The 56,118-nt window shown below is 63.6% G+C and carries 58 protein-coding genes (1 of these 58 only partly in view); 39 read left to right on the top strand and 19 right to left on the bottom strand.

Annotation, left to right across the window (positions count from 1 at the left end; all coding sequences use genetic code 11):
* From NKH06_RS25065 to hslV, 3 genes are all read right to left on the bottom strand, one after another.
* Positions 1-1,124, bottom strand: partial view of a hypothetical protein gene (locus NKH06_RS25065; RefSeq protein WP_352440523.1) — the 5' portion only. Its footprint begins 37 nt before the window's first position; the window shows 1,124 of its 1,161 coding nt (coding positions 1-1,124); its start codon is at positions 1,122-1,124; its stop codon lies off the left edge, out of view.
* Positions 1,121-1,633 (bottom strand): GNAT family N-acetyltransferase, encoded by a 513-nt coding sequence (locus tag NKH06_RS25060; protein WP_023810645.1) that lies wholly within the window; start codon positions 1,631-1,633, stop codon positions 1,121-1,123. The genes NKH06_RS25065 and NKH06_RS25060 overlap by 4 nt, the downstream gene beginning before the upstream one ends.
* Positions 1,634-1,704: 71 nt before the next feature.
* Positions 1,705-2,256 carry an ATP-dependent protease subunit HslV gene (gene hslV / locus NKH06_RS25055; protein ID WP_023810644.1) on the bottom strand — a complete coding sequence of 184 codons (552 nt, stop codon included), beginning with the start codon at positions 2,254-2,256 and terminating at the stop codon, positions 1,705-1,707.
* A gap of 242 nt (positions 2,257-2,498) precedes the next feature.
* Between hslV and hisB the strand changes: the two genes are divergently transcribed.
* The 9 genes from hisB to coaA all read left to right on the top strand — a co-directional run bounded on the left by hisB (position 2,499) and on the right by coaA (position 8,283).
* Positions 2,499-3,098 (top strand): imidazoleglycerol-phosphate dehydratase HisB, encoded by a 600-nt coding sequence (gene hisB, locus NKH06_RS25050; protein WP_128302722.1) that lies wholly within the window; start codon positions 2,499-2,501, stop codon positions 3,096-3,098.
* A gap of 4 nt (positions 3,099-3,102) precedes the next feature.
* Complete coding sequence (locus tag NKH06_RS25045) at positions 3,103-3,579, top strand: DUF2628 domain-containing protein (RefSeq protein ID WP_352672849.1); 477 nt, start codon at positions 3,103-3,105, stop codon at positions 3,577-3,579.
* Between the two features lies 1 nt (position 3,580).
* Positions 3,581-4,231, top strand: coding sequence for an imidazole glycerol phosphate synthase subunit HisH (gene hisH / locus NKH06_RS25040; protein ID WP_128302724.1), 651 nt, complete (start codon positions 3,581-3,583; stop codon positions 4,229-4,231).
* A 6-nt stretch (positions 4,232-4,237) separates the two neighbouring features.
* Positions 4,238-4,528, top strand: a complete 291-nt coding sequence (locus NKH06_RS25035; RefSeq protein WP_352773854.1) for a DUF1330 domain-containing protein — start codon at positions 4,238-4,240, stop codon at positions 4,526-4,528.
* A 4-nt stretch (positions 4,529-4,532) separates the two neighbouring features.
* Positions 4,533-5,282 (top strand): 1-(5-phosphoribosyl)-5-[(5-phosphoribosylamino)methylideneamino]imidazole-4-carboxamide isomerase, encoded by a 750-nt coding sequence (gene hisA / locus NKH06_RS25030; protein ID WP_352894419.1) that lies wholly within the window; start codon positions 4,533-4,535, stop codon positions 5,280-5,282.
* A complete protein-coding gene (locus tag NKH06_RS25025; RefSeq protein WP_352723394.1) occupies positions 5,279-6,115 on the top strand; it encodes an arginase family protein in 837 nt (278 codons plus the stop codon). Before hisA ends, NKH06_RS25025 begins: the two co-directional genes overlap by 4 nt.
* The gene (gene hisF, locus NKH06_RS25020; protein ID WP_023810638.1) at positions 6,112-6,906 is read left to right on the top strand and encodes an imidazole glycerol phosphate synthase subunit HisF; all 795 of its coding nucleotides are present in this window, start codon (positions 6,112-6,114) and stop codon (positions 6,904-6,906) included. The genes NKH06_RS25025 and hisF overlap by 4 nt, the downstream gene beginning before the upstream one ends.
* A 70-nt stretch (positions 6,907-6,976) precedes the next feature.
* Positions 6,977-7,300, top strand: coding sequence for a phosphoribosyl-ATP diphosphatase (locus NKH06_RS25015; protein WP_128302728.1), 324 nt, complete (start codon positions 6,977-6,979; stop codon positions 7,298-7,300).
* Between the two features lie 23 nt (positions 7,301-7,323).
* A complete protein-coding gene (gene coaA, locus NKH06_RS25010) occupies positions 7,324-8,283 on the top strand; it encodes a type I pantothenate kinase (RefSeq protein WP_127266882.1) in 960 nt (319 codons plus the stop codon).
* On the opposite strand, the gene NKH06_RS25005 is transcribed toward coaA, so the two are convergent.
* The 4 genes from NKH06_RS25005 to NKH06_RS24990 form a co-directional block, all read right to left on the bottom strand.
* Positions 8,270-8,899, bottom strand: a complete 630-nt coding sequence (locus NKH06_RS25005; RefSeq protein WP_023810636.1) for an alpha-ketoglutarate-dependent dioxygenase AlkB family protein — start codon at positions 8,897-8,899, stop codon at positions 8,270-8,272. The two genes, coaA and NKH06_RS25005, sit on opposite strands and share 14 nt — an antisense overlap.
* A 166-nt stretch (positions 8,900-9,065) precedes the next feature.
* The gene (gene lysM / locus NKH06_RS25000) at positions 9,066-9,539 is read right to left on the bottom strand and encodes a peptidoglycan-binding protein LysM (protein WP_352894416.1); all 474 of its coding nucleotides are present in this window, start codon (positions 9,537-9,539) and stop codon (positions 9,066-9,068) included.
* Positions 9,540-9,630: 91 nt separating this feature from the next.
* Positions 9,631-10,068, bottom strand: a complete 438-nt coding sequence (arfB, locus tag NKH06_RS24995) for an alternative ribosome rescue aminoacyl-tRNA hydrolase ArfB (RefSeq protein WP_352773856.1) — start codon at positions 10,066-10,068, stop codon at positions 9,631-9,633.
* An 84-nt stretch (positions 10,069-10,152) separates the two neighbouring features.
* Positions 10,153-11,778, bottom strand: a complete 1,626-nt coding sequence (locus tag NKH06_RS24990; RefSeq protein WP_352894413.1) for a phosphoenolpyruvate carboxykinase — start codon at positions 11,776-11,778, stop codon at positions 10,153-10,155.
* 343 nt (positions 11,779-12,121) lie between these two features.
* On the opposite strand from NKH06_RS24990, the gene NKH06_RS24985 reads away from it, so the two are divergent.
* From NKH06_RS24985 to NKH06_RS24915, 15 genes are all read left to right on the top strand, one after another.
* Entirely contained in the window at positions 12,122-12,823 is a 702-nt protein-coding gene (locus NKH06_RS24985; protein ID WP_013528337.1) for a response regulator transcription factor, read from the top strand.
* Positions 12,824-12,843: 20 nt separating this feature from the next.
* Positions 12,844-14,628 (top strand): sensor histidine kinase, encoded by a 1,785-nt coding sequence (locus tag NKH06_RS24980; RefSeq protein WP_013528336.1) that lies wholly within the window; start codon positions 12,844-12,846, stop codon positions 14,626-14,628.
* A 32-nt stretch (positions 14,629-14,660) separates the two neighbouring features.
* Positions 14,661-15,107, top strand: a complete 447-nt coding sequence (locus NKH06_RS24975; protein ID WP_023810631.1) for an HPr kinase/phosphorylase — start codon at positions 14,661-14,663, stop codon at positions 15,105-15,107.
* Between the two features lie 164 nt (positions 15,108-15,271).
* Positions 15,272-15,673: a PTS sugar transporter subunit IIA gene (locus NKH06_RS24970; RefSeq protein WP_010912939.1), complete on the top strand. Its 402-nt coding sequence runs from the start codon at positions 15,272-15,274 to the stop codon at positions 15,671-15,673.
* Positions 15,670-15,966 (top strand): HPr family phosphocarrier protein, encoded by a 297-nt coding sequence (locus NKH06_RS24965; RefSeq protein ID WP_027039963.1) that lies wholly within the window; start codon positions 15,670-15,672, stop codon positions 15,964-15,966. The genes NKH06_RS24970 and NKH06_RS24965 overlap by 4 nt, the downstream gene beginning before the upstream one ends.
* 172 nt (positions 15,967-16,138) lie before the next feature.
* On the top strand, positions 16,139-17,539 hold the full coding sequence (gene ahcY, locus NKH06_RS24960; protein ID WP_023810629.1) for an adenosylhomocysteinase: 1,401 nt from the start codon (positions 16,139-16,141) through the stop codon (positions 17,537-17,539).
* 199 nt (positions 17,540-17,738) lie between these two features.
* Positions 17,739-20,294, top strand: coding sequence for a sensor histidine kinase (locus NKH06_RS24955; RefSeq protein WP_352894410.1), 2,556 nt, complete (start codon positions 17,739-17,741; stop codon positions 20,292-20,294).
* An 8-nt stretch (positions 20,295-20,302) separates the two neighbouring features.
* Entirely contained in the window at positions 20,303-21,814 is a 1,512-nt protein-coding gene (gene tsaE / locus NKH06_RS24950) for a tRNA (adenosine(37)-N6)-threonylcarbamoyltransferase complex ATPase subunit type 1 TsaE (RefSeq protein ID WP_023810627.1), read from the top strand.
* Entirely contained in the window at positions 21,811-22,539 is a 729-nt protein-coding gene (locus NKH06_RS24945; protein ID WP_023810626.1) for a nucleotidyltransferase family protein, read from the top strand. Before tsaE ends, NKH06_RS24945 begins: the two co-directional genes overlap by 4 nt.
* Positions 22,536-25,670: a double-strand break repair protein AddB gene (gene addB, locus NKH06_RS24940; protein ID WP_352773858.1), complete on the top strand. Its 3,135-nt coding sequence runs from the start codon at positions 22,536-22,538 to the stop codon at positions 25,668-25,670. The genes NKH06_RS24945 and addB overlap by 4 nt, the downstream gene beginning before the upstream one ends.
* Positions 25,667-29,185 (top strand): double-strand break repair helicase AddA, encoded by a 3,519-nt coding sequence (gene addA, locus NKH06_RS24935; protein WP_352440515.1) that lies wholly within the window; start codon positions 25,667-25,669, stop codon positions 29,183-29,185. The genes addB and addA overlap by 4 nt, the downstream gene beginning before the upstream one ends.
* A 76-nt stretch (positions 29,186-29,261) precedes the next feature.
* Positions 29,262-29,585, top strand: coding sequence for a thioredoxin (gene trxA / locus NKH06_RS24930; RefSeq protein WP_352440514.1), 324 nt, complete (start codon positions 29,262-29,264; stop codon positions 29,583-29,585).
* Between the two features lie 132 nt (positions 29,586-29,717).
* Positions 29,718-29,999, top strand: a complete 282-nt coding sequence (locus NKH06_RS24925; RefSeq protein ID WP_023810622.1) for a cupin domain-containing protein — start codon at positions 29,718-29,720, stop codon at positions 29,997-29,999.
* A gap of 71 nt (positions 30,000-30,070) precedes the next feature.
* The gene (locus NKH06_RS24920; protein WP_352440513.1) at positions 30,071-30,319 is read left to right on the top strand and encodes a plasmid stabilization protein; all 249 of its coding nucleotides are present in this window, start codon (positions 30,071-30,073) and stop codon (positions 30,317-30,319) included.
* Positions 30,316-30,729 carry a type II toxin-antitoxin system VapC family toxin gene (locus NKH06_RS24915; protein ID WP_352440512.1) on the top strand — a complete coding sequence of 138 codons (414 nt, stop codon included), beginning with the start codon at positions 30,316-30,318 and terminating at the stop codon, positions 30,727-30,729. The genes NKH06_RS24920 and NKH06_RS24915 overlap by 4 nt, the downstream gene beginning before the upstream one ends.
* 138 nt (positions 30,730-30,867) lie before the next feature.
* Here NKH06_RS24915 and NKH06_RS24910 read toward each other — a convergent pair whose 3' ends face one another.
* From NKH06_RS24910 to NKH06_RS24885, 6 genes are all read right to left on the bottom strand, one after another.
* Positions 30,868-31,287: a VOC family protein gene (locus tag NKH06_RS24910; protein ID WP_352753072.1), complete on the bottom strand. Its 420-nt coding sequence runs from the start codon at positions 31,285-31,287 to the stop codon at positions 30,868-30,870.
* A 24-nt stretch (positions 31,288-31,311) separates the two neighbouring features.
* Positions 31,312-32,637 carry a bifunctional folylpolyglutamate synthase/dihydrofolate synthase gene (locus NKH06_RS24905; protein ID WP_352440510.1) on the bottom strand — a complete coding sequence of 442 codons (1,326 nt, stop codon included), beginning with the start codon at positions 32,635-32,637 and terminating at the stop codon, positions 31,312-31,314.
* A gap of 118 nt (positions 32,638-32,755) precedes the next feature.
* The gene (gene accD / locus NKH06_RS24900) at positions 32,756-33,682 is read right to left on the bottom strand and encodes an acetyl-CoA carboxylase, carboxyltransferase subunit beta (protein WP_023810617.1); all 927 of its coding nucleotides are present in this window, start codon (positions 33,680-33,682) and stop codon (positions 32,756-32,758) included.
* 98 nt (positions 33,683-33,780) lie between these two features.
* Complete coding sequence (gene trpA / locus NKH06_RS24895; protein ID WP_352611037.1) at positions 33,781-34,620, bottom strand: tryptophan synthase subunit alpha; 840 nt, start codon at positions 34,618-34,620, stop codon at positions 33,781-33,783.
* Between the two features lie 2 nt (positions 34,621-34,622).
* A complete protein-coding gene (gene trpB, locus NKH06_RS24890; RefSeq protein ID WP_023810615.1) occupies positions 34,623-35,843 on the bottom strand; it encodes a tryptophan synthase subunit beta in 1,221 nt (406 codons plus the stop codon).
* 33 nt (positions 35,844-35,876) lie between these two features.
* Positions 35,877-36,536 (bottom strand): phosphoribosylanthranilate isomerase, encoded by a 660-nt coding sequence (locus NKH06_RS24885; protein ID WP_352798319.1) that lies wholly within the window; start codon positions 36,534-36,536, stop codon positions 35,877-35,879.
* A gap of 110 nt (positions 36,537-36,646) precedes the next feature.
* On the opposite strand from NKH06_RS24885, the gene NKH06_RS24880 reads away from it, so the two are divergent.
* Complete coding sequence (locus tag NKH06_RS24880; protein WP_352798317.1) at positions 36,647-36,865, top strand: hypothetical protein; 219 nt, start codon at positions 36,647-36,649, stop codon at positions 36,863-36,865.
* Between the two features lie 305 nt (positions 36,866-37,170).
* On the opposite strand, the gene NKH06_RS24875 is transcribed toward NKH06_RS24880, so the two are convergent.
* The 4 genes from NKH06_RS24875 to NKH06_RS24860 all read right to left on the bottom strand — a co-directional run bounded on the left by NKH06_RS24875 (position 37,171) and on the right by NKH06_RS24860 (position 40,642).
* Positions 37,171-37,929 carry a M48 family metallopeptidase gene (locus tag NKH06_RS24875; protein ID WP_352611041.1) on the bottom strand — a complete coding sequence of 253 codons (759 nt, stop codon included), beginning with the start codon at positions 37,927-37,929 and terminating at the stop codon, positions 37,171-37,173.
* Positions 37,930-38,129: 200 nt separating this feature from the next.
* On the bottom strand, positions 38,130-38,612 hold the full coding sequence (locus tag NKH06_RS24870; RefSeq protein ID WP_023810611.1) for a DUF2852 domain-containing protein: 483 nt from the start codon (positions 38,610-38,612) through the stop codon (positions 38,130-38,132).
* Positions 38,613-38,729: 117 nt separating this feature from the next.
* A complete protein-coding gene (locus tag NKH06_RS24865; RefSeq protein ID WP_352798314.1) occupies positions 38,730-39,872 on the bottom strand; it encodes a benzoate/H(+) symporter BenE family transporter in 1,143 nt (380 codons plus the stop codon).
* Positions 39,872-40,642, bottom strand: coding sequence for an alpha/beta hydrolase (locus tag NKH06_RS24860; RefSeq protein ID WP_023810609.1), 771 nt, complete (start codon positions 40,640-40,642; stop codon positions 39,872-39,874). The genes NKH06_RS24865 and NKH06_RS24860 overlap by 1 nt, the downstream gene beginning before the upstream one ends.
* 203 nt (positions 40,643-40,845) lie before the next feature.
* Here NKH06_RS24860 and infC point away from each other — a divergent pair, with 203 nt between their 5' ends.
* From infC to NKH06_RS24815, 9 genes are all read left to right on the top strand, one after another.
* Positions 40,846-41,382: a translation initiation factor IF-3 gene (gene infC / locus NKH06_RS24855; protein WP_023810608.1), complete on the top strand. Its 537-nt coding sequence runs from the start codon at positions 40,846-40,848 to the stop codon at positions 41,380-41,382.
* 128 nt (positions 41,383-41,510) lie between these two features.
* Complete coding sequence (locus NKH06_RS24850) at positions 41,511-42,137, top strand: methyltransferase family protein (protein ID WP_023810607.1); 627 nt, start codon at positions 41,511-41,513, stop codon at positions 42,135-42,137.
* Positions 42,138-42,279: 142 nt separating this feature from the next.
* A complete protein-coding gene (locus NKH06_RS24845) occupies positions 42,280-42,924 on the top strand; it encodes a methyltransferase family protein (protein ID WP_023810606.1) in 645 nt (214 codons plus the stop codon).
* Between the two features lie 182 nt (positions 42,925-43,106).
* Positions 43,107-43,310, top strand: a complete 204-nt coding sequence (gene rpmI, locus NKH06_RS24840) for a 50S ribosomal protein L35 (protein ID WP_006201248.1) — start codon at positions 43,107-43,109, stop codon at positions 43,308-43,310.
* Between the two features lie 148 nt (positions 43,311-43,458).
* The gene (rplT, locus tag NKH06_RS24835) at positions 43,459-43,860 is read left to right on the top strand and encodes a 50S ribosomal protein L20 (RefSeq protein ID WP_023672281.1); all 402 of its coding nucleotides are present in this window, start codon (positions 43,459-43,461) and stop codon (positions 43,858-43,860) included.
* A 141-nt stretch (positions 43,861-44,001) separates the two neighbouring features.
* A complete protein-coding gene (gene pheS / locus NKH06_RS24830; protein WP_352554632.1) occupies positions 44,002-45,099 on the top strand; it encodes a phenylalanine--tRNA ligase subunit alpha in 1,098 nt (365 codons plus the stop codon).
* Positions 45,096-45,518 (top strand): GFA family protein, encoded by a 423-nt coding sequence (locus NKH06_RS24825; protein ID WP_352773865.1) that lies wholly within the window; start codon positions 45,096-45,098, stop codon positions 45,516-45,518. The genes pheS and NKH06_RS24825 overlap by 4 nt, the downstream gene beginning before the upstream one ends.
* The gene (gene pheT, locus NKH06_RS24820) at positions 45,515-47,992 is read left to right on the top strand and encodes a phenylalanine--tRNA ligase subunit beta (RefSeq protein WP_352794344.1); all 2,478 of its coding nucleotides are present in this window, start codon (positions 45,515-45,517) and stop codon (positions 47,990-47,992) included. The genes NKH06_RS24825 and pheT overlap by 4 nt, the downstream gene beginning before the upstream one ends.
* Before the next feature lie 38 nt (positions 47,993-48,030).
* Complete coding sequence (locus NKH06_RS24815) at positions 48,031-48,633, top strand: nucleotidyltransferase family protein (RefSeq protein ID WP_352611044.1); 603 nt, start codon at positions 48,031-48,033, stop codon at positions 48,631-48,633.
* A 268-nt stretch (positions 48,634-48,901) separates the two neighbouring features.
* Here the strand turns inward: NKH06_RS24815 and NKH06_RS24810 are convergent, their stop codons facing one another.
* Positions 48,902-49,897 (bottom strand): aldo/keto reductase, encoded by a 996-nt coding sequence (locus tag NKH06_RS24810; protein ID WP_352440499.1) that lies wholly within the window; start codon positions 49,895-49,897, stop codon positions 48,902-48,904.
* A gap of 96 nt (positions 49,898-49,993) precedes the next feature.
* On the opposite strand from NKH06_RS24810, the gene NKH06_RS24805 reads away from it, so the two are divergent.
* The 5 genes from NKH06_RS24805 to NKH06_RS24785 all read left to right on the top strand — a co-directional run bounded on the left by NKH06_RS24805 (position 49,994) and on the right by NKH06_RS24785 (position 54,908).
* Complete coding sequence (locus tag NKH06_RS24805) at positions 49,994-50,884, top strand: LysR family transcriptional regulator (RefSeq protein WP_352440498.1); 891 nt, start codon at positions 49,994-49,996, stop codon at positions 50,882-50,884.
* Positions 50,885-50,942: 58 nt separating this feature from the next.
* Positions 50,943-51,515, top strand: coding sequence for a cytochrome b (locus tag NKH06_RS24800; RefSeq protein WP_352440497.1), 573 nt, complete (start codon positions 50,943-50,945; stop codon positions 51,513-51,515).
* 67 nt (positions 51,516-51,582) lie between these two features.
* Entirely contained in the window at positions 51,583-52,158 is a 576-nt protein-coding gene (locus tag NKH06_RS24795; RefSeq protein WP_352440496.1) for a YceI family protein, read from the top strand.
* Positions 52,159-52,225: 67 nt separating this feature from the next.
* The gene (locus NKH06_RS24790; protein WP_352440495.1) at positions 52,226-53,212 is read left to right on the top strand and encodes a Gfo/Idh/MocA family protein; all 987 of its coding nucleotides are present in this window, start codon (positions 52,226-52,228) and stop codon (positions 53,210-53,212) included.
* 40 nt (positions 53,213-53,252) lie between these two features.
* A complete protein-coding gene (locus tag NKH06_RS24785) occupies positions 53,253-54,908 on the top strand; it encodes an FAD-binding dehydrogenase (protein ID WP_352440494.1) in 1,656 nt (551 codons plus the stop codon).
* A gap of 32 nt (positions 54,909-54,940) precedes the next feature.
* Here NKH06_RS24785 and NKH06_RS24780 read toward each other — a convergent pair whose 3' ends face one another.
* Positions 54,941-55,879, bottom strand: coding sequence for an alpha/beta hydrolase (locus NKH06_RS24780; RefSeq protein WP_352440493.1), 939 nt, complete (start codon positions 55,877-55,879; stop codon positions 54,941-54,943).
* Between the last annotated feature and the right edge of the window lie 239 nt (positions 55,880-56,118).

Below are 56,118 nucleotides of genomic sequence, written 5' to 3'. Positions count from 1 at the left end.
GCCGGCAAGGTGGGTTTGACCACAATCCGCCGGATACGCTGCCAGCCAGCCCCGAACAGAATGATCAGCGCGCCAACAACGACCAGGATCAAGGCAAAAGGCGGGATGCCCGTCGAATCGGAGGCGGAATTCACCAGATAATAGATGCCCAGCGAACCGAAGTAAGCCAATGTAGGAACCAGAAGCGAACGGCGGTCTATGGCCAGCGCGACATAGAGGAAGCCAAGGATCAGGACCGTCAGCATGATGGTTGCATTGGCGTCCGGCGCGATATGTCCGAATACGACGTTCTGGCCGGTCGCCATGATAAACAGCGGATGCACCAGCATGGGCGCCGAGACGACATGCAGCCAGAAAGCGCAATCGGACCAGATCTTGCGTCGATCCCTATCGTAAATGTCAAAAGCTACACCCGTTGCGAACACGATCAGGCCGCAGATCAGCGGCATGTAAAGTGCCGCTCGGAGCAATTCGGGAACATCCTCAATACGCGGCGGCGCAATCGCACCCGCTGTCACGCTGTCATACAGGATTATCGCCGTTTGCAGGAAGGCAAGCAGTGTAAAGGCGATGGCGATAGCCCCGGCAATGATGGGGACGCGAAAGCGCCAGAAATAGATCGCCGCCGCAATTATTCCTCCGCCCAGGAACAGATATCCGGCCTGGGACGCCGTCTGGCGCAACGCCAATAGCTGCCAGATGGTCTCCGGCTTGCGTATGCCGAAGCTGGCCTCCACTTGTAGCGCCAGAGCGGCCAGAATGGCGGCCATGAAAATCAGGGCAAGCACGGACGACGATAATTTCATCCGGTGCTGACGCGTGACAATTTCGGCGAGCCCCCAGGCGAAAACCGCGAGGATGCCGGCGATCCAGAATGTCTGGCCTGGAAGCAAGGTGGTGAGGACAAAGAAGAAGCCGGCGCTGAGCAGAACGGTTCCAACGGTGACGAACAGATCGTTGCCGCCGCCGACCAGCCGCAGGTTTTCCTCGTCACCCTCGTCATCGGCGCGCCTGACCTCGGGGGCGAGAGCGACCGCGCGTTCCATGGCCTCCAACTGATCGCGCAGGGTCTGCGAGATCAAACCTTTCGCGACTGCCTTGTCGAGTGTTTCGGCGCTGATCAATTGGGCTCCTGCGTCGCGTCGCGCGCCATCATCAAGGCAGGCCCGTACTCCGATGTTCTGGTGTCAAAGGCAACAAAGCCAGCCTTTTCATAGGCGCGGATGGCCCTGACATTGGCGGGATCAGGATCGATGATGACGCGCGGCACGCCTTCGTCGAAAAGCTGTTCGACGAACTGGCGCACGATTGCCGAGCCATGGCCGAGCCCGACCAGCTCCGGCCGGCCGATCGACAGGTCGATGCCGAGCGTGCCGAACGGCTGGTCGGCATAGGGATGGCCGTCCTCCAGATGCGGATCATAGGTCTGCAGATAACCGATCGGCTTGCCGTCGAGTTCGATAATCAGCGGCTCGACGGAAATCGAGTCGATGTGCTCGCGGATCTGCGCGATCTCGATCTCGGGATCGTCCCACCACTCGGCGACATGCGGTTCGGCGAGCCAGCCGGCGATCATCGGCAGGTCTTTCTCGGTCACCGGCCGAAAATCATAGCTATCTTCTTGTTGGACCATGATCTCTGGACGAACGGAACCGTTCGTCCGAGAAAACCGGTTTCCACGTTTCGGGATCATGGTCGGCCCGCTCAGCCGACATCGAGCGTTTCGACGACGAAGCTGTTGTTGGTGTAGACGCAGATGTCGGATGCGATCTGCATCGCCTTGCGGGCGATCTCCTCGGCATCCTTGTCGCTGTCCATCAGCGCGCGTGCCGCCGCCAGCGCGTAATTGCCGCCCGAACCGATGGCCATGACACCAAATTCGGGTTCGAGCACGTCGCCGGTGCCGGTCAGCGCCAGCGACACCGACTTGTCGGCCACCAACATCATCGCTTCCAGCCGGCGCAGATAGCGGTCGGTTCGCCAGTCCTTGGCGAGCTCGACGCAGGCGCGCGTCAGCTGGTCTGGATATTGTTCGAGCTTGGCCTCGAGCCGTTCCAGCAGCGTGAAGGCGTCGGCGGTGGCGCCGGCGAAGCCGGCGATCACATTGCCGCCCTTGCCGATGCGGCGCACCTTTTTGGCGTTGCCCTTCATGATGGTCTGGCCAAGGCTGACCTGGCCGTCGCCGGCGATCACCACCTTGTTGCCCTTGCGCACCGTCACGATGGTCGTGGCGTGCATGGTCAGTTCATTGGACATTTACTGGCTCCGAGCAGCGCCATCCCGATAAGGCGATTGGCGCGGTACGAGTAACTTTGATTGGCCATATGTATGCATGGGGCCGGTGATTGCAAATCGCTCTCTGGCAAGGCCGATACCGCTGTCAGAGGCAACTGGCAATCGCCGGATCATGCTGCTAGAAGGCTTTCGTTTTCAAGCCTGCGAGCGCTTGAAGCCTCTGAGCCGGTCACGATGTGAACCTCTGGGACAAGGATAGAGTGATGCCGCCCCGTTCCGCCGAAGCAAGCCGCAAGACCAAGGAAACCGACATCTCCGTGGCGGTCCATGTCGACGGCTCCGGCAAGTCGGATATCGCCACGGGCGTCGGCTTCTTCGACCATATGCTGGACCAGCTGTCGCGCCACTCCCTGATCGACATGACGGTCAGGGCGAAGGGCGATCTGCACATCGACGACCACCACACGGTCGAGGACACCGGCATCGCGCTCGGCCAGGCGCTGGCCAAGGCACTGGGCGAGCGGCGCGGCATCATGCGTTATGCCTCGATCGACCTTGCCATGGACGAGACGCTGACGCGCGCCGCGATCGACGTGTCCGGCCGTCCCTTCCTGGTCTGGAACGTTTCCTTCTCATCGCCGAAGATCGGCACCTTCGACACCGAGCTGGTGCGCGAATTCTTCCAGGCGCTGGCGCAGAATGCCGGCATCACGCTGCATGTCACCAATCACTATGGCGCCAACAACCATCACATCGCCGAGACCTGCTTCAAGGCGGTGGCGCGCGCGCTGCGCGTTGCCCTCGAACGCGATCCGCGCCAGCCGGATGCGGTTCCCTCCACCAAGGGATCGTTGAAGGGATAAGGCCATGGCCACCTATGTCGTGATGGAACCGCCAGGCCGCAGCGAGAAGGCCGATGCAACGGCCTTTGTCCGCGATGGCTTCACCTGGCTGGGCCTCCTGGTGCCGCCGCTATGGTTCGCCTGGCATCGGTTGTGGATCGAGGCAGCGCTTGCCTTCGTCGTCATGGGCCTGCTTTCGATGCTGGGCCAGAAGCTCGGCCTTGGTCTGGCCGGCTCGCTGCTGTCACTGTTGGTTTCGCTCTATGTCGGACTGGAAGGGCAAGGCCTGCGCATCGCGGCACTTCGCCGGCGCGGTTGGCACGAATGGGGCGCGGTCGAAGCCGGTTGGCTCGACGATGCCGACACACGCTATGCGCTGGAAGCGGAAGCGCTTGCCGATGAGGTTGTGCCGGCGCCGCGCATGGTCCCGGACGCTGCCCTGGCGCGGCCGTCGCAGCCGGGCATGGCGCTGGGGCTGACCCACATTCCGGGAAGAAGCTGACATGCGGGTTGCGATCATCGACTACGGCTCGGGCAATCTGCGCTCGGCCACCAAGGCTTTCGAGCGCGCCGCGCGGGAAGCCGGCATATCGGCTGCTATCGACCTGACATCGGATGCCGAACGGGTGCGCACGGCCGACCGCATCGTCCTGCCCGGCGTCGGCGCCTATGCCGACTGCGCGGCCGGCTTGCATGCCCTCGAAGGCATGTGGGAAGCGGTCGAGGAGGTGGCTATCGACAAGGGCCGGCCGTTCCTCGGCATCTGCGTCGGCATGCAGCTGATGTCCGAGCGCGGCCTGGAAAAGACAATCACCAACGGCTTCGGCTGGGTATCAGGTGACGTCAAGGAGATCACGCCGGCCGATCCGACGCTGAAGATCCCGCAGATCGGCTGGAACACGATCGAGCTCAAGCGCCAGCATCCGCTGTTTGCCGGCATACCGACTGGCGCAAGCGGGCTGCATGCCTATTTCGTGCATTCCTACCATCTCGATGCGGGCAAGGCGGAAGAGGTTCTGGCGGTCGCCGACTATGGCGGCCCGGTGACGGCGGCCGTCGCCCGCGACAATCTCGTCGGCACGCAGTTTCACCCGGAAAAGAGCCAGGCGCTGGGCTTGGCGCTGATCACCAATTTCCTGCGCTGGAGGCCCTGAAAACCGATGAGCAAGAAGGGCTACTGGATGGCGATGGTCGAGGTGACCGATCCGGAAAATTATCCGCTATACATTGCCGCCAACAAAGCGGCTTTCGACAAATATAGCGCAAAATTCCTGACCCGCGGCGGTCGGTCGTCGAGCCCGGAAGGGCCATCGGGCAATCGCCATGTCATCATCGAGTTCGAGAGCTACGCGGTCGCACTCGCCTGCTTCCATTCGCCCGAATACCAGGCGGCGCTGAAGTTCCGACGCCTCTATTCGACGTCGCATTTCGCCATTGTGGAAGGCGCCTGAACGGATGATCCTTTTCCCCGCCATCGACCTCAAGGACGGCCAGTGCGTGCGCCTCAGGCACGGTGACATGGCCACCGCGACCATCTACAACGATGATCCTGCAGCCCAGGCGCGAGCCTTCGAGCAACAGGGCTTCGAATGGCTGCATGTCGTCGACCTCAACGGCGCCTTCCAGGGCCAGAGCGTCAACAGTGCCGCGGTCGGCGCCATCCTCAAGGCAACGAAGAACCCGGTGCAGCTCGGCGGCGGCATCCGCACGCTGGCGCAGATCGAGGATTGGCTCGAGCGCGGGCTGGCCCGCGTCATCCTCGGCACGGTGGCGGTGCGCGATCCCGACCTGGTCAAGCAGGCCTGCAAGGCGTTTCCGGGCAAGGTCGCGGTCGGCATCGACGCCAAGGGCGGCAAGGTCGCCGTCGAGGGCTGGGCCGAGGCGTCGAGCCTCGGCGTCGTCGAACTGGCCAGGAAATTCGAGGGCGCCGGCGTCGCCGCCATCATCTACACCGACATCGACCGCGACGGCGTTTTGACCGGCATCAATTGGGACGCCACCATCGACCTCGCAGAGGCCGTGTCGATCCCGGTCATCGCGTCGGGCGGCCTCGCATCGATCGCCGACATCGTGCGCATGACCATGCCCGATGCGCAAAAGCTCGAAGGCGCGATCTCCGGGCGCGCGCTCTATGACGGTCGCATTGATCCGGCCGAGGCGCTGGCGATCCTGCAGGGCCGGCCAGCGGCGGAGCCGCGGACGTGAAAATTTCCATCATCCTGGCCTCCTATGACAGCGGCCATTACCATGGCGGCATGGGCCAAGGTCCGGACGCGCTGGTCTCGGGCGGGCTCGTCGAAGCCTTGACGATGGCCGGTCACGACGTCGCGGTCGGGGACATCGGCAAGGTCGGAGACGATCAGGAGCGCGAGATCGCCACTGGCTTTGCCGTCTGCAACGCGGTTGCGACCGAGGTTCGCCTTGCCCGTGACGCCGGTCGGTTTCCCATCGTCCTTGCGGGAAACTGCCTGACCAGCGCCGGCGCGGTCGCCGGCGAAGACGCCGATGCGATCATCTGGGCCGACCAGCATGGCGACCTGAACACGCCCGAGACATCCACATATGGCTTTCTCGACGGCATGGCGCTGGCGACGGTGCTTGGCCTGTGCTGGCGGCCGATGGCGTCGGCCATTCCCGGCTTCAGGCCGATCGATCCGTCGCGTTGCGTGCTCGTCAACGCGCGCGATCTCGATCCGGCGGAAAGACAGCTTCTCGAGACCTTGCCGATCGTGCGGACGGAATGCTCCGGGGTGGCCCAGGCGGCCGAAAGACTGAAGATCGCCGGCGCCAGACGCGTGCACATGCATCTGGATATGGACGTGCATGATCCCCGGGAGCTGCAGGCCAACCGCTATATCACTTCGGGCGGCCCGAGCCCGGAACAGCTGCGCGACGCCACTTGCGCCATGGCGCTGGCGGTGCCGGTCGTCGGCATCACCGTCTCCGCCTACGACCCGGCCTTCGACGCCCAGGCCGATGTTCCGCCGCTGGTTGGCCAGTTGCTGAACGATCTCATCGCCACGATAGAGGGCCGCTGATGCTGAAAGCCCGTGTCATCCCCTGTCTCGACGTCAAGAACGGCCGTGTCGTCAAGGGCGTCAACTTCGTCGATCTCGTCGACGCCGGCGATCCGGTCGAGGCGGCCAAGGCCTATGACGCGGCCGGCGCCGACGAACTCTGCTTCCTCGACATCACCGCTTCGTCGGACAATCGCGAAACCATCTTCGACGTCATCGCACGCACCGCCGAACAATGTTTCATGCCGCTGACCGTCGGGGGCGGCGTGCGCCAGGTCGCCGATATCAGGAAGCTGCTCTTGGCCGGCGCCGACAAGGTGTCGATCAACACGGCCGCGGTGAAGAACCCGGATTTTGTTGCCGAGGCCGCCGACAAGTTCGGCAACCAGTGCATCGTCGTCGCCATCGACGCCAAGAAGGTGTCGAGCACCAGTGAGACCGACCGCTGGGAGATCTTCACCCATGGCGGCCGCGAAAAGACCGGCATCGATGCGGTCGAGTTCGCCCGGAAAATGGTCGATCGCGGCGCCGGCGAGATCCTGCTGACCTCGATGGATCGGGACGGCACCAAGGCCGGCTACGACATCGCGCTGACCCGCGCGATATCAGACGCCGTGCGCGCGCCGGTGATCGCTTCCGGCGGTGTCGGCACGCTCGACCACATGGTCGAAGGCATTCGCGACGGCCATGCCGGCGCGGTTCTGGCGGCGTCGATCTTCCATTTCGGCACCTACACGATAGCGCAGGCCAAGGCACATATGGCCGCCGCGGGGCTGCCGATGCGGCTGGACTCTGTGAATAATCGGCCCTAAAGCATGATCCCGAAAAGTGGGAACCGGTTTTCGGAAAAGATCACGCTTAAACAAGCAGATAGATGACGCCATGGCTGAGTTTTCGCTTTCCGATCTGGAAAAAATCGTTGGGGAACGCGCCCATTCCGGCGACCCGGACTCGTGGACGGCAAAACTGTTCGCGCGCGGCATCGACAAGGCGGCGCAGAAGCTCGGCGAGGAGGCGGTCGAGACGGTGATTGCCGCCGTCAAGGGCGACAAACCGGCCATCGTTTCGGAAAGTGCCGATCTTATATATCATTGGCTCGTCGTTCTCGGCCTCTCCGGGGTTCCGCTGAGCGACGTGCTTAGGGAACTCGAAGGCCGCACCCGGCGTTCGGGCATCGCCGAGAAGGCATCACGGCCCAAGGGCTGACCGCGAGGAGGGCAGGTATCTCGATGGATCAGCTCGCGCCGACCGAGAAGTATTCCCCCTTTCGCTTCTTCTCCGCCGAGCAATGGTCGCAGTTCCGCGCCGATACGCCACTGACGCTGAGCGCGGACGAATTCCGCCGCCTGCGCTCGCTCAACGATCCAGTCGATCTCGAAGAGGTCACGCGCATCTATCTGTCGCTGTCGCGGCTTCTGTCCGCGCATGTCGAAGCGAGCCAGCTGCTGTTTCGGCAACGCCAGGCCTTCTTCAACGCGGTCGACGTGGTCAAGACGCCCTTCATCATCGGCATCGCCGGTTCCGTCGCGGTCGGCAAATCGACCACCGCACGCGTGCTGAAGGAGCTTTTGGCGCGCTGGCCGTCGAGCCCCAAGGTCGATCTCATCACCACCGACGGCTTCCTGCTGCCCAACGAGGTCCTGCGGCGCGAGAACCTGATGGAGCGCAAGGGCTTTCCCGACAGCTATGATGTCGGCGCGCTGCTGCGCTTCCTCTCGGGCATCAAGTCGGCGCTGCCCGATGTCCGCGCGCCGGTCTATTCGCACCTGACCTATGACGTCATTCCCGGCGAGTTCGTCACCATCGACCGGCCCGATATATTGATCTTCGAAGGCATCAATGTCCTGCAGCCCGGCAAGCTGCCGCAGGACGGCAAGATAGTCCCTTTCCTGTCGGACTTCTTCGACTTCGCCATCTACATCGATGCCGACGAGAAGCTGATCCACAACTGGTACATTTCCCGCTTCATGCGGCTGCGTGAGACCGCCTTCCGCAACCCGGACTCCTTCTTTCACCGCTATTCGCAGCTGTCGGAAAGTTCGGCGCGCGCCATCGCCGAAGGCCTGTGGACCAACATCAATTTGAAGAATCTGCGCGAGAACATCCTGCCGACGCGAGCGCGCGCCGACTTGATCCTGCGCAAGGGCGCCGACCACCTGATCGAGGAAGTGGCGCTCAGGAAGCTGTGACGGCCGGCTTCGTCACCCGCCGCAGCGTCAGATTGATCCGCCCGCCGTTTTTCAGCAGCGCCGAGGTCGAGGGATAGATCCGATCGACGCCGTGAAAGCACAGCCGCCCCTCGCCGCCGAGCACCACGACGTCACCGCTTTGCAGCCTGAACGACTTGGTGGCGCCATCACGCGTAGTCTGGCCGACTCGGAACAGGCAGTCGTCGCCGAGCGAGACGGAGACGACCGGCGCCGAAAAATCGGCCTCGTCGCGGTCCTGATGCAGCCCCATTTTTGCATCCGGCGTGTAGAAATTGATCAGGCATGCTTCCGGCGGGTGCGGATAGCCCGAGACCTCGCGCCACAGCTCGAGCAGCGCATCCGGAATTGGCGGCCAAGGCGCCCCGGTTACCGGATGCGCCGGCTGGTAACGATAGCCGTGCTCCTTGTCGGTGACCCAGCCGAGCGGCCCGCAATTGGTCATGCGCACGCTCATCTCCTTGCCGGTGCGCGGCATGGCCGGCACGAACAGCGGCGCCTGCTGCACGATCCGTCTCACCTCATCGACCAGCGCTTCCTGCACGGTGCGTGACAGATAGGCCGGCATGTGGCGGACACCTTTGGGCAGAACGAGCACGGATTCGGTCACCTCCCGGATGGTTCGGAACCGTAAAATGTCACGATCAAAAGAAAACGGCGACCCGAAAGCCGCCGTTCTAACTCTTTGTTTGGCACAATTCCGGACGAAAAACCGTTTCACACTTTTCCTGGAATTGCTTTTCGCAAATTGGCAATCGCCTCGATCAGGCGAGATCTGGGATGCGCAGCACCTGGCCCGGATAGATCTTGTCGGGATGGGTCAGCATCGGCTTGTTGGCCTCGAAGATGACCGTGTTCTTGACGCCTTGGCCCTTGCCGTAGCTTTTCTCGGCGATCTTCCAGAGATTGTCGCCCTTCTTCACGGTGTAGAAGGTGGGCTCCTTGGCGGGGACGGCGGCCGTGCCAGGTGCTGGCGCGACCTGCAATTCGTCCGCCTGCACCTTGGAGACGCCGAGCGTGTTGCCGACGGCGATGACCGCCTTCTCGAAGATCGACTGGTCCTTGACCACACCCTTCAGCACCGCCGTGTCGCCCTTGACGACGACGTCGACGCCATCGGTGCCGAGCTTGTGCGAATCGAGCTCCTTCTTGAGTGTGTCGGCCGAGGGTGCGGCTTCGTCGTCACCGCCGATGCCCAGTTTCTTGCCGACGCTCTTGACGAAATCGAACATGCCCATCCTTGGGTCTCCCTTGCTAATGGCAATGGTTGAACCTTGCATCTGCGGCCCAAAATGGGAAGTCGTTTTGTGCGCGTGATTGGTGTGGTGCTTAATCGTTCTCCACCCGGCCGCGCAGCTTCTTGATCGTGCCGCGCCCGGCCTTGCTCTTCAGCCGCCGCTCCACGGCGCCCTTCGATGGCCGTGTCTTCTTGCGCGGCGGCGGTGGCGGTTCGGCGGCCTTGGCGACCAATGCCGTCAGCCGTGCCCGCGCATCCGCCCGGTTCTGTTCCTGGGTGCGGAAGCGGCCTGCCTCGATGACGATGACACCGTCCTTGGTGGCACGCTGGCCGGCAAGTTTGATCGTCCGCTCGCGCACGCGGTCCGACAGACCCGTTGCGTTGGCCGCGTCGAAGCGCAGTTGCACCGCCGTCGCCACCTTGTTGACGTTCTGACCGCCGGGACCGGACGAGCGGATAAAATCCTCGTGCAGGTCGCCCGGATGGATAACCGCATCGCCTGATATGATGATGTTGTCGTCGCTCGCCATGCCGCAGTCATGGCGCGGCGGATCGAAAAAGAAAAGGCCCGATCGAACCGGGCCTTTCAACGAAAGCTGAACCCTATGGCGCGATTACTCCGCCGCTTCCTGCATGCGCGGCGCGGCGCCCAGCACCACGGCGTCGACATGGCTTTCGAATTTCTCGAAATTGACGGCGAACATGCCGACCAGCCTTGCCGCCTGCCGGTCATAGCCGGCCTTGTCGGCCCAGGTCGCCCGGGGGTCCAGAATCATCGGGTCGAGAATGCCGCTGTCGACGCCCGGGACAGCCACCGGCACCTCGAAACCGAAATGAGGGTCGGTGCGGAACTCGGCCGTCTTCAGCGAGCCGTCAAGTGCGGCGGCAAGCAAGGCGCGCGTCGCCTTGATCGGCATGCGCTTGCCGGTGCCGTAGGCGCCGCCGGTCCAGCCGGTATTGACCAGCCAGCAATCGGCGCCGTGGCCTGCAATCAGCTCGCGCAGCAGATTGCCGTATTCAGAGGGATGGCGCGGCATGAACGGCGCACCGAAACAGGTCGAAAACGTCGCTTCGGGCTCGGTTACCCCCTTTTCGGTTCCGGCCACCTTGGCGGTGTAGCCGGAGAGGAAGTGATACATCGCCTGCGCCGGGGTCAGCCGCGCGATCGGCGGCATCACGCCGAAGGCGTCGGCGGTCAGCATGATGATGTTGTTGGGATGGTTGGCGCGGCCGGTCTTGCTGGCATTGGGGATGAAGTCCAGCGGGTACGCGCAGCGTGTGTTTTCGGTCAGCCTTCCGTCGTTGAAATCCGGCACGCCATCGGCGTCGAGCACGACATTTTCCAGCACCGTGCCGAAGCGCTGCGTGGTGGCGAAGATTTCCGGCTCGGCTTCCGCCGACAGCTTGATCGTCTTGGCGTAGCAGCCGCCTTCGAAATTGAAGATGCCGTGCGGTCCCCAGCCATGCTCGTCGTCGCCGATCAACGTGCGCGAGGGATCGGCCGAGAGCGTCGTCTTGCCGGTGCCCGACAGGCCGAAGAAGATGGCGGCGTCGCCGGCCGCACCCTCATTGGCCGAGCAATGCATCGGCATCACGCCTTTCGCCGGCAGGAGATAGTTGAGTATGGTGAACACCGACTTCTTCATCTCGCCGGCATAGGAGGTGCCGCCGATCAGCACGATCTTGCGCGAAAGATCGACGGCGATCACCGTTTCGGTGCGGCTGCCGTGACGGAGGGGATCGGCGCGGAAGGACGGCAGGTCGATGATCGTCATCTCGGGCACGAACTGCTCGAGTTCGGTGGCACCGGGACGAATGAGCAGATTGCGGATGAACAGCGAGTGCCAGGCAAATTCGGTGATCACCCTGGTCGGCAGCCTCGACTCCGCATCGGCGCCGCCGACCAGATCCTGGACGTATAGATCCTTGTCCGCGGCATGCGCCTGGAAATCGGCGAGCAGCGTGTCGAACTGGGCCGGCGAGATCGCCTTGTTGTTCTCCCACCAGACATGTGGTTCGGTGTCACCGTTGCGGACGACGAACTTGTCCTTGGGCGAGCGGCCGGTGTGCTGGCCGGTCTCGGCGACCAGCGCGCCATGGGCGGTTAAGCGGGCCTCGCCGCGCCGGATCGATTCCTCATAAAGGGTAGCCGCACCGAAATTATAGCGCACCACGCCGGTGGTTTTCAGGCCGATATGATCGATCGCGCAGGCGGAATTGCGTTTGCCGACTTCCGACATCGAGTGTCCCTCTTGGATTTGCCGCATCTTTGCCGGCACGTTTCCAGCACGCCCACTACGCGGGCTGAGATGGTCAGAACCAGAAAAGGCAAATGATATCAAATCATTAATCGATTTAAATATTTTGAAAGTTGTTTAAATCGTTTATATGTGCAAAAAGTTTCGCGGTTGCCCAAAGGATTGGCGATGTACGTTCGTCCAACCCATGTCGAGGTAGGATTGTGGCCGCCGGCATGCCGCGCGTGACAGCGGACAAGGCCTATGCCACATTTTGTACCTAATTTGTCCTGCAAAAGCCCCTTCTCTACGACAGAAGGGACAGCTCATGAGGGAGCCGCTTGAAATGGCAACAATCGCGCTTGTCGATGACGACCGCAACATTCTGACATCGGTGTCGATCGCCTTGGAATCCGAGGGGTATCGCGTCGAGACCTACACGGATGGTGCGTCGGCGCTGGAAGGCCTGGCGGCACGCCCGCCGAACCTTGCCATCCTCGACATCAAGATGCCGCGCATGGACGGCATGGAACTGCTGCGCCGGATGCGCCAGAAGTCCGACCTGCCGGTGATCTTCCTGACCTCCAAGGACGATGAGATCGACGAGTTGTTCGGTCTCAAGATGGGCGCCGACGACTTCATCCGCAAACCCTTCTCGCAGCGCCTGCTGGTCGAGCGCGTGCGCGCCGTGCTACGCCGCGCCAGTGCCCGCGAGGCTGCCGCCAAGACGCCAAGCCAGCAGGCCCGCTCGCTCGAGCGCGGCCAGCTCGTCATGGACCAGGAGCGCCACACTTGCACCTGGAAAGGCGAGCCGGTGACGCTCACCGTCACCGAGTTCCTGATCCTGCATTCGCTGGCGCAGCGTCCAGGCGTCGTAAAAAGCCGTGATGCGCTGATGGATTCGGCCTATGATGAACAGGTCTATGTCGACGACCGCACCATCGACAGCCACATCAAGCGGCTGCGCAAGAAGTTCAAGGCCGTCGACGACGACTTCGAGATGATCGAAACCCTTTACGGAGTCGGATACCGGTTCCGCGAAGCGTAAGTAGCAGGGCCTGCTATTCGATGGCAGTGGAAGCACAGCGAACAAGACCGGCGGGCGCCTCCAGGCGGCCGTCGCGGATCATGCCGTCCTTCGTCTCGAAGATCACGGTGCCGATGCGCCGCTTCCTTGGTCATCATATCTTTTCCAGCCTGACGCGGCGTATCCTGTTCCTCAACCTTGCCGGCCTCGCCGTCCTGGTGACCGGCATCCTCTATCTCAACACCTTCCGCGACGGACTGATCGACGCCCGCGTCGAAAGCCTGATGACCCAGGGCGAGATCATCGCCGGCGCCATTGCCGCGTCGGCGACCGTCGAGACGGATTCGATCAGCATCGACCCGGAAAAGCTGCTTGAGCTGCAGGCCGGCGAAAGCCTGGGACCCGGCTCCGACCAGCTCGACAATCTCGACTTCCCGATCAACCCGGAGCGGGTCGCGCCGGTGCTGAGAAGGCTGATCTCGCCGACCAGGACCCGCGCACGCATCTATGACCGCGACGCCAATCTGCTGCTCGATTCGCGCCACCTCTATTCGCGCGGCCAGATCCTGCGCTACGATCTGCCGCCGGTTGAAGAGGAAGAGCCCGATCTTGTCGAGCGCATCCAGAAATTCGTCTTCGACTTCTTCCGCAACACCGAGCTGCCGGTCTATCACGAGCAGCCGGGCGGCAATGGCGCCGCTTTCCCGGAAGTGGTCAAGGCTCTCACCGGCAGCCCGTCGACCATCGTGCGCGTCAGCGAGCAGGGCGAGCAGATCGTTTCGGTGGCGGTGCCGATCCAGCGCTTTCGTGCCGTCCTGGGCGTGCTGATGCTGTCGACCGAAGGCGGCGACATCGACAAGATCGTCGCCGCCGAGCGCAAGGCGATCCTGCGCGTCTTCGGTATCGCGGCCCTTGTCACCGCCATCCTGTCGATGCTGCTTGCCTCCACCATCGCCAATCCGCTGCGCCGGCTGTCGGCGGCGGCGGTGCGGGTGCGGCGCGGCGTCAAGAGCCGTGAAGAGATCCCCGATTTTTCCGACCGTCAGGACGAGATCGGCAATCTGTCGATCGCCATACGCGACATGACCAACGCGCTCTACGCCCGCATCGAGGCGATCGAAAGCTTCGCGGCCGATGTCTCGCACGAGTTGAAGAACCCGCTGACGTCGCTGCGCAGCGCGGTGGAAACCTTGCCGCTGGCCAAGAACGACGATTCGCGCGGCCGGCTGATGGATATCATCCAGCACGATGTCAGGCGGCTGGACCGGCTCATCACCGATATTTCCGACGCATCGCGCCTGGACGCGGAGCTCGCGCGTGAAGATGCCGGGACGGTCGACCTGAAGAAATTCATCACCGATCTCGTCGCTGTTTCGCGCGAGGCGACGCGTAACAAGAAGGCGGTCGAGATCGAGTTCAAGGCCGCCAAACTGCCGCAGGGCGTCAAAGGCTACGTCGTCGTCGGGCATGATCTGCGCATCGGCCAGGTCATCACCAATTTGATAGAGAACGCCCGCTCCTTCGTCCCCGAGGATCATGGCCACATCAGCCTGTCGCTGGCGCGTGCCGGCAAGTTCAACATCGTCACCGTCGACGACAATGGCCCCGGCATCCGCGCCGACAACATCGACCGCATCTTCGAGCGCTTCTACACGGATCGGCCGGCCGGCGAGGCATTCGGCCAGAATTCGGGCCTTGGCCTGTCGATATCCAGGCAAATCGTCGAGGCCCATGGCGGCACGCTGACCGCCGAGAACATCCCCGGCACCAAACCCGGCGAGATCAAGGGCGCACGCTTTGTGGTGACATTGCCGGCCGAAGGCTGAGAGCATGAATTCCAACCACGCCTGGTCCAGCCGTGCAGCCTGAAAACATTCACGCGACAATGGTTTTGATCGGCGAGCGCGGCATTCTCGTCACCGGAGCATCCGGCTCGGGCAAGACGACGCTGGCACTGGCGCTCATCGACCATTGTCGCCATCGCGGCCTGTTCTCGCGGCTCGTCGGCGACGATCAGCTCTTCGTCGAGGCGCATGCCGGGCGGCTGCTGTGCCGCGCTCCCGCCGCCATAGAAGGCCTCGCCGAGGTGCCGGGGCTCGGCCCCCGACCTCTGCCATTCGAGCCGGCAGGCCTCGTCGACCTCCATGTCCGCCTGGTGCCGGCCGGCGAAGCGGTGCGCTTCCAGGAGGATACCGCAAGCAGCATTGCGGGCTGTCTGGTGCCGCGGGTCGACGTGGTCGAACGCAATGTCCCAGCGGTCTTGCCGGTCGTGATGGCGCGGCTGTCGATCGCGCCTTTTCTATGATCCGTTCCGGGTTTTTTGCTGCAATGCGTCAAAATGGCATGTGCCTGCGCAATTTTGGGCTTGTCAACGGGCCGTGCGTCGACAAGATAGCGCTCCCGCCGCCTGGATTGGCTGGCGAGCATAAAATGCGCCTGTGAAGCGGCGATGACGGGAGCCACCAAAGAATGATCGGACTCGTGCTTGTAACGCACGGTCAACTGGCCACCGAGTTCCGACATGCCGTCGAACATGTCGTCGGGCCACAAGACAATTTCGAAACCGTGGCGATCGGTGCCGACGACGATATGGAGCAGCGTCGCCGCGACATCGTCGACGCTGTTGCCCGTGTCGATACCGGGGCGGGCGTCATCGTGCTGACCGACATGTTCGGCGGCACGCCCTCCAACCTTGCCATCTCGGTGATGGAATCCGGCCGCACCGAGGTGATCGCCGGCATGAATCTGCCGATGCTGATCAAGCTCTCCTCGATCCGCAAGGGCGACAATATGGCCGCCGCGCTCGATGAGGCTCAGGCCGCCGGCCGCAAATACATCAACGTCGCCAGCCAGCTCCTGAGCAGCAAATGACCGCGCTGTCCCCGGAAAAAGATCAGATTGTCCGGGATTTTCCCATCATCAACCAACGTGGCCTTCATGCGCGCGCTTCGGCGAAGTTCGTCCAGCTGGCCAGCGGCTTCGATGCCTCGGTGCATGTCGAGAAGGATGGCGTCAAGGTCGGCGGCACCTCGATCATGGGCCTGATGATGCTGGCGGCAAGCCCCGGCTATTCGATCCGCGTCACCGCCAGCGGGCCGGAGGCCCGGCAGGTCATCGACGCCCTGGAGCAGCTGGTGGCGTCCCGCTTTGGCGAGGAATGCTGAGTGCAGATGCGCATCTGAGAGACATGCAGGGATAAAGATTTCTTTATATCCCATTGTCGACCCTGCTCCGATCTGCTAGTCAGGCCGGCAATTCGCGCCCTTCGACGCGCCGACCGGCGCGGGCGTGTCCGCAACAAATTCGCAAGCACAACATTCGCATCGGAGTACTGCCATGACGGGTAGCAAGGACTATGTGGTCGCCGACATCTCGCTTGCCGGCTGGGGCCGCAAGGAACTCGAGATCGCCGAAACCGAAATGCCGGGCCTGATGGCCTGCCGTGAGGAATTCGGTCCCAAGCAGCCGCTCAAGGGCGCGCGCATCACCGGTTCGCTGCACATGACGATCCAGACGGCGGTGCTGATCGAGACGCTGAAGGAGCTGGGCGCCGATATCCGCTGGGCCTCCTGCAACATCTTCTCGACCCAGGACCATGCGGCCGCGGCCATCGCCGAAGCCGGCATCCCGGTGTTCGCCGTCAAGGGCGAGTCGCTCGAGGAGTATTGGGACTACACCGACAAGATCTTCCAGTGGGCCGATGGCGGCCTCTCCAACATGATCCTCGATGATGGCGGCGACGCCACCATGTACATCCTGATCGGCGCCCGCGCCGAGGCCGGCGAGGATGTGCTGTCCAACCCGCAGAGCGAGGAAGAGGAATACTTCTACGCCCAGGTCAAGAAGCGCCTGAAGGCTTCGCCCGGCTTCTTCACCAAGCAGAAGGCGGCGATCCGCGGTGTCACCGAAGAGACGACCACCGGCGTCAACCGGCTCTACCAACTGCAGAAGAAGGGCCTGCTGCCCTTCCCCGCCATCAACGTCAACGACTCGGTCACCAAGTCGAAGTTCGACAACAAATATGGCTGCAAGGAATCGCTGGTCGACGGCATCCGCCGCGGCACCGACACGATGATGGCCGGCAAGGTCGCTGTCGTGTGCGGTTATGGCGACGTCGGCAAGGGCTCGTCGGCCTCGCTCAAGGGCGCCGGCGCCCGCGTCAAGGTCACCGAGGTCGATCCGATATGCGCCCTGCAGGCGGCGATGGACGGTTTTGAAGTCGTCACGCTGGAAGATGCGGCCCCCACCGCCGACATCGTCATCACCACCACCGGCAACAAGGATGTCGTCACCCTCGACCATATGCGCTCGATGAAGGACATGGTCATCGTCGGCAACATCGGCCATTTCGACAATGAGATCCAGGTCGCCGCGCTGCGCAATTTGAAATGGACAAACGTTAAGCCGCAGGTCGACATGATCACCTTCGCGGACGGCAAGCGGATGATCCTTTTGTCGGAAGGGCGGCTGCTCAATCTCGGCAACGCCACCGGCCACCCGAGCTTCGTCATGTCGGCATCCTTCACCAACCAGGTGCTGGCCCAGATCGAGCTCTACACCAAGCCCGGCCAGTACGAGAACCAGGTCTATGTCCTGCCCAAGCATCTCGACGAAAAGGTCGCGCGCCTGCATCTCGACAAGCTCGGCGCCCGCTTGACCGAACTGTCGGGTGAACAAGCCGCCTATATCGGCGTCACGCCGCAGGGTCCGTTCAAGCCGGAACACTACCGCTATTAACCAAAGCTAAAATTACTACCAGATATTGAGGCCGGGCGATTGACTTTTCGCCCGGCCATATTTTTGCGCGCCATCAGCCTTCACGGCGATTCGGCGAGGGGTTATTGTCAGGTGATTCGGCGATGCTTCCAGCCCGAGAGGGTCAAGAGAGGCACGCATCAGGGCGGTCTTGCATTCAGGCGGCGGAGAGGACCAAGACATGCCGGGGCAACACCCGCACAGAGCGGGACGGGCCGTTTCCGGCGGCCATGACGATTCGGGGATTGCTGGCTCCGCCCTGGAAGGCGGGAGCCTGTCCTGGCGCGCCCGCGCGTCGACATTTCTTGCCACCTCCGCGCTCACGGTCCCCTTGGCTGGCGCCGTCGCGCATGCCGAAACCGCTGCTGCCAGTGTCGCCGGACTGTCGGTGAGCGCCATCGAGGTCATGCAGCTTGCCGTGTTCGTCGGCGTGACTGGTGCCGCACTGATATCGGCCATCGTTCTCATCCGCGAAAGAGCCCGCACCTCGGCGGAGAATGTCGAACTCAGGAGCCGCCTCGCCGACATCAACGCGGCGCTCCGCCGCTCCGAGGCGCTGCTCAATCTGCGCGACCAGCGCGTCGTCGTCTGGGCCGCGGAAAACAAGAAGCCCGAGCTTATCGGCACATTGCCCGTCGAAAGCGGCGCTCCCGAGGATAGGGCCGCTTTTCTTGCTTTCGGCCGCTGGCTGATGCCGCGTTCGGCGGCGGCACTCGAACATGCCGTCGCGGGATTGCGCGAAAAGGCCAGACCCTTCGACCTCGTCATCGAATCGCAGGCCGGCGCGCCGCTCGAAGTGCATGGCCGCAAGAGTGCCGCGCATGTGCTCGTGCGTTTTGTCTCGCTCTCGGAGACGCAGCGCAGCCAGGCCAGGCTGAAGATCGAGAACCAGCGGCTGGCCGCCGACCACGACACGATGATCGGCCTGCTCGACGCGCTGAACATGCCGGCATGGCTCCGCGGCGAGGATGGCGGGCTGAAGTGGGTCAACCGCGCCTATGCCGATGCCGTCGAAGCCGAAAATGCCGAAGCCGCGGTTCGGGAGAAAAAGGAGTTCCTCGGCGGCCAGGCGCGCGATGCTATTGCCGCCCAGCACAAGACGCATCCGGTTTTCGAGCAGTCGCTGTCCACCGTGATCGAAGGTGACCGCCGTGTGTTCGCGGTCACCGATTTCGCCGGCAGCGATGGCTCGGCCGGCCTTGCCTGCGACACCAGTGCCATCGAGACCGTTCGCGGCGAATACGAACGGACCGTGCGAAGCCACGCCGACACGCTCGACCAGCTCAACACGGCGGTCGCCATTTTCGACACCGACGAGAAGCTGCGGTTCTTCAATCAGGCCTTCCAGAAGCTTTGGGGGCTGGACGCCGGCTTCCTGCACAGCGCACCCGACAATGCCTTGCTGCTGGACCGGCTGCGCAGCGAAGGCAAGATCGCCGAACAGCCTGAATGGCGCCGCTGGAAGGAAGGCCTGCTCGGCGCCTATCGCGCCGTCGAATCCCAGGAACATTGGTGGCATCTGCCGGATGGCAAGACCATTCGCGTCGTCGCCAATCCGCAGCCCAAGGGCGGCGTGACCTGGGTGTTCGAGAACCTGACCGAGAAGATGGACCTCGAAAGCCGCTACCAGACAGCGGTGCGGGTTCAGGGCGAGACGCTCGACAATCTTGCCGAAGGCGTGGCGGTGTTCGGACCCGACGGCAGGCTCCGGCTGTCGAATCCTGCCTTTGCCACTCTCTGGGGATTGAGCGGTGAAGCGGCCAAGCCCAGCGTCCATGTGTCGGCGATACGTGACCTCTGCGACCGGCAGACCGCGGACAGCCCCTGGCCCAGCTTCGTTGCCGCCATCACCGGCTTTGACGACGAGCGCCGCGACCGCCACGGACAGACCGAGCTCAACAACGGCAATGTGCTGAGTTACGCCATGATCCCGCTGCCCAACGGGCAGGTGATGATGACCTTCGTCGACGTTACCGACAGCGTCCATGTCGAGCGGGCGCTGAAGGACAAGAACGAGGCGCTGCAAAAGTCCGACCAGCTCAAGAACGAATTCGTCCAGCACGTCTCCTATGAACTGCGCTCGCCGCTGACCAACATCATCGGCTTCACCGAACTCCTGTCGCAGCCCACGACCGGTCCGCTGACGCAGAAGCAGCGCGAATATGTCGAGCATGTCAGCTCGTCCTCCTCGGTCCTGCTCACCATCGTCAACGATATCCTCGACCTGGCGACGGTGGACGCCGGCATCATGCAGCTCGACATTTCCGAGGTGCAGGTCGATCGCACCATCGCCGCTGCGGCCGAACTGGTGGCCGACCGGCTGGAAGAGCATTCGATCAGTCTCCAGGTCGACGCCGTCGCGGCGCCAAAGACGTTTCATGGCGATGAGGTCCGCGTCCGCCAGATCCTCTACAATCTGCTCAGCAACGCCGCCAATTACGCCCCGGAAGCCAGCATCATCCGGCTCACTTGCCGCCATCTGGCGGATGGGGTGGAATTCTCGGTTCATGACGACGGCCCCGGCATGCCGCCGGATGTGCTTGATTCGGTGTTCCGCCGTTTCGAGCCGCGCGCCAATGGCGGCCGCCGGCGCGGCGCCGGCCTCGGCCTGTCGATCGTCAAGAGCTTCGTCGAGCTGCATGGCGGCAGCGTTCGCATCGAAACCGGCAAGGACAAGGGCACGACCGTCATCTGCACCTTTCCAGACATGCCGGGCATCCGCGCCGCGGCCGAGTAGCGCGTTCGATGACCGGACTGGTGCTGGAGCGATTACTCGCCGACGAGACCCACACAGCGCGGCTGGGCGAAGATCTGGCGCTGTCGCTGCGCCCGGGCGACGTGATTGCCCTCAAGGGCGATCTGGGCGCCGGCAAGTCGACGCTGGCGCGGGCCTTGATCAGGACCCTGGCCGACGATGCCGGCCTCGACGTTCCGAGTCCGACCTTCACATTGGTGCAGAGCTACGACACCCGCATTCCGGTCCATCATTTCGATCTCTACCGCCTGTCCTCGGCGGACGAGCTCGATGAGCTTGGGTTCGACGAAGCCCTGGCGCAGGGTGCTGCTTTGGTCGAATGGCCGGAACGGGCGGAAGCCCATCTGCCGAAAACCACGATCCTGATAGAGCTCGTCCAGCATGGCGACGGCCGGCTGGCGCGATTGTCAGGGCAGGGTGATGCCTTCGATCGGGCGGCACGGTCGCTGGCCATGCGCGACTTTCTCGTGAACGCCGGCTGGGGGGAAGCGCAGCGCCGCCATTTCATCGGCGATGCCTCGGCCCGCTCCTATGAGATCGTTTCGCTGCCGGACCGAAAGCCGCAAGTGCTGATGAACTCACCACGGCTGGTGCTCGGCCCGCCGGTTCGCGACGGCAAGCCCTATGCAGAGATCGCGCACACCGCCCAGTCGGTCTCCGCCTTCGTAGCCATCGACCGCGCCTTGAAAGCGGGTGGGGTCAGCGTTCCGGAAATCCATGCCGAGGACCAGGAGCAGGGATTTTTGCTGCTCGAACATCTCGGTTCCGAGGGGTTTCTCGGCGGCGATGGCCAGCCGGTGGCCGAGCGCTACATGGCGGCGGCCGAGCTGCTGGCCATGATGCATGGCAGGACCTGGCCGCAGCGCCTGGAAACAGGACACGGCGGCTTCCACGATGTGCCGCCTTTCGACCGCGATGCCATGATGATCGAAGCCGATCTGCTGGTCGACTGGTATGTACCGGCGATATCGGGCGACCCGGCAAGTGACAGCTTGCGCGCCGGTTACCACAAGCAATGGAACGCGCTCCTCGACCGGCTGCAAGGCCGCGAGTACACGCTGATGCTGCGCGATTTCCATTCACCCAACATCATCTGGCGCGGTGATCGTTCCGGCCATGACCGGCTGGGCATCGTCGATTTCCAGGATGCGCTGATCGGCCCGTCCGCCTATGACGTCGCTTCGCTTGCCATGGACGCTCGTGTTACGATGTCGCCCGAGCTCGAGAGAGCGGCGCTCGACGCCTATGTCGCCGCGCGCCACGCAGCCGGTGCTTTCGACGAAGCAAGCTTCCTCGAAACCTACGCCGTCATGGCGGCGCAGCGGAATTCCAAGATCCTCGGCATCTTCGTCCGTCTCGAAAAGCGCGACGGCAAGCCCTATTATCTGAAACACCTGCCGCGCATCCGCGATTATCTGCGCCGGGCCTTGTCTCATCCGGCGCTGGCAAGCCTGCGCGAGTTCTACGACGCCCACGGTTTGCTGGAGGAGCGAGCGCTGTGACAGCAGGACCCGACACCGCCATCGTACTCGCAGCCGGGCTTGGCAAACGCATGCGGCCGATTACCGACACCATCCCCAAGCCGCTGGTCAGGATAGCCGGCAAGACGTTGCTCGACTGGAGCCTCGACAGCCTGGCCGCCGCCGGCGTCGGCAAGGCGGTCGTCAACGTCCACTACTTTCCCGAACAGATCGTCGCCCATGTCACTGCCCGCCGCGCGCCAAACATCGTCATTTCCGACGAGAGCGAACAACTGCTCGATTCCGCCGGCGGCATCGTCAAGGCGTTGCGGGAACTGGGCGATCAGCCCTTCTACATCCTCAACGCCGACACGTTCTGGATCGATGACGGTCCTCTCAATCTCCAGCGCCTCGCCCTTGCATGGGACGCGGCGAAAATGGATATTCTGCTGATGCTGGCGGATCTCCAACAGGCGACCGGACACTGCGGCAGCACCGATTTCCTGGTGGCGCCGGATGGCGGCTTGCGGCGTTCGAAAGGCGACCCGGCGGGGCTGATCTATGCCGGGGCGGCGATCGTCCATCCGCGCCTGTTCGAGGGTGCACCGGCCGGGCCGCACTCGCTCAACGCCTATTTCGATTCCGCCATCGCGGCCGGCCGCCTGTTCGGCATGCCCATGCATGGCCACTGGATCACCGTCGGCACGCCCGATGCCGTACCGCTCGCGGAAGCGGCGGTCGCCGGTGCGCTCATCGAGTCGCAATGAGCGGCTCCAGCCGCGTTTTCTCGATCCCGCCCGGAGCGCCGTTTCTGCCGACGCTTGCCGAGGCGCTGCTTGCCGGCCGTCTTGTCCCGGGGTTTCGGTTTGACGGCGACCCGCTCGCTTTGGCCGATGTCACCATCTATGTGCCGACACGCCGTGCTGCGCGCGCTCTGCGGGGTGTCTTCGTCGACAGCCTGGCGGCACGCGGCGGCGGCGGCTCGGCGATCCTGCCGGTCATCCGGCCACTGGGCGAGTTCGACGAGGATGAGGCCGCATTCGAGACGGAGGCATCGGCGGCCATCGATCTCGCGCCGCCGATTTCGGCAACCGAACGCCTGTTGCTGCTGACGCCGCTGGTTCGGGCCTGGAAACGCCGGCTGCCGGCGCATGTCGCCGCCCTTTTTGCCGAGGAGATCGTCATCCCGGCTTCCACCGCCGACGCAATCTGGCTGGCGCGCGATCTCGCCCGGCTGATGGACGAGATCGAGACGGAAGGCACCGACTGGGCCAAGCTCACAGATCTGGTGACCGGCAATCTTGCCGGATGGTGGCAGGTGACGCTCGAATTCCTCGGCATCGTCACCGAAGCCTGGCCGAAATTCCTCGCGGAAAGCGACCGCTCCAATCCGGCCGCGCATCGCAGTGCGCTGATCCGCGCCGAGGCGGCGCGGCTGCTGCGCAATCCGCCCGCCGGCCCCGTTATCGCCGCGGGCTCGACCGGCTCGATACCCGCCACGGCCGAACTGCTTGCCGCCATCGCCGGCCTGCCCGGCGGCGCCATCGTGCTGCCCGGCCTCGACCGTACGCTGGACGAAGCGTCGTTCCAGGCAATCGCCGCGCCAGGCGCGCGTCCAGCCGTGCTCGGCCACCCGCAATATGGCCTGGCCAGATTGATCGCCAAGGTCGGCGGGCTGCGCGGTGACGTCGACGAGCTCGGCGTGGCCGAGCCGCGTCTGGCGCTCCGCGCCGCTCTTGTCGGCGAAGCGCTGCGGCCGGCCGAGACCACCGAACTCTGGGCCGAGACACGTGCGGGCTTCCCGGCCTCCGATATGGCCGGCGCCTTCGCCGGGGTGACCTTGCTCGAAGCTGCAAGCGAACGTGATGAAGCCGTCGCCATCGCCGTCGCGCTCAAGCGCGCGGTTGAACAGCCCGGCCAAAGGGCGGCTCTCGTCACCGGCGACCGCGCGCTGGCGCGGCGCGTCTCGATCGAGCTCCAGCGCTTCGGCGTCGCGGCCGACGATTCCGGTGGCACGCCGCTCGCCAACACCCCCGCGGCCAGCCTGCTCAGGCTGGCGCTCGAGGCATTATTCAGGCCAGGCGATCCGGTCGGCCTGCTGTCGCTGCTCAAGCATCCGCTGCTTGGCCTTGGCCTCGAACGGGCCGATGTGCGCCACGCGGCGGAACTGGTCGAGCTGGTGGCGCTGCGCGGCGGCACCGGCCGCCCCGACATCGTTTCGCTGCCGGAACTGTTTGAGGCCCGCCTCACCGGCCTGGGCGGCGGCAGCCGGCAGCCCTTCTGGTTTTCCCGGCTGACCGTGCGCTCCATCGAAACCGCCCGGAATTTGCTTGAACGTCTCAAGCAGGCGCTGGCGCCGCTCGCAGCCTTCCGCGGCCGGGACGATGCCGACCTTGCCGCGCTTGTCAGGGCCAGTGTCGCCATCCTCGAAAATCTCGGCCGCACCGTCGATGGCGGCCTTGCCGAACTCTATGCCGGTGACGCCGGCGAGAAGCTTGCCGAACTGCTGCGCGGGCTGGTCGCGGCTTCGGCTTCGCTATCCTTCGCGGCGACCGAGTGGCCCGATATCATGGCGGCGCTGATCGCGCCTGAAACGGTCAAGCCGGCACACGGCACCGACCGGAACATCGCCATCTGGGGCGCGCTGGAAGCGCGCTTGCAGACCGTCGATACGCTGGTCATCGGCGGGCTCAACGAGGGCGTGTGGCCGCGCAAGCCAGAGAGCGACCGCTTCATGTCGCGGCTGATGAAGACCGGCATCGACCTCGAACCGCCGGAACGGCGCATCGGCCTTGCCGCGCATGATTTCCAGATGGCCATGGGGGCTGGGAAGGTCGTGCTGTCCCGCTCGGCGCGTGCCGGCGACGCACCCGCCGTGCCATCACGCTGGCTGCAGCGGCTGTTGACCTTCATCGGCAACGATCAGGCAGCAGAGTTGCGCCGGCGTGGCGACGAACTGCTCGCCTGGGCGCGCGCGCTGGATACAGGCCCAAGGCAGGATTTCGCGCCACGGCCGCAGCCGAAGCCGCCCTTGTCGGTGCGCCCGACGCATTTCTCGGTCACCGAGATCGAGACCCTGCGCCGTGACCCCTACGCCGTCTATGCAAGACGCATCCTCGGCCTGATGCCGCTCGGTCCGGTCATTCGCGATCCTGGTGCGGCCGAGCGCGGCACGCTGTTTCACGCCATCCTGCACCTGTTCTCAGGCAGCGTCGCCGATCCGCGCGCGCCCGATGCGCTTGCCGGCCTTATCGCCGCCGGTCACGCCTGCTTTGCCGAAGCCGCCCTTCCTGCCGATGTCGAGGCGGTGTGGTGGCCACGTTTCGAGAAACTCGCCGCAAACATCATCGAGTGGGAGCGCACGCGCGCCGATGCGGTGACAAGGCGCCATGCCGAGGAGCGCGCCGGAAAGACCGTCGTCGGCCAGTCCGGCGTGACGCTGTCCGGCTACGCCGACCGCGTCGATCTGCTGGCCGGCGGCATGGCCGACATACTGGATTACAAGACGGGGTCCTCGCCGTCCAAGGCGCAGGCGCACACACTGCTTGCGCCGCAACTGGCGTTGGAGGGCGCGCTGCTCAGGCGCGGCGCCTTCAAGGATCTGGGCGCGCGCGAGCCCTCTCAACTGGCCTTCATCAGGCTGAAGCCGAATGGCGAGGTGTTCGAGGAATCCATCCTCGAACACAATCGCCAGCCGCGGACCGCGACCGATCTTGCCGAAGAGGCCTGGGCGCGGCTGGAAAAGCTGTTGATCCACTATGCCGATCCTGCGACGGGTTATCTGTCGCGCGCGCTGCCGTTCCGCGAAGGCGAGACCGATGGCGACTACGACCATCTTGCCCGCGTGCTCGAATGGTCGGCAGGCGGCGATGCCGGTGACGAGGGAGGGGAGGCATGAAAAAGGCCTATCCGATCCCCAGCGACACCGCGACCAGCCAGGCCCGCGCCGCCGATCCCGGCAATTCCGCCTGGGTGTCGGCGAATGCCGGATCCGGCAAGACCCATGTGCTGGCCCAGCGCGTCATCCGGCTGCTGCTGCGCGGCACCGATCCGTCAAAGATACTGTGCCTGACCTATACGCGTGCCGCCGCCGCCAACATGTCGAACCGGGTGTTCTCGACGCTGTCGGAGTGGACGACGCTTGGTGACGCGGACCTTGCGGCAAAGGTCGAGGCGCTGGAGGGCCGCCGGCCCGATCTCGAGACCATGCGCCGGGCGCGGCGCCTGTTTGCTGAGGCGCTTGAAACGCCTGGCGGGCTGAAGATCCAGACCATCCACGCCTTCTGCGAATCGGTGCTGCACCAGTTCCCGCTGGAAGCCAATATCCCGGCCCATTTCGAGATGCTCGACGGCCAGATGGAGGCATCGCTTTTTGCCGCGGCGCGCCGCGAGATGATTTCGGGCACATCCGCCGGTGACAGGGATCTGGCCGAGGCTTTTGCCGCCATTCTCGATCGGGGCGGCGAAGCCGGGCTAGACGCCTTGCTGGGTGAGATCGTGCGCAAGCGCGACGGCTTGCGCAATTTCATCGACGCCGTCGGGCGTGACGGCACGCGCTTCCAGGCCCTGTTCGACGAATTCCATTTCCACCCAGGCCAGACGGCCGAGGGCATAGCCGCTTCGGTATGGCCGTTGCCGGGTTTCCTGCCCGACTATTTTGCCGGCTTCGCCCACGCAGCCGAGGCCACCGACGCCAGATCGGTGCTGAACAACATCTTGCCCTATGCGCGGCAGGCTTTCGCCGAGGGCGATCCCATTCGGCGCCTGCAACTGCTCGCGCGAGCCTTCCTCAAGACGGATGGCGACGCCTACGACCCGGCAAAGGCCTTCAAGAAGGCCCTGGTCGACCGGCTGCCGGATCTGGCGGAGCGCTATCTCTCGGCCGCCAACGCCATCGTCGAAACCACCGACCGGCTGGCCCTGTTCCGGATGCTGGAGGGCACAGCTGCCGCGCTGACCATCGCCGACTGGCTGATCGCCCGCTACGAAATGCTGAAGCGCAGCCGCGGCTTTCTCGATTTCAACGACCTGATCACCCGCACCGTCAACCTGCTGGCGCGACCAGACGCCGGCCCCTGGGTGCAGTACAAGCTCGACCAAGGCATCGACCATATCCTGCTCGACGAGGCGCAGGACACCAGTCCGGACCAATGGGAAGTGGTGAAACGGCTGGCGGAAGAATTCTTTGCCGGCTTTGGCGCGCGCGACAGGGTCCATCGCACGGTCTTCGCCGTCGGCGACGAGAAGCAGTCGATCTATTCGTTCCAGGGTGCCGCCCCGGACTCCTTCGCCGACAGCCGGCTGTTGTTCGCGGGACGAGTGCGCGACGCAAAGGCGTCCTTTGCCGACCTCAAGCTGACCTGGTCGTTCCGCTCGACCGACGATGTTCTGACCGCGGTCGACCGCGTCTTTGCCGACGCGAGCGTGCGGCGCGGCATCAGCCATGATCCCGATCCGCTGCGCCACCAGGCGATCCGCACCGACGCACCGGGCTATGTCGAGGTGTGGCCGTCAGTCGGCGCCGATGTCGTCGATGAGCCCGACGACTGGACGCAAGCCATCGACCATGCGCACGCGCCGGCGGTGCGCGTGGCCGAGAACGTCGCCGCCACCATAGCCGGCTGGATCGGCACCGGTGAGATCATCGAGGGTCGCGGCAAGCGGCTGCGGCCGGGCGATGTCCTGGTGCTGGTGCGCAAGCGCGATCGCTTCGTCCATGCGCTGACCCGCGCACTCAAACGCCGCGACATTCCGGTCGCCGGCGCCGACCGGCTGAGCCTGCCCGGGCACATCGCGGTCAAGGACCTGATTGCGCTCGGTCACCTCCTCATCCAGCCGCAGGACGACCTGTCGCTCGCCGCGGTGCTGCGCAGCCCGATCTTCGATCTGCCGGAAGAGACGCTTTTCACGCTCGCCGCGCAGAGGCCGGCTGGCCTGTCGTTGATCGCATCGCTGCGCCAGCACGCCGGCGAAAGCGAGAGAATGGCGAAGATCGTCGCTCAGGTCGACATCTGGACGAACGAGGCCGCCTTCAAACCGGTGTTCGAGTTTTACGCTTGCCTGCTGGCGCGCGATGGCGTGCGCCGCAAGATGATCGCGCGGCTTGGGCCCGAAGCCGGCGACATTCTCGACGAGTTCCTGAGCTTCTGCCTTGCCGAGGAGCGGACCGGCCTGCCGGGGCTGGAAGCCTTCCTGTCGACGCTGGAAAACGCCGGTCCCGAGATCAAGCGGGAGATGGACCAGACCCGCGACGAGGTCCGGGTCATGACCGTGCACGCTGCCAAGGGGCTGGAAGCGCCGGTCGTGTTCCTGGTCGATGGCGGTTCCGCCCCGTTCAGCGACCAGCATTTGCCGCGCCTGATGCCCTTCGACGGCTCCGGCGCGAACTGGGACGGCAAGGGCTATCTCTGGCGCTCGGCCAGCGACGTCGCCAACGGCTTTTCCAAAGCAGCGGCAGCGCGGGCACGGGAACTCGCCGACGACGAATACCGCCGGCTGCTCTATGTCGGCATGACCCGTGCCGAGGACCGGCTGATCGTCTGCGGCTATCACGGCAAGCGGGCGCCGAACGCCGGCACCTGGCACTCGATCGTCAGCCGCGCGCTGATCGGCGCGCCGGAAAGCGAACAGCGTGCGCATCCCGCCGGCGGCGAGCCGGTGCATCGTTTCCATGTCACCAAGCTGCCGCCGGTCGCACAGGCTTCCAGCGAGCAGGCGCGGCGGACGGATGCTTTCGGACCTTTGCCGGCGACTTTGTTCCGGCCCTTGCCGCCCTTCGAGGATCTGCCGCGTCCGCTGTCGCCATCCGGTGTCTCGGCGCTGATAGACGAAGGCAAGGAAGCTGTGGTCGACAAGACGTCTCCGGTGCTGGACGCCGATGCCGAGCCGGGCTTTGCCGTGCTGCGGGGGCTTGCCCTGCACAAACTGCTGCAGATGTTGCCCGGCATTGCGGAGCCTGACCGCTCGGACGCCGCCGAGCGCTATCTCGCACGAACGGGTGCTGATTGGCCTCCGTCAGAGCGTAAAAAGGCCCTGGCGTCGGTCACGTCAATCCTTGCCGATCCCGGCTTCGGTCAGCTGTTTGCACCGTCGTCGCGCGCCGAGGTCGCGATCATGGGCAGCCTGGAGGTCAAGGGCAAGAAGCGCTCGATTTCCGGCAAGATCGACCGGCTGGCGGTGACATCGGACAGTGTGTCGATCGTCGACTACAAGACCAATCGGCCGGCGCCCGGCTCTCTGGCCGAGGTTACGCCGGCCTATGTCCTGCAGCTCGCGCTCTATCGCGCCTTGCTGCAACCGCTCTATCCCGGCCGCATGGTCAAGGCGGCCTTGCTGTTCACCGAGGCGCCACGGCTGATCGAACTGCCGGCCAGCGCCATGGACGACGCTCTTGCTCGACTCACGCGAGCGTGACACAACACCTGCTTGAAGAAGGGCGCGATCGCCACCACATTTGGTGGTACAAAAACTTTCAAAAGGATTTTTCCATATGGCAACCGTGAAGGTCGACAAGAGCAACTTCCAGGCTGACGTGCTTGACGCCAGCGTACCGGTCGTCGTCGATTTCTGGGCGGAATGGTGCGGCCCCTGCAAGCAGATCGCTCCGGCGCTCGAAGACATCGCCACCGAACTCGGCGCCAAGGTCAAGATCGCCAAGCTGAACATCGACGAGAATCCCGAGCTTGCCGCCCAGTTCGGCGTGCGCTCGATCCCGACGCTGATGATCTTCAAGGGCGGCGAAATGGCCGACATGAAGGTCGGTGCGGCGCCGAAGACCGCGCTGTCGCACTGGATCAATGGCAACCTCGCCTGACCTATCTGAAATTCCTGATATCAAGCCCGGCCTCGCGCCGGGCTTTTTGTTGGCGTCATTGGTAACAGGCTCTGGCCCTCACATCCGGGCAATCCATGTCTTCTGTTGGCAGCGCAAGCAGGGAGAAATGATATGACCGGATCCGCCAAGGCCACCGTCTTCATCGACAATGAGCGCGTCATCGTCACCGAATACCGCTTCCAGCCCGGCGACAATACTGGCTGGCATCGCCATGGCCATGACTATGTCGTGGTGCCGCTGATGGACGGCAAGGTGAAGCTGGTGACCAAGGATGGCGAGAACTTCGCCGAGATGAAGAAGGGCGCACCCTATTTCCGCAAGGAAGGCGTCGAGCACGACGTGATCAGCGCCAATGAGGGTGAATACGCCTTCATCGAGATCGAGCTGAAGTGATGGCGTGCCATCATCTGCCATCTTGATGGCAGGGGCAGGAAAGGCTATATCTTTTCAAAAGGGAGTTTGAAATGGCCGAACCCCAGCTTTCCGTCCGCAGCGCAAAAGCACGTGATCTTGCGCATCGACTCGCTCGTCGCGAAAACCGCTCAATAGCTGATATCGTCGAACGCGCGCTTGAATCCTATGAGATTCGCGAGGCCGGGCGAGAACCGGCATCCGCCTTCTACTCCCGCCTGACGGCAAGCGTTGGCGTCGACATCGATCTGGAAAAAATCATCCGGGAAAACCGCAAGGTCCATACAGGGCCGGAGCTTTGATTTTCGTCGACACCAATGTGATTTCTGAGAGCCTTGGAAAGGCGCCTGACGCGGCTGTCATGGCTTGGCTGGTTCGCAACGATACCGAACTGGCGCTTCCCACGGTGGCGATTGCCGAAATCGCTTTCGGTATCCAAAAGATACGACCTGACGAGCGTGCCGATCGCCTGGAGCAAGGTCTCTCCCAATGGCGCCATCGCTTTGCCGGTCGCATTTTTGGGCTGACGGAGGAGGCGGCTCTGGCTTATGGCGAGATTATGGGAACGGCGACGCGCAAGGGCCGGGGCATGTCGGCACCCGATGGCATGATTGCAGCGATAGCGCGCGTGAATGGCGGTCGGCTGGCAACGCGTAACCTGAACGACTTCGGCCCGGCCAACCTCGAGCTGATCTCACCTTGGGATTTCTAATGCATGTCGCCCAAAAGTGATCTCTGTTTTGGGAAGACGACATGCATAAAAACAATGGCCTAAAGCGGGTCACCTGAATCCGTTCAGACGCGACACGCGTTAGGGCGTTTCACCGTTTCACGGAAAAGGAGGAATGCTCTACCAATCGGCGATGCGGTCGCCGCCGGCGAACTGTGCGCTTTTGCCGGTGTATTCGAACAGCTCGATCTTCACGCCGTTGGGATCGCGGATCCACGCCTGGAAAGTGTCGTCGCAGGCGTGCTTCTTGGCCGTGACGTCGATGCCCTTCGATTTGATGTGATCGATCGCAGCATCGATGTTTTCCACCTCGAGGCAGAAATGGTTGATCTGGTTCTGCTCGGTGTAGGCCGTGCCGTCCTTCTGGAACACCTCGATGTGGCTGCGCCCGCCGCAATTGAGGTAGAACCCGAAAATGTTGCCGTCGCGCAGGAAATTGAACTGCGTATCCAGGCCCAGCACGTCGCGATAGAAGCTTCGCGTTGCCTCCAGGTCATGCGCGAAGATGCAGACGTGAGCGAGCTGCTTGACCTTGATCATGACGGGTTCCTCGCAACTCCGACCTCAGGTCGGCGGAGTGCCGTTCTCGGCCAGCACCGCGCCGGTCAGATACAACGAACCGCTGATCAGGATGCGTGGCGCCGGGCCGTCCCAGGTGTCGCGCAGCAGCATCAGCGCGCTGGCGACGGAACTCACCGGCTCGGCGGTCAGCCCGGCTTCCGTCGCGCGGATCGCCAGTTCGTCATTAGGCACGCCGGCCTCGCTGAGGCTCACCGGCACCGTGTAGACATGCCGGGCGAGGCCCTTGAAGGCACGGAAATAGCCGCTCTGGTCCTTGGTGTTGATCATGCCCGAGATGAGGAACAGCGGACGCGGGTTCTTCTCTTCCTGCTCGGCCAACGCTTCGGCAACCACCACGCCGGCGCCCGGATTGTGGCCACCGTCGAGCCAGATGTCGGCGCCCTTGGGTGCCAGTTCGGCCAGCCGGCCCTGCATCAGCTTCTGCATGCGGCCGGGCCAGGCGACATTGATCATCGCCTTTTCGGCGGCGCGATGGCTGATCTCGAAACCGGCCGCCTTGACCGCGGCGATCGCCGCCGCCGCATTGGCGAACTGGTGGCGTCCGGGCAGCCTGGGCGGCGGCAGGTCCATCAAGCCGTCTTCGTCCTGGTAGACCATGCGGCCGTTTTCCTCGAAGGCAAGGAAATCCTGGCCGTAGACGAAGGTGGGGCATTCAAGCCGCTCGGCGGTTTCGATCAGCACCTGCAGCGCCGTCTCGCTCTCCTGCGCGCCGATGACCACCGGACAGCCGGGCTTGATGATGCCGGCCTTTTCGGCCGCGATCAGTTCGACACGGTCGCCGAGATAGGCCTCGTGGTCGAGCGACACCGGCATGATCACCGACACGGCGGGCTCCTTGACGACATTGGTCGCGTCGAAGCGGCCGCCGAGCCCGACCTCGATGATGGCGGCGTCGGCCTGGTGTTCGGAAAACAAGAGGAAGGTGACTGCGGTGAGAATCTCGAAGACGGTGATCTTCTCGCCCTCATTAGCCCTGGCGGCACGGGCAATAGCATCGGCGAAAACCCTGTCTTCGACCAGCCTGCCGCCGCCATCGGCGGCCAGCCGGTAACGCTCATGCCAGTTGACCAGATGCGGCGAGGTATGGACATGGACGCGGTAGTCCGCGGCCTCGAGCAGGGCGCGCGAAAAGGCGGCGCACGAGCCTTTGCCGTTGGTGCCGGCGATGTGGATGACCGGGGGCAGCCGATCCTGCGGATTGTCAAGCCGCTCCAGCAGCCGCGAAATGCGGTCGAGCGAAAGGTCGAAGCCTTTCGGATGAAGTGCCATCAGGGCTTCGATTTCGCGGTCGGCGGCAAGCGTCGTCATGGGTAGAATCCTAGCGCATGAGCCTGAAAACCAGAATCGTTTCGGATGGCCATGGCAATCAAAAGCTACAGCGCGCCGAAGCCCTCGTGCAATCGCGGTCGCGGCGCCTCGTGTCGCTTCAGGCTTGCGGCCGAGCTTCCGCGGCGACCGCCGCCGGCGGCAGGATTTCCGGCTCCAGCGGCTTTTGCTCCTCCGGCAGCTTGAGCAGCATCTTGAGCAGCCGCGATATGGTTTCGCGCAGCTCCAGCCGCGACACCACCATGTCGACCATGCCGTGCTCCATCAGATATTCGGAGCGCTGGAAGCCGTCGGGCAATTTCTCGCGGATCGTCTGTTCGATGACGCGCGGTCCGGCAAAGCCGATCAGCGCGCCGGGCTCGGCAATGTGCACGTCGCCCAGCATGGCGTAGGAGGCGGTCACGCCGCCCGTGGTCGGGTTGGTCAAAACGACGATATAGGGCAGGCCGGCTTCCTTCAGCCGGTCGACACCGATCGTTGTCCGCGGCAATTGCATCAGGGACAAAATACCTTCCTGCATGCGGGCGCCGCCGGAAGCGGCGAACAGGATCAGCGGCCGCTTGCGCTGCAGGGCCACTTCGAAGCCATGCACGATGGCGTCGCCGGCAGCCATGCCGAGCGAGCCGCCCATGAAGGCGAAGTCCTGCACCGTGACCACCACCGGCAGACCCTCGACGGTGCCCAGCGCATTGATGATCGCGTCCTCAAGGCCGGTCTTGGCCTTGGCGTCCTTCAACCGGTCGACATAGCGCTTCTCGTCGCGGAATTTCAGCGGATCCTGCATCACCTTGGGGTTGTCCAGGGTCTCGTATTTGCCGCCATCGAAGAAGAATCTCAGCCGCTCCTTGGCCGAAATCTTCATATGATGGCCGGACGAGGGAATGACGAACTGGTTGGATTCCAGGTCCTTGTGGAACACCATCTCGCCGGTCTCCGGATCCTTGATCCAGAGGTTCTCGGGCATGTCGGTGCGCCGGCCGAGCATCGAATTGATCTTCGGGCGAACGTAATTGGTGATCCAGTTCATCGCTTCGGCTCCTGTCCTGACGAAGAGTTAGTGCATGTCGCCTAAAAGTGGAAACCGGTTTTGGGATAACGACATGCGCAAAAGCTGAGGTAGGAGAACTATTCGGCAGCAGCAAGGCGGGCCGAACGCACGCCTTGCGCAAGGCCGCTGACCAGCGTGGCGACGGCTTCGGCCGGATCGGCGGTCTTTTCGCCCTTCGGTCCCAGCACATTGGCTACCGCATTGACGATCGCGGTGCCGACGACCACGCCGTCGGCATTGGCGCCGATCACCCGGGCCTGCTCGGCGGTCTTGACGCCGAAGCCGACGCAGACCGGCAGGTCGGTATGGCCCTTGATGCGCTTGACCGCCGCCGCCACCTTGCCGGTGTCGGCCAGCGCCGAGCCGGTGATGCCGGTCATCGAGACGTAATAGACGAAGCCCGACGTGTTCTGCAGCACCTTGGGCAGGCGCTTGTCGTCGGTGGTGGGTGTGGCCAGCCGGATGAAATTGATGCCGGCTTTCAGCGCCGGAATGCACAGTTCCTCGTCCATCTCCGGAGGCAGGTCGACGACGATCAGCCCGTCGATGCCGCTGGCGATCGCGTCCTTGAGGAAGCGGTCGACGCCATAGATGTAGATCGGATTGTAGTAGCCCATCAGCACGATCGGCGTCTCATTGTCGCCGGTCCGGAAGTCGGCTGCCATCTTCAGCGTCTTGACCAGCGTCTGGCCGCCTTTCAGCGCCCTGAGACCCGCCGCCTGGATTGCCGGGCCGTCGGCCATCGGATCGGAGAACGGCATGCCGAGCTCGATGATGTCGGCGCCAGCCTTGGGCAGTGCCTTCATGATCGACAAAGAGGTGTCGTAGTCCGGGTCGCCGCCCATGAAATAGGTGACGAGCGCCGGGCGGCCTTCGGCTTTCAGTTTTGCCATGCGGCGGTCGATGCGGGTCACCATGATCAGATCTCCATGCCCAGCATCGAAGCCACCGTGTGCACGTCCTTGTCGCCACGGCCGGACAGGTTGACGATGACGATCTGGTCCTTGTCCATGGCGGGCACGATCTTCACCGCATGCGCAATGGCATGCGCGGATTCCAGCGCCGGGATGATGCCTTCGACGCGCGTCGTCAGCTTGAAGGCCTCCAGCGCTTCGTCGTCGAGGATCGGCACATATTCGACGCGGCCTGAATCACGCAGCCACGAGTGCTCCGGGCCGACACCAGGGTAATCGAGGCCGGCCGAGATCGAATGGCCATCCATGATCTGGCCGTCAGAGTTCTGCAGGAGATAGGTACGGTTGCCGTGCAGCACGCCGGGCGCGCCGGCATTCATCGACGCGCAATGCTCGATGCCGTCGAGACCGCGCCCGCCGGCTTCGATGCCGATGATGCGGACATCCTTGTCGTCGAGGAACGGATGGAACAGGCCGATGGCGTTGGAGCCGCCGCCGACAGCGGCGATGATCGTGTCCGGCAGCCGGCCCTCCTGTTCGAGGATCTGCGCCCGCGCCTCGATGCCGATCACCGACTGGAAATCGCGCACCAGCTCCGGATAGGGATGCGGGCCCGCAGCGGTGCCGATCAAGTAATAGGTGTCCTCGACATTGGTCACCCAGTCGCGCAACGCCTCGTTCATGGCGTCCTTCAGCGTGCCGTGACCGGCGGTCACCGGCCGCACTTCGGCGCCGAGCAGCTTCATGCGGAAGACATTGGGGCTTTGCCGGGCGACGTCGGTGGCGCCCATATAGACGACGCAGGGAAAGCCGAAGCGGGCCGCGACCGTGGCCGACGCCACGCCGTGCTGGCCGGCGCCGGTCTCGGCGATGATGCGCTTCTTGCCCATGCGCTTGGCCAGCAGGATCTGGCCGAGGCAATTGTTGATCTTGTGCGAACCGGTATGGTTCAGATCCTCGCGCTTGAAATAGACCTTTGCGCCGCCGAGATGCTTCGTGAGGCCTTCGGCGAAATAAAGCTTCGACGGCCGTCCGGCATAGTGGGTCGACAGGTCAGTCAGCTCGGCCCTGAAATCCGCATCGTTCTTGACCTCGTTCCAGTGCCGCTCCAGATCGAGGATCAGCGGCATCAGCGTTTCGGCAACGAAACGACCGCCGAAAATGCCGAACATGCCCTGTTCGTCGGGTCCGGTGCGGAAGGAATTGGGTGTCGCCGGCTTGTTCATCGCCGATCTCCTGGCTTGTCGTTTACAGCACGCTCAGGCTGCGCGGGTGTTCCGCGCGGCCCTGACGGCCCGGAAAAACTGTTCGATCAGCGCCGGATCCTTGATGCCCGGCGCGCTTTCCACGCCTGAGGAAATGTCTATTCCGGGCGGGTCGGCAAGCCGAAGGGCATCGCCGATATTGGCGGCGTTGAGCCCACCGGAAAGCATGTAATCGACGCTGCCGTCAAGGCCGGCGAGGATGTGCCAGTCGAAGGCCACGCCGTTGCCGCCCGGCAGTTGCGAGCCTTTCGGCGGCTTGGCGTCGAACAGGAACCGGTCGGCTATGCCGATGAACGGCTTTATCCGTTCGAGATCGGCGGCCTCGCTGAGCGGCAGCGCCTTCATCACCGGCAGGCCATAGCGGGCTTTGACCTCGGCGACGCGCTCGGGCGTTTCCGCACCATGCAGCTGCAGCATGTCAGGCTGCATTTTGGCAACGATTTCATCAAGGAAGGCGTCGCTGGTATCTACGGTGACGGCAACCGCCATCGCCTTGCCGCGCGCAGTCTCGCGCAGACGGCCAGCCTCGGCAGGTTCGACATAGCGCGGGCTTTTGGCGAAGAAGATAAACCCGACATGGCTGGCGCCGCCGGCCAGCGCCGCGGCCATTGCCCCGTCGGTCTTCAAGCCGCAGATCTTGATGTCGAGTGCCATGGCGCGGGAATTGGCATGAAAAGCGAAAAGAGTCGAGAAAAAGCATGCTGTTTGCCGACACGGCCAAAGGCGCTACCTATGGATGAACAGGACACGGCGGGAGCACGATCATGACCGACAGGACAATTGCCGAACTCAGGCAGAAGGTCGCGCAGGCGCGCGAGGTCATCGCGCACCTGATCGACAAGGCTGCCTTCAACGGCGCCGAAGCGCACCGGGCGCTCGACTATTTCGGCGGCGATGAATTCGACGGCAATTTCCTGCCGTGGCCGCATCATGGCGATGAGGGGTTGCGGCCGGAAGAGCTTAATGCGGCGAATGACGACTGAATTTCGTCATCCTAGGGCGGAGCGACGCGAAGCGGAGCGCAGACCCTAGGATCCATGCCGTGACATCCACCGAAGGATGCGGCGGTGGAGAATGAACGCGTTGCTGAAAAGGTCGTTTTGTTCTGGCGGATATCCGAGACCTGCACCGTTGCGGCGCTCGTGCGTCACGGCATGGATCCCAGGGTCTGCGCCGCGTCGCTTCGCTCCTTGCTCCGCCCTAGGATGACGACGTTGGAGATAGCTTCGCCAATCTCCAACGGTCGCGCGAGTAGCCTACTGCGCTCGACGTGCCGCTCGGCTGCCGCCTACTCGAACATGATCGCCTGCAGCGCACCGCCATTGCGCTTCAGCCAGTCCTTGCAGCGATCGGTGTCGGGGCAGAGCTTTTCGCACAATTTCCAGAATTTCGGACCATGGTTCATCTCCTTGAGATGCGCCACTTCATGCGCGACGAGATAGTTGATGACCGGCGACGGCGCCATCATGATGCGCCAGGAGAAGGACAGATTGCCTTCGGAGGTGCAGGAGCCCCAGCGGCTCGACGTGTCCTTGAAGCGGACGGCCTTGGCGCGTTTGCCCAACGCCTGGGTGTGCTTGAGCACCAGCTTCTCGATGTCCTTCTTGGCCTCGCGCTTGAGGAAGTCGGCGATGCGGCGCGGTAGGTGTATGCGATCGCCGTGCACGATCAGCAGCGGGCCGCGCTCATCGCTCGACACCGTCACGGTCCCGCGCTTTGATGGCTCATGGACGATGCGGTGCGCCACGCCACGCACCGGGATCCTGATGCCGGGCCGCACCTGCGGCCGCGTCGGCACCTTGGCCAGTCGCTGCTCCAGCCAGTCCTGGTGCCGCTCGAGGAACCTGTCCACCTCGCCGCGGCGCAGGCCTGGCGGCACGGTGATGCGCAGACCCTGACCGCCTGAATCGATGCGCAGCGTCATTCGGCGCGCCCTGGCGCTCTCGACGATCTTGAGCGGCAGCGTGCGGCCGGCGACGCAATATTCGCGTTCCACGACAGGCGTGGGCTTGGGCTTTGTCAGATTGCGAAAGAAGCCGAGAGTCATGGCGGGACGATACGCGATTCGAGAAAAACGACTAGAACAAAAAAGAAACGGCGCCGCTCGCGCGACGCCGTCGTCATACCTTGGCCTGTCCTACAGAGCCGCGCGTCCTCTGGGACGCGCAAAGGACGCTGTAGCACTTTAAGTTGGCGCATGATCCTTTCCGAAAACCGGTTCCGATTTTCGGGGTCATGCGTCGGGCCTCAGTCGTCAAGCAGGTTCGAACCCTTGCCACGCTTGGTGGTCGTCGTTCCGGCGCCCGGATCGGTCTTCGTCGGAGCCGTCGACTTGTTGCGGTTGGCCATGAACCGGTCGAACTCGTCCTGATCCTTGGCGCGGCGCAATTCGCGGGCATACTCGTCGAACTGGGTCAGCATCTCGTCGAGCTTGCGACGCTCTTCGTTCAGGCGCTCCAGTTCCTTTTCGCGCCAGTCGTCGAAAGCGACGTTGCCGGTGCGGGCGGAGCCATTGCCCCAGCGCGCGGCCTTGTCGGAACCGCGGCGGCATCCGGCGAAGATGCCGTCGGTCGCGCGGTTGACGTCACGCTTGAAGCCATCGAGGCGGTCGCCCCAGATGATGTAGGCGAGCATGGCGAAGCCGAGTGGCCAGAACACCATGAAACCCACAACCATCAACGCGATGGTTGCCGGCGTCCAGGCCGGACGGATCAATGCGGATGTGTTCATTTTCTCCCATTCCTTCGGTTGGAGACAGCCAAACCCGGCTGCGTGGAATCGAAATGGGAAGAGAAAAACGGCGATTCAAGACAATGTCCGTCAAATCCGGACAAGCATCTGAAATGATTATCGCTTTTTGATCATATCGAGGAAAAGCACGACCAGCCCGGCAATCAGGCCCCAGAATGCGGCGCCAACGCCGAACAGCGTCAGACCCGACGCGGTGACGACAAAGGTGACGGTGGCGGCCATGCGATCCGCCTCTTCCTTCAGCGCGATAGACAGCGCGTTGGCGAGCGACGCCATCAGCGCCAGGCCTGCCACCAGCACGATCAGGCTCTGCGGCAGCACCGCGAAGATCGCCACCAGCGAAGCGCCGAAAATCGCAAAGATGAGATAGGCGAGCGCATAGAACGGGCCGGTCTTCCAGCGCTCGGCGGGATCGGGGTGGACGTCCGGCCCGGTGCAGATCGCCGCCGAGATCGCCGCCAGATTGGTCGTCGAGCCGCCGAACGGCGCCGAGAGCAGCGAAAACAGGCCCGTGACACCGATCAGCGGGCCGGGCTCCGGGTGATAGCCGGCGGCGCGCAGCACGGCGAGGCCGGACAGGTTTTGCGACGCCATGGTGACGAGATAGAGCGGCAGTGCCAGGCCGATCACCGCCTTGGTGGTGAAGTCAGGCGCAATCAGCGTCAGCGTCGACAGTTCCGGTGTCGGCAGGCCACCGACACGGCCGGTGAGGAAAGCGGCGAGGCCACCGCCGATCAGAACCGCCAGCACCGACAGCGCCGGGTTGAACAGCCTGATAACGAAGAAGACGGCGATCAGCGGCAGGATCAGCCACGGGTCGATCGGAATGGTCTTCACCGCATTGAGCGCGAAGGTGACGACGATGCCGGCCAGCATGCCCGAGGCGACGGAGGGCGGTATCCTCGAGATCAGCTTGGTCAGGGGCCGAAACAGCCCTGTGGCGATCAGAAGGACGCCGGTGACGATGAAGGCGGCGACGGCCTCGCTCATCGAAAAGCCGCTCGATGCCGCGATCAGCGCCAGGCCCGGCGTCGACCAGGCGGTGATGACAGGCATTTTCGTGCGCCATGACAGCCACAGGCTCTCGATCGCCATGGCCAGGCAGATCGTCGTCACCCAGCTTGCCGTCTCGATCTGCGTCGCACCGACTGCGGTGGCGGCTGCGATGACGATGGCCAGCGTGCCGCCGAAGCCGACGATCGCCGCGACGAAGGCGGATATCGGGATGGAAAGGCGCATCAGTTTCCCCTCTGCGCCATCGCATCGACGGCCCGCACCAGCATGTCGAGATCTTGGGGTCGCGACAAGCGATGGTCGCCGTCGGGGATCAATGACAGTGTCACGTCGTCGGCGGGCAGCAAGCTGACCAGCTTCAGTGCGTGGCTTGCAGGCACGTCCGCATCGGCCAGGCCCTGCAGGATGTGCACCGGGCAATGGGTGTCGATCGGGCCTGTCATAACCCGGTTGTAGCGCCCGTCCTCGATCAGGGCGCGGGTGTAGATGTAGGGTTCCGTGGAATAGTCCGACGGCTCTTCGAAGAAACCTTTTTTGGCGAGATCGCGCTTCTGCGCCTTGGTCAGCACCGGTTCGACCAGGTCGGCGGTGAAATCCGGGGCTGGCGCCAGCAGCACCATGCCGGCGACGTTGCTATCGCCTGCCTTGCGCAATTCCTGCACCATGCGCAGCGCGATCCAGGCGCCCATCGAGGAGCCGACCAGGATCTGGCTGCCCCGGGTGAAATGCCGGAACACGGCAAGGCTCTGCGCAAGCCATGTCGAAATCGTGCCGTCGGCAAAGGCGCCGCCGGATTCGCCATGGCCAGAATAATCGTGGCGCAGGAAGGCGCGGCCTTCTTTCGCCGCCCAGTCCGTCAGCGTCTGCGCCTTCGTGCCCAGCATGTCCGACTTGTAGCCGCCGAGCCAGACGATGCCTGGCGCAGAGCCAGCAGTATGGCGCACCGCGATGCGCGATCCATCTACATCCAGAAAGATTGGGGGCGTAGCAGTCATGGCTTTTCCTCAACGCGGGTCTTGTGACACAGCCGGTGGCGTGGCGAAAAGTGCTCACGATGTTGTTTGTTTGGTGCAGAGCAGCGATCAGGGTGATTTTCTGTCAATGCTGTGCTATTGACTCCGCCCGCGCGCTCACCACATTGCGCGTCCACGCATCAACACTGACGAACCTGAACGAAACGGCCAAGGAGACCACGACCATTCGCAGACCTTTCAAAGCAGCGGCGCCGACCAAGGATGGCCCGCGCTCCAACCGTGACATCCGGGTTCCCCGGGTCCAGCTTATCGACGCCGATGGCCAGAACCGCGGCGATATTTCCATCAACGATGCGTTGCTGCTCGCCGAAGAGGCTGGGCTCGATCTCGTCGAGATATCGCCCAATGCGGTGCCCCCCGTCGTCAAGATCCTCGATCTCGGCAAGTTGAAATACGCCAACCAGAAGAAGGCGGCCGAGGCGCGCAAGAACCAGAAGGTCATCGAGATCAAGGAGATCAAGATGCGCCCGAACATCGACAGCCATGACTACGAGACCAAGATGAAGGCGGTTCGCCGCTTCTTCGAGGAAGGCGACAAGGTCAAGCTGACGCTGCGCTTCCGTGGCCGCGAGATGGCGCATATGGAACTCGGCATGCAGCTTCTGAACAAGGTCCGCGAGGAAGTGGCGACGATTGCCAAGGTCGAAGCGGAACCGAAGCTCGAAGGCCGCCAGATGATGATGGTGCTGTCGCCGCGCTAGAGCGATCCCCGTCAAAAGCAAAGGCCGCTTCGGCGGCTTTTGTTTTGTTTTGCCTCCGCCATGATTTCTCCGCAAGTTGCTTCGACAAGGATTCTGGTTGCCGGTCCTCGCGGCGAAAGGATTCTCCCATGACCGCTGCGGCACGTTCTACAAGTGAAATGGGTCGCTATCAGCGGCGCCGGCGCGTCCTGCTGGCGCTGCTAATCGGCGCTTTTTGCGCTTTGCTGATCTTCGGCGGCTCCCCGCACGATGAACTGACCCACGAACGCATAGAGGCGCACGGGATCGCCCTGATACTGATCGGAATCGGCGGCCGGCTCTGGTCGATCCTCTATATCGGCGGCCGCAAGTCGGCCGAAGTGGTTGCAACCGGCCCATATTCGGTGATGCGCAACCCGCTGTATTTTTTCTCCACCGTAGCGGCCGTCGGCATCGGCACCCAGACCGGCAGCGCGATCGTCGCGGTAGCGTCGGCGGTTTTGTGCGCGGCCGCGTTCCACATCGTCACGCTGCGCGAGGAACGGCATTTGACGACCGTGCTCGGGGCGCCGTACAAGGACTACGTTGCACGGGTGCCGCGTTTTTTTCCCAATCCCCGGCTTTATCGCGATCAGGCCGAGGTCACCTTCACACCGCGCATCTTCAATCACACGCTGCGCGACGGCTTGATGTTTCTGGTTTCCATACCGTTTTTCGAACTCATCGAGTCCGGACAGGAAAGCGGTGTAATTCCCGTCCTCTTCTGGCTGTATTGAGCTGCGGTAGGCAGTCAAAAGAGGCGACATGCATTAAATCCGCCTGAATTATCCTGCAAGCCGTCCCAACGATCGGCGGGGCCCTGTTTTCTTGGCCAGAAGCTGCGATCGCCGGCAAGTTTTTCGACGATCGGATTCCGCCATGGTCAATGAAATCAAGTCTGCGCCCGTCGAGGCACACGGGCTGGGCAACTACCAGCATATGCGCCGCATGGTGCTTGCGGTGCTGGTGGTGGTGCTGTTTCTGGCACTGCTGTTCGGCCAATCGACGTTTCCGCCTGAAACCTGGGTGCATGAGTCGATCGAAATGTTCGGCGTGCTGCTGATTTTCCTCGGCATCGTCGGGCGCCTTTGGGCGACGCTCTACATAGGCGGGCGCAAATCTTCCGAGGTGGTGACCGGCGGGCCTTACTCGATCACCCGCAACCCACTTTATGTGTTCTCGACCGTGGCCGCGGCGGGCGTCGGCGCCCAGATCGGCTCGTTCTCCGGCATCATCCTCTTTGCGCTGCTGTGCGCGGGTGCCTTCCACATCGTCATCCTGCGCGAAGAGAAGTTCCTCAAGGAAGCGCTCGGCGCGCCGTACCAGGCCTATCTGGAGAAGGTGCCGCGCTTCTTCCCGAAGCTGTCGCTCTACCAGGAGGGCGATACGGGCAGCTTCAAGCCCCGCCTGTTGCTGACCACGCTGCTCGACGGCCTGGTCTTCCTCGTCGCCCTGCCGGCCTTCGAGCTGATAGACGGAGCCCAGCTGTCAGGCATGTTGCCGGTCTGGTTCACGCTGCCCTGACCAAGGACACAGCGCCGCATCTCCACAGGTGTTGCACGCGGGCCGTCTTTGACGTATAGCACCGCCGTTCAAGAAAACCGCCCGGCAGGGCATGCCGTGGCGGTTTCATTTGCTTTTCGGGCTTTGGTCGGCCCGAAGCGAACAAGAAGCGCGATAGTGCGCCAACAATACGGAGTAGCAAAATGCCCAAGATGAAGACCAAATCGGCCGCCAAGAAGCGGTTCAAGATCACAGGTACGGGTAAAGTCCTGTCGGCTGCGGCCGGCAAGCGTCACGGCATGATCAAGCGTTCCAACAAGTTCATTCGAAATGCCCGCGGCACGATGGTTCTGGCTGAACCGGATGGCAAGAAGGTCATCAAGAATTTTCTGCCGAACGGTCTCTAGGGAATGATGCCAAAAAGTTGCAGACTTTTTGGAAAACATCATTCGCCAAAATAAGATCATTCGGTCCGGACACGCATTTGTTTTACGCAATTCCGAACGGAAAACCGCAAGGCACTTTTCCTGGAATTGCTTTTAAGGAGATCATGACATGGCACGCGTAAAAAGAGGCGTCACTTCGCACGCCAAGCACAAGAAGGTCCTGAAAGCCGCCAAAGGCTTCTACGGCCGCCGCAAGAACACCATCCGCATCGCCAAGCAGGCGGTGGAAAAGTCGATGCAGTACGCGTATCGCGACCGCAAGAACCGCAAGCGCTCGTTCCGCGCGCTGTGGATCCAGCGCATCAACGCCGCGACGCACGAGCATGGCCTGACCTATGGCCGCTTCATCGACGGCCTCAACAAGTCGGGCATCGAGATCGACCGCAAGATCCTGTCGGACATGGCCATCCATGAGCCGCAGGCTTTCGCAGCCCTGGTCGCCAAGGCCAAGGTGGCGCTCGAATATCTGAAGAACACCACGCCGAACGCTTTTGAAAGCGCTGTCGCCTAAGACCAGCGCTTCCCAAGCATTCGCAATTCTGATTTGGGGAACCCGCGCTGGCACGGCTGGCGCGGGTTTTTCTTTTGCCTGAACTTTCAACTTAAAAGTGACTTTCACTTTGAGCTGATTTCCAACGTAGCGAGTTTGACCGTGAACGACGCAACCACTGGCCTGGATACGCTTGAAAACTCACTTCTGGCCGAAATCGCCTCGGCCGCCGATGAGCCGGCCATCGAGGCCGTGCGCATCGCTGCTTTCGGCAAGAAGGGCGCCGTGTCCGAGATGCTGAAGACCCTTGGCGCCATGACCGCTGAGGAGCGTCAGGTCAAAGGCCCCGCAATCAACGGACTCAAGAACCGCGTCACAGATGCGCTGACGGTGCGCAAGGCCGAGTTGAAAGATGTGGCGATCACCGCCCGCCTCGCCGCCGAAAGGGTCGATGTGACGCTGCCGGTGCGGCAGTCGCCGGCCGAGCGCGGCCGTATCCACCCGATCAGCCAGGTCATCGATGAGATCGCGGCGATCTTCGGCGACCTCGGGTTTTCCATCGCGGAAGGTCCCGATATCGAGACCGATTACTACAATTTCACTGCGCTGAATTTCCCCGAAGGCCATCCGGCGCGCGAGATGCACGACACCTTCTTCTTCCAGCCGGACGAGAAGGGCGAGCGCAAGCTTCTGCGCACCCACACTTCGCCGGTGCAGATCCGCACCATGGAGACGAAGAAGCCGCCGATCCGCATCGTCATTCCGGGCAAGACCTACCGCCAGGATTCGGACGCCACTCACTCGCCGATGTTCCATCAGGTCGAGGGGCTGGTGATCGACAAGACGGCCAACGTCGCCAACATGAAGTGGGTGCTGGAGGAGTTCTGCAAGGCCTTCTTCGAGGTGCCGCAGGTCAAGATGCGCTTCCGGCCGTCCTTCTTCCCGTTCACCGAGCCGAGCCTCGAGGTCGACATCCAGTGCGACCGCTCCAGGCCCGGCGAAGTGCGCTTCGGCGAAGGCTCCGACTGGATGGAGATCCTCGGCTGCGGCATGGTCCATCCCAACGTGCTGCGCCATGGCGGGCTTGATCCGGACGAATATCAGGGCTTTGCCTGGGGCATGGGCATCGACCGCATCGCCATGCTGAAATATGGCATGCCGGACCTGCGCGCCTTCTTCGACGCGGACGTCCGCTGGCTGTCGCATTACGGCTTCAGGCCGCTCGACATGCCGACGTTGTTCGGAGGCCTGAGCGCATGACAGCGCCCTACGCCGGCGGCTGCCGCTGCGGCGCCGTGCGGTTCGAAGCTTCCGTCGAACCGCATCACGTCAGCTATTGCCATTGCGGCGATTGCCGGCGGGCCAGCGGCGCGCCGGTGTCGGCCTTTGTCGGCTTCCTGGTCGATCAGGTCGCGTTCACCGGCAAGGCGCTGAAGATGTATGAGAACGGCCCGGTGACGCGCTCGTTCTGCGGCACTTGCGGCTCGCCCATCGCCTATGTCGACGAGCGGCTGGAAGACGACATCTACTTCATGCTCGGCGCCATGGACATGCCGGCCGATTTTGAGCCGACGCAGCATGCCTATGTCGGCGAACAGCTTGCCTTCCTGCATATATCCGACGACCTGCCGAGACATCTGAAAACAAGCGTCAAAAGACCAGACGGAACAGTCCCATGAAATTCACCCTCTCCTGGCTCAAGGACCACCTAGAGACCGACGCCACGCTCGACGAGATCGTCGAGCGACTGACCTCGATCGGCCTCGAAGTCGAGCATGTCGACGACAAGTCGAGCCTGAAGCCCTTCGTCATCGCCAGGGTGCTGACGGCGGTCCAGCATCCCGATGCCGACCGGCTGCGCGTGCTGACCGTCGATACGGGCGACGGCAAGTCACCCGTGCAGGTCGTCTGCGGCGCGCCAAACGCCCGCGCTGGCCTGATCGGCGCCTTTGCTGCGCCCGGCACCTATGTGCCCGGCATCGACGTGACGCTGGCGGTCGGCAAGATCAGGGGGGTCGAGAGCCACGGCATGATGTGTTCCGAGCGCGAGCTGGAACTGTCAGACGAACACAACGGCATCATCGACCTGCCCGAGGATGCGCCGGTCGGCACCAGCTTCGCCGCTTATGCGCATATCGACGATCCGGTCATCGAGATCAATTTGACGCCGAACCGGCCGGACGCCACCAGCGTCTATGGCGTCGCCAGGGATCTGGCGGCGAGCGGGCTTGGCCGCCTCGTCGGCGGCGCCATCATGCCGCATGTCGGCAACGGCATGTGTCCGGTCAAGGTAACGATCGAAGCGCCGGAGCTTTGCCCTGGCTTCGCGCTCAACCTGGTCAAGGGCGTCAAGAATGGGCCGTCGCCGAAATGGCTGCAGCAGCGGCTGATCGCCATTGGCCTGAGACCCATCAGCGCGCTGGTCGACATCACCAATTACGTCACCTTCGACCGCGGCCGCCCGCTGCATGTGTTCGACGCCAGCAAGGTTGCCGGCAATCTCGTCGTGCGCCGCGCGCGCGATGGTGAAAAGGTGCAGGCGCTCGACGGCCGCGAATACACGCTGACGCCGGAAATGTGTGTCATCGCTGATGACAATGGCGTCGAGTCCATCGCCGGCATCATGGGCGGCGAGCATTCGGGCTGCGACGAGAACACGACCGACGTGCTGATCGAATCCGCCCTTTGGGATCCGATCACCACGGCGCGCACCGGCCGCACGCTCGGCATCATCACCGACGCGCGCTACCGCTTCGAGCGCGGCGTGGACCCCGAATTCATGGTTCCCGGCGTCGAGTTGGCAACGAAACTGGTGCTCGATTTCTGCGGCGGCACGCCGACCGAAATGGAAGTCGTCGGTTATGCCGACTATCAGCCGAAGATCGTTTCCTTCCCGCTGGCGGAAGTGAAGCGGCTGACCGGCATCGAGGTCGACGAGGATGAGAGCCTATCTATCCTTGAGCGCCTGGGTTTCAGTGCAGAGCCAACCTATCGACCCCATGCCAACTATGTTGCTCCGCCGCCCGGCACACGAGATTTCTCGTCTCAAGAAAAGATATCGGGCGTCTTCGACGTCGCCGTGCCGTCCTGGCGCCCCGACGTCGATGGCAAGGCAGATCTGGTCGAGGAAGTCATGCGCATCCACGGCGTCGACAACATCGCGCCGCAGCCGCTCGGTGCGCATGACGCGGTCAACGCCAGGATACTCACCACGCTGCAGGTCCGTACCCGCACCGCCAAGCGCGCGCTTGCCGTGCGCGGCATGATGGAAGCCGTCACCTGGTCGTTCATTCCGGCCAAGCATGCCGAGCTGTTCGGCGGTGGCCAGACCGCGCTGAAGCTCGCCAACCCGATCGCCGCCGACATGTCCGACATGCGGCCGTCGCTGCTGCCCGGGCTGATCGCCGCTGCACAGCGCAATGCCGACAAGGGTATTGGCGACGTGGCGCTGTTCGAAGTGTCGGGCACCTATGAGGGCGACGGCGCCGACCAACAGCGGCGCGTCGCCGCCGGTGTGCGTCGCGGCACCGCCAAGCTCGACGGCTCCGGCCGCAACTGGGCCGGCAATTCGGGTGCGGTCGGCGTGTTCGACGCCAAGGCCGACGCGATCGCCGCGCTCGAAGCCTGCGGTGCGCCGGTCGAGCGGCTGCAGATCGAGGCCGGCGGTCCAGCCTGGTACCATCCCGGCCGTTCCGGCACCATCAAGCTCGGCCCGAAAACCGTGCTCGGCACCTTTGGCGAATTCCACCCGAAGACGCTGGAGGGGCTCGATGTTTCCGGGCCGCTGTGCGGCTTCGAGGTGTTCGTCGATGCGGTGCCCGAACCGAAGGCCAAGCCGACGAAAACCAAGCCGAAACTGGAACTGTCCCCCTTCCAGGCGGTCAAGCGCGACTTCGCTTTCGTCGTCGACAAAACGGTCGAGGCCGGCACGCTGGTCCGCGCGGCGCTCGCCGCCGACAAGAAGCTCATCACGGGCGTTTCGGTCTTCGACATCTTCGAAGGCGCTTCGCTCGGCGAGGGCAGGAAGTCTATTGCCATCGAAGTGTCGATCCAGCCGGTCGAAAAGACGCTGACCGACGAGGATTTCGAGGCACTGGCCAAGCGTATCGTCGAGAATGTCGGCAAGCAGACGGGCGGCGTTCTGCGCGGCTAAGACTTGCGAGCAGATGGCGAATCGCCCTCCAAAGGGCGATGGACCATCTGCGGTATTCCGGACTTCCTTTCGAAGAACAGCGCGCGGCGTTTCTCGCCATCGTGCCTGCCGACCCGCTGGTCCGCGACGCGCTGGCGCGGGCTCGCACGCTCGACCTGCCGGGCTGGCTGGTGGTGTCCGGCGCGCTCTACAACAGTGTCTGGAACCACCTGACCGGCAAGCCTTCGGGTTACGGCATCAAGGACGTTGATCTCTTCTACTTCGATGACAGCGACCTGTCCTACGAGGCCGAGGACGCGGTGATCCGCCGGGCGGCGCGGCATTTCGAGGGGCTAGCGTTGCCGGTCGAGGTGCGCAACCAGGCGCGGGTGCATCTATGGTATCCGCAGAAGTTCTGCCAACCCTGCCCGCGCTATTCGAGCGCCAGCGAATCCGTCAGCTATTTTGCGTCGAAGACCCATGCGGTGGGTGTGCGATACGATGCGGATGGGCAGCTCGAGATCGTGGCTCCATTTGGTCTTGACGATATTTTTTCGTTCCGCATCACACCGAACCGGGTGATGGACAATCAGCGCACGCATGAGGTGAAGGGCAGACGCGCCCAGGAGTATTGGCCGGAGACCACTGTCGTGCCTTGGTAGGGAGTTGCCGGAATGTTGGCGCGAGGCACCCCCCTCTGGCCTGCCGGCCATCTCCCCCGCAAGGAGGGAGATTGGCAACTTCATCGGCGGCACCCTTCTTGCAACGTTGGTGATTGGCGAAAGCCGGCGTGACATCCGATCTCCCCCCTTGCGGGGGAGATGTCCGGCAGGACAGAGGGGGGTGCCTCGCGCCAACGTCACGCAACCTTCTGCACCATCGCGCATGAAAAGGGGCGCCGAAGCACCCCTTCCGCTTACTCACCAGCTTTCACCCATTCACCAGCGCCAACTCCTTCTGCGCATAGCGCCTACCGACCACCTTGTCGGGCGACAGCGCATCGCCAATCGCCTGCACCTCGACAGCGCTAAGTGCAATGTCCGCCGCCGCCGTGTTCTGCTCGAGATGGCGGATTTTGCGCGCACCGGGGATCGGTACGATGAAATCGCCCTGGTGCAGCACCCAGGCCAGCGCCAGCTGCGCCGAGGTTGCGCCCTTTTCAGCCGCCAGCTTTTCCAGCGTGGCGATGACGGCGGCATTGGCTTCCATCGCCTCGGCCTGGAAGCGCGGCAAGGTCCGGCGCCAGTCGTCGTCGCTCAAGGCCTCGGGCTTGGCGATCGTGCCGGTCAGCAGCCCACGGCCGAGCGGGCTATAGGGAACGAAGCCGATGCCGAGCTCGCGGCAGACGGCGAACACCTCGTCTTCCGGGTCGCGGCTCCACAGCGAATACTCGCTCTGCACGGCCGATATCGGATGAACGGCATGGGCCCGGCGGATGGTCGCGGCACTCGCCTCGGACAGGCCAAGCGCGCGCACCTTGCCCTCGCGCACCAGTTCGGCCATGGCGCCGACCGTATCCTCGATCGGCACGTTGGGGTCGACACGGTGCTGATAGTAGAGGTCGATCACATCGGTGCCCAGCCGTTTCAGCGAGGCCTCGGCGACCGCCTTGACGTGCTCGGGGCGGCTGTCGACGCCCGCCATGCGGTCGAGGCCTGTACCTTCCTCCAAAATCTTGAAGCCGAATTTTGTCGCGATCGTCACCTTGTCACGCACCGACTTCAGCGCCTTGCCGAGCAGGATCTCGTTCTCGTAAGGGCCATAGACTTCCGCCGTGTCGAAGAAATTGACGCCGATGTCGACGGCGCGGTGCAGCGTGGCGATCGCATCGGCTTCCGCTTGGCCGCCATAGGCGAAGCTCATGCCCATGCAGCCGAGGCCGACGGGGTAGACGTTCAATTCAGTTCCTAGCTTGCGGGTTTGCATAACGCGTCTCCTTGTTGCGATGTGGGAGAAATAGCGCCTTGCCTTGTGTTCGATAATCGGTTTTAATCCGCACGGGCTGTACTAAAAGATAGATCAATGAATCGAGCGCATCTTTCACAACTGGCGGTGCTGGCGACTGTCGCTCAATGCGGCAGCTTTCGCGGCGCTGCCAGGGAATTGGCCATCGCGCCTTCGGCGGTTAGCCACGCGGTATCCAGCCTCGAAGCCCGGCTTGGCGTGCGCCTGTTGGCACGCAGCACGCGCAGCGTTGCCCCGACCGAGGAGGGCGCGCAACTGCTCGAGCGATTGCGGCCGGCGCTTTCCGAGATCGACCTGGCGCTGGAGACGGCAATCGAAGCGCGCGACCGGCCGGCCGGCAATCTGCGGCTGACCGTGCCGCGCACGGCGGCCCATTTGGCGCTGACGCCACGGCTGGGCGCCTTTGCGTCGGCCTATCCCGACATCGTGCTGGAGATCGTCATCGAGGACCGCTTCACCGACGTGGTGGAAGGCGGCTTCGATGCTGGAGTCAGGCTAGGCGAGAGCCTGCAGCGCGACATGATCGCGGTGCGCATCGGGCCGGACCTTCGCGGCGCGGTGGTCGGCGCCCCGGTCTATTTCGAGGTGAGCCCCAAGCCGCTCCACCCGCGCGACCTAGCCGGCCACCGCTGCATCCGCTTCCGCTTCTCCAGCGGCATCCTCTACCGCTGGGAATTCGAGAAAGGCCGCGAGAGGATCGAGATGGCGGTGGAGGGACCGCTGATCCTCGACGAGGACCATCTGATCGCCCAGGCGGCGGTCGACGGCGCCGGGCTTGCCTTCGTCTTTGAGGATTATGTCCGCGCACCGCTCGCCGACGGCAGGCTGATCCGCGTGCTGGAGGACTGGTGCCCGCCCTTCGACGGCTTCTTTGTCTATTATCCGAGCCGCCGTCAGATGCGGCCAGCGCTTAGGGCGTTTGTCGATTTCTTCAAGGTGAGTGGATAGAGCGGGCTCGCCCCTCCCCCTGGTGGAAGAAAACCGGCATCGCGGTCGTTCACCAACGATGCAAACATCGATCACCAATAGCACGACCCGCTATGGCTGGGGCGCGATCATTCTCCACTGGCTGATTGCGCTGATCTTCATCGGTCAGTTCGGGCTCGGCTTCGTCATGGTTCGGCTGACCAGTCAGCGCACCGCCTTCGAACTGATCCAACTGCACAAATCCTTCGGCTTTCTGCTGCTCGGTCTGGTGGTGCTGCGCGTCGCCTGGCGCCTCGGCAATGCAACGCCGCCGCTGCCGCGCTCGGTCGGAACCCTGGAGCGTCGGGCCGCCCCGCTGGTCCATTTTGCGCTCTACGCGTTCCAGCTTGCCTTGCCCTTGTCCGGCTGGGCGCTGGTGTCGGTGTCGATGCTGGAGATCCCCAGCCTGCCGTTCAACCTGTTCGTCATGCCGAACCTGCCGCTGGCTGAATCGGATGGCGCCGAAAGCTTCTGGGCGGCAACGCATTGGTATCTCGCCTATGCCGGCATGGCGCTGGTCGCTCTCCATGTCCTGGCGGCGCTGCGTCATCATTTCCAGCTCAGGGATGGCGTGCTTACGCGCATGATCACGCCTTCGTCAGATGCGGAATAGATCGGACGGCTCATTCGTTGACGGGGCGAGGACGCACACAGCGCCGCCTCCAAAAAGGAACACCTCCATGTACACGCGCATCCTCGGATTTGCGGCGGTCGCCGCTTGCCTTGCCATGCCTGTTTCAGCGGCCGTCGCGCTTGGTGACGCCGCCGGCAGCTATTCGATCAGCCCGGCCAACTCCAGCATCCGCTTTTCCATCGGCAAGGTCGGCGGCGGCGGCCTTGATGGCGCCTTCGCCCGCTTCAAGGGCTCGATCCGCATCGACAACAGCGATGTCGCGCGCTCGCAGGTCAATTTCACCATCTTTCCCGAAAGCGTCAGCACCGGCCAAGGCCGTATCGATGCCTTCCTGCGCTCCGACGCGGTGTTCGATGCCGCCAAGAACCCGGAAATCCAGTTCCGCTCGACCAGCGTGACCCGAACCAGCGACACCACGGCCCTCGTCAGCGGCCGGCTGACGGCGCGCGGCAAGACGTTCCCGGAAAAATTCACGGCCGAGCTTGGCGGTCTCAAGGCTGGCACCATAAAATTCCATGTCACCGGCAAGGTGTTGAGGTCACGCTACGGCATGGATGTCGGCACGCCGATCTATTCCAACATCGTCGACTTCGACATGACGCTGACCGGCAAAAGGGGCTGACCTTGTCATTGGCTTTTCCGGCGATTTCGGGCAAACCTCGTCGCCTGTAATCGAGAGGAGAAGCCTGATGTTCCGATGGGGTGTGTTGTCGACGGCCAAGATCGGCCGCGAGCATTTGTTGCCGGCCATGGTCGAGGCGGAGAATGGCGTGCTGTCGGCGATCGCCAGCCGCGACCTGTCGAAGGCCAAGGCGCTCGCCGACCGCTTCGGCGCGCGGCATGCCTTCGGCTCCTATGAGGAACTGCTCGCCTCGAAAGAAGTAGACGGCGTCTACATCCCGCTGCCGACTTCGCAGCATGTCGAATGGACGGCAAAGGCCATCGAAGCCGGCAAGCACGTGCTGGTCGAAAAGCCGCTGGCGCTCGACGCCAACGACATTCTTCCGCTGATCAAGCTGCGCGACCAGAAAAAGGTGCTGGTCTGCGAGGCCTTCATGGTCATCTACCACCCGCAATGGATCAAGGTACGCGACCTGATCGCCAGCGGCGCCATCGGCCGGCTGCGCCATGTGCAGGGTGCCTTCTCCTACTACAATGTCGACCCCAGCAACATGCGCAACCAGCTCGACCTCGGCGGCGGCGCGCTGCCCGACATCGGCGTCTACCCGACCGTGTCGACGCGCTTTTCGACCGGCAAGGAGCCGCTGCGCGTGCAGGCGACGATCGAGCGCGACCAGAAATTCGGCACCGACATCTACTCCTCGATCCGCGCCGATTTCGGTGACTTCGAACTGTCCTTCTACCTGTCGACGCAGATGGCGGCGCGCCAGGTCATGGTGTTCCACGGTGAGAAGGGTTTCATCGAGTTGTTCTCGCCTTTCAATGCCGGGCTCTACGACCACCACCGCGTCGAACTGCACAACCAGAACCACTCCGAGGCGCAGGTGTTCCGCTTTCCCGGCACGCAGCAGTACCGGCTGGAGGTCGAGACCTTCGCGCGTGCGGCACAGGGCGGCAAGGAGCGCGTCTTCACGCTGGAGGAATCTGTGCTCAATCAGAAAGTCATCGATGCCATCTTCCGCGCCGGCGGCAAAGAAGGCTGGGAGGCCGTCTGACCCCTTGCGTTGAATTAGCCGGCTAATTCTGGGAGGAAAGATGGCTGACGATGCGGACGTGATCATTGTCGGCGCTGGCCTTGCAGGGCTGGTTGCCGCCGCCGAGCTTGCCGAGGCCGGCAAGAAAATCATCATCGTCGACCAGGAGCCGGAGCAGTCGCTCGGCGGCCAGGCGTTCTGGTCGTTCGGCGGCCTTTTCCTCGTCGATTCGCCCGAGCAGCGGCGCATGCGCATCCGCGATTCGCATGACCTGGCGCTGGAAGACTGGCTGGGCACCGCGGCTTTCGATCGGCCCGAGGATTTCTGGCCGCGCAGATGGGCGGAAGCCTATGTCGGCTTCGCCGCCGGCGAAAAACGCTCCTGGCTGATGCAGCGCGGCCTGAAATTCTTTCCGGTGGTCGGCTGGGCCGAGCGCGGCGGCGGCAATGCCATCGGCCACGGCAATTCGGTGCCGCGCTTCCACATCACCTGGGGCACCGGCCCCGGCGTTCTCGAACCGTTCGTGCAGCGCGTGCGCGAGGCACAAAAACGCGGATTGATAAGCTTCAAGTTCCGTCATCGGGTCAATGAACTGACGCGGACGGGTGCTGTTGTGACCGGTGTGCGTGGCGACATCCTGCAGCCCAGCGCTGTCGAGCGCGGCCACAAGAGTTCGCGCGAAATATCAGGTGATTTCGAGCTTCACGCCCAAGCGGTGATCGTCGCCTCCGGCGGCATCGGCGCCAACCATCAACTGGTGCGGGAGAATTGGCCCAAGCGGCTTGGCACGGCGCCCAAGCGCATGATCACCGGTGTGCCCGACCATGTCGACGGCCGCATGCTGGCGATCACCGAACGGGCCGGCGGCTCGATCGTCAACCGCGACCGCATGTGGCACTATGTCGAGGGCATCAAGAACTGGGCGCCGATCTGGACCGACCATGCGATACGCATCCTGCCCGGCCCGTCATCGCTGTGGCTCGATGCGCGCGGCAAGCGCTTGCCGGTGCCGCTCTATCCCGGTTTCGACACGCTGGGCACGCTCTCCCACATCATGAGCACAGGCTTTGACTATTCCTGGTTCATCCTGACCAAAAAGATCATCCAGAAGGAGTTCGCGCTGTCGGGCTCCGAGCAGAACCCTGATTTGACCGGCAAGAGCTGGCGCCAGGTGCTCGGCCGCGCCACATCTGGCATTCCGGGTCCGGTCAAGGCGTTCATGGAGAAGGGCGAGGATTTCATCGTCGAGGCTGATTTGCCGGCGCTGGTCGCGCGCATGAACGCGCTTGCCGGCGGTGAGCCGCTTCTTGAGGTGGCCCAGGTCGAGCGCGAAATCCGCGCCCGCGACCGGCAGCTCGACAATCCGTTCTCCAAGGACATGCAGATCACCGCTTTGCGCGGCGCCCGTGCCTATCTCGGCGACCGGCTGATCCGCACGGCAAAGCCGCACAAGATGCTCGACCCGGCAAACGGCCCGCTGATCGCGGTGCGGCTCAACATCCTGACCCGCAAGACGCTGGGTGGCCTGCAGACCGACCTCGACAGCCGCGTGCTGGATGCCGATGGCCTGCCGGTCGCCGGGCTCTATGCGGTCGGCGAAGCCGCCGGCTTCGGCGGCGGCGGCGTGCATGGCTATGCGGCGCTCGAAGGCACCTTCCTCGGCGGCTGCATCTTTTCCGGCCGCAGCGCCGGCCGGTCGGCGGCTGCCTCGGTGTAATAAGGTTTCAGGCGGCGAGGCGAAAAGACCGCTCACCAGTGCCAGGCACCCTGTCCAAGGGCAGCAACCGCGTCAACGATCCGGGTAAAACTCGCGCGGGCGCGGCCGACCGTGTGCCGGGCCCTGAGATAGCCGTGCACCAGGCCCGGTTCCTCGAACCAGTATGCCCGTCCGCCGGCCGCGACGATGCGGTCGCGATAGGCTTCGCCGTCGGACGACAGGGGATCGCATTGCGCGGTGATCAGCACTGTCGGCGGCAGGTAGGCGAAATCGGCGTCGGCAAGCGGCGACTGCGTGATGTCGCCGGTGCCGTCTTGCCCGCCGGTGCGGATGTTCTTGTAGAATTCGAGATCGCGCGTGGTCAGCATCGGCGCTTCGGCATGCGTTATGTACGATCCTTGCGACCGGTCGCCGCCGAGGCCGGGATAGATCAGCACCTGGCCAACCGGCCTTTTCGAATGGCCGCGCGTGGCGTGACTGACGGCGGCGCAGAGATTGCCGCCGGCGCTGTCGCCGCACAGCAGAATTGGGTGGTTGCGGGTGGAGGTGGCCCATTCGAAGGCGCTCATCGCATCGTCGAAGGCGGCCGGATGCAGATGTTCCGGCGCCAGCCGGTAGTCGACCGAAACCACCTCATAGCCGGTGCGGGCACAGAGTTCAGCGCAGACATCGTCGTGGCTGTCCAACCCACCAAGGATAAAGCCGCCACCATGGACATAGAGCACCGTCACCGCAGCCTCGCGTGTGCTTCGGTAGATGCGGATCGGGATGTCGTGCGTGGGCGTTGCAATGGCGGATGTTTCAACCGTGACCCCCTCGGGGTAGCCGGCAAAGAATTCCCGGCACATGCGATCGTAAATCTCGCGCTGCTGCGCGATCGTGTAGTCGATCGTGTCCGGTGGATAGTAAGAGTTGGTCCGCTCGATGAAGGCCCAGGTCTCGGCGTCGATGAGGGTTTTGTAGTCGGTCATGAGTGAGGCTGCCGAAGTCGAACCTGGGCACCCCCCTCTGGCCTGCCGGCCATCTCCCCCGCAAGAGGGGAGATTGGCAGTTTCGATCGCGGTGCTCTTCTTGCAGCGTCGACTATTGGCGAAAGCAGAAACGACGTCCGATCTCCCCCCTTGCGGGCCCGTTGCGTTATTAAGTTATAGGGGCAAGGAGGGAGGGTCAGGCCAATGTGGGGTGCCTTGCGGCTCGGGTTTGAGGCCGG

This window comes from Mesorhizobium sp. M1342, assembly GCF_040317955.1.
Classification (GTDB): domain Bacteria; phylum Pseudomonadota; class Alphaproteobacteria; order Rhizobiales; family Rhizobiaceae; genus Mesorhizobium.
Note: the sequence above shows the minus strand (reverse complement) of the source record. Positions and strands in the feature narration are given on the sequence as shown.

Bases quoted from the DNA above. Each gene is read 5' to 3' on its own strand.
- NKH06_RS25060 (WP_023810645.1), bottom strand. From the start codon at position 1,633: ATGGTCCAACAAGAAGATAGCTATGATTTTCGGCCGGTGACCGAGAAA.
- hslV (WP_023810644.1), bottom strand. From the start codon at position 2,256: ATGTCCAATGAACTGACCATGCACGCCACGACCATCGTGACGGTGCGC.
- hisB (WP_128302722.1), top strand. From the start codon at position 2,499: ATGCCGCCCCGTTCCGCCGAAGCAAGCCGCAAGACCAAGGAAACCGAC.
- NKH06_RS25045 (WP_352672849.1), top strand. From the start codon at position 3,103: ATGGCCACCTATGTCGTGATGGAACCGCCAGGCCGCAGCGAGAAGGCC.
- hisH (WP_128302724.1), top strand. From the start codon at position 3,581: ATGCGGGTTGCGATCATCGACTACGGCTCGGGCAATCTGCGCTCGGCC.
- NKH06_RS25035 (WP_352773854.1), top strand. From the start codon at position 4,238: ATGAGCAAGAAGGGCTACTGGATGGCGATGGTCGAGGTGACCGATCCG.
- hisA (WP_352894419.1), top strand. From the start codon at position 4,533: ATGATCCTTTTCCCCGCCATCGACCTCAAGGACGGCCAGTGCGTGCGC.
- NKH06_RS25015 (WP_128302728.1), top strand. From the start codon at position 6,977: ATGGCTGAGTTTTCGCTTTCCGATCTGGAAAAAATCGTTGGGGAACGC.
- coaA (WP_127266882.1), top strand. From the start codon at position 7,324: ATGGATCAGCTCGCGCCGACCGAGAAGTATTCCCCCTTTCGCTTCTTC.
- lysM (WP_352894416.1), bottom strand. From the start codon at position 9,539: ATGGGCATGTTCGATTTCGTCAAGAGCGTCGGCAAGAAACTGGGCATC.
- arfB (WP_352773856.1), bottom strand. From the start codon at position 10,068: ATGGCGAGCGACGACAACATCATCATATCAGGCGATGCGGTTATCCAT.
- NKH06_RS24990 (WP_352894413.1), bottom strand. From the start codon at position 11,778: ATGTCGGAAGTCGGCAAACGCAATTCCGCCTGCGCGATCGATCATATC.
- NKH06_RS24985 (WP_013528337.1), top strand. From the start codon at position 12,122: ATGGCAACAATCGCGCTTGTCGATGACGACCGCAACATTCTGACATCG.
- NKH06_RS24980 (WP_013528336.1), top strand. From the start codon at position 12,844: ATGGCAGTGGAAGCACAGCGAACAAGACCGGCGGGCGCCTCCAGGCGG.
- NKH06_RS24970 (WP_010912939.1), top strand. From the start codon at position 15,272: ATGATCGGACTCGTGCTTGTAACGCACGGTCAACTGGCCACCGAGTTC.
- NKH06_RS24965 (WP_027039963.1), top strand. From the start codon at position 15,670: ATGACCGCGCTGTCCCCGGAAAAAGATCAGATTGTCCGGGATTTTCCC.
- ahcY (WP_023810629.1), top strand. From the start codon at position 16,139: ATGACGGGTAGCAAGGACTATGTGGTCGCCGACATCTCGCTTGCCGGC.
- NKH06_RS24955 (WP_352894410.1), top strand. From the start codon at position 17,739: ATGCCGGGGCAACACCCGCACAGAGCGGGACGGGCCGTTTCCGGCGGC.
- tsaE (WP_023810627.1), top strand. From the start codon at position 20,303: ATGACCGGACTGGTGCTGGAGCGATTACTCGCCGACGAGACCCACACA.
- addB (WP_352773858.1), top strand. From the start codon at position 22,536: ATGAGCGGCTCCAGCCGCGTTTTCTCGATCCCGCCCGGAGCGCCGTTT.
- addA (WP_352440515.1), top strand. From the start codon at position 25,667: ATGAAAAAGGCCTATCCGATCCCCAGCGACACCGCGACCAGCCAGGCC.
- trxA (WP_352440514.1), top strand. From the start codon at position 29,262: ATGGCAACCGTGAAGGTCGACAAGAGCAACTTCCAGGCTGACGTGCTT.
- NKH06_RS24925 (WP_023810622.1), top strand. From the start codon at position 29,718: ATGACCGGATCCGCCAAGGCCACCGTCTTCATCGACAATGAGCGCGTC.
- NKH06_RS24920 (WP_352440513.1), top strand. From the start codon at position 30,071: ATGGCCGAACCCCAGCTTTCCGTCCGCAGCGCAAAAGCACGTGATCTT.
- NKH06_RS24910 (WP_352753072.1), bottom strand. From the start codon at position 31,287: ATGATCAAGGTCAAGCAGCTCGCTCACGTCTGCATCTTCGCGCATGAC.
- NKH06_RS24905 (WP_352440510.1), bottom strand. From the start codon at position 32,637: ATGACGACGCTTGCCGCCGACCGCGAAATCGAAGCCCTGATGGCACTT.
- accD (WP_023810617.1), bottom strand. From the start codon at position 33,682: ATGAACTGGATCACCAATTACGTTCGCCCGAAGATCAATTCGATGCTC.
- trpA (WP_352611037.1), bottom strand. From the start codon at position 34,620: ATGGTGACCCGCATCGACCGCCGCATGGCAAAACTGAAAGCCGAAGGC.
- trpB (WP_023810615.1), bottom strand. From the start codon at position 35,843: ATGAACAAGCCGGCGACACCCAATTCCTTCCGCACCGGACCCGACGAA.
- NKH06_RS24885 (WP_352798319.1), bottom strand. From the start codon at position 36,536: ATGGCACTCGACATCAAGATCTGCGGCTTGAAGACCGACGGGGCAATG.
- NKH06_RS24880 (WP_352798317.1), top strand. From the start codon at position 36,647: ATGACCGACAGGACAATTGCCGAACTCAGGCAGAAGGTCGCGCAGGCG.
- NKH06_RS24875 (WP_352611041.1), bottom strand. From the start codon at position 37,929: ATGACTCTCGGCTTCTTTCGCAATCTGACAAAGCCCAAGCCCACGCCT.
- NKH06_RS24870 (WP_023810611.1), bottom strand. From the start codon at position 38,612: ATGAACACATCCGCATTGATCCGTCCGGCCTGGACGCCGGCAACCATC.
- NKH06_RS24865 (WP_352798314.1), bottom strand. From the start codon at position 39,872: ATGCGCCTTTCCATCCCGATATCCGCCTTCGTCGCGGCGATCGTCGGC.
- NKH06_RS24860 (WP_023810609.1), bottom strand. From the start codon at position 40,642: ATGACTGCTACGCCCCCAATCTTTCTGGATGTAGATGGATCGCGCATC.
- NKH06_RS24850 (WP_023810607.1), top strand. From the start codon at position 41,511: ATGACCGCTGCGGCACGTTCTACAAGTGAAATGGGTCGCTATCAGCGG.
- NKH06_RS24845 (WP_023810606.1), top strand. From the start codon at position 42,280: ATGGTCAATGAAATCAAGTCTGCGCCCGTCGAGGCACACGGGCTGGGC.
- rpmI (WP_006201248.1), top strand. From the start codon at position 43,107: ATGCCCAAGATGAAGACCAAATCGGCCGCCAAGAAGCGGTTCAAGATC.
- rplT (WP_023672281.1), top strand. From the start codon at position 43,459: ATGGCACGCGTAAAAAGAGGCGTCACTTCGCACGCCAAGCACAAGAAG.
- NKH06_RS24825 (WP_352773865.1), top strand. From the start codon at position 45,096: ATGACAGCGCCCTACGCCGGCGGCTGCCGCTGCGGCGCCGTGCGGTTC.
- pheT (WP_352794344.1), top strand. From the start codon at position 45,515: ATGAAATTCACCCTCTCCTGGCTCAAGGACCACCTAGAGACCGACGCC.
- NKH06_RS24815 (WP_352611044.1), top strand. From the start codon at position 48,031: ATGGACCATCTGCGGTATTCCGGACTTCCTTTCGAAGAACAGCGCGCG.
- NKH06_RS24810 (WP_352440499.1), bottom strand. From the start codon at position 49,897: ATGCAAACCCGCAAGCTAGGAACTGAATTGAACGTCTACCCCGTCGGC.
- NKH06_RS24805 (WP_352440498.1), top strand. From the start codon at position 49,994: ATGAATCGAGCGCATCTTTCACAACTGGCGGTGCTGGCGACTGTCGCT.
- NKH06_RS24800 (WP_352440497.1), top strand. From the start codon at position 50,943: ATGCAAACATCGATCACCAATAGCACGACCCGCTATGGCTGGGGCGCG.
- NKH06_RS24795 (WP_352440496.1), top strand. From the start codon at position 51,583: ATGTACACGCGCATCCTCGGATTTGCGGCGGTCGCCGCTTGCCTTGCC.
- NKH06_RS24790 (WP_352440495.1), top strand. From the start codon at position 52,226: ATGTTCCGATGGGGTGTGTTGTCGACGGCCAAGATCGGCCGCGAGCAT.
- NKH06_RS24785 (WP_352440494.1), top strand. From the start codon at position 53,253: ATGGCTGACGATGCGGACGTGATCATTGTCGGCGCTGGCCTTGCAGGG.
- NKH06_RS24780 (WP_352440493.1), bottom strand. From the start codon at position 55,879: ATGACCGACTACAAAACCCTCATCGACGCCGAGACCTGGGCCTTCATC.